Source organism: Streptomyces sp. NPDC001231 (genome assembly GCF_042896885.1).
In the GTDB taxonomy this organism is placed as follows: Bacteria; Actinomycetota; Actinomycetes; order Streptomycetales; family Streptomycetaceae; genus Streptomyces.
The window spans coordinates 1-57,030 of sequence record NZ_JBIAXS010000029.1 but is presented as its reverse complement, the minus strand read 5'-3'; the positions used below and the strand labels follow the sequence as shown (position 1 = coordinate 57,030).

Annotated in this window: 53 protein-coding genes and 2 pseudogenes (1 of these 55 only partly in view); 34 read left to right on the top strand and 21 right to left on the bottom strand. The window is 69.5% G+C overall.

Annotated features, from left to right (window positions below; genetic code table 11):
* Positions 1-1,906 carry the 3' portion of a protein kinase gene (locus ACFY3J_RS29950; protein WP_390842120.1) on the top strand. It extends 698 nt beyond the left edge of the window, so only the last 1,906 of its 2,604 coding nucleotides appear in the window; its start codon lies beyond the left edge, outside the window; its stop codon occupies positions 1,904-1,906.
* 81 nt (positions 1,907-1,987) lie between these two features.
* On the opposite strand, the gene ACFY3J_RS29945 is transcribed toward ACFY3J_RS29950, so the two are convergent.
* Positions 1,988-2,737, bottom strand: coding sequence for an SLATT domain-containing protein (locus tag ACFY3J_RS29945; protein ID WP_390842119.1), 750 nt, complete (start codon positions 2,735-2,737; stop codon positions 1,988-1,990).
* 254 nt (positions 2,738-2,991) lie between these two features.
* Between ACFY3J_RS29945 and ACFY3J_RS29940 the strand changes: the two genes are divergently transcribed.
* From ACFY3J_RS29940 to ACFY3J_RS29910, 7 genes are all read left to right on the top strand, one after another.
* Positions 2,992-3,336, top strand: a complete 345-nt coding sequence (locus ACFY3J_RS29940; protein WP_384174762.1) for a YbaB/EbfC family nucleoid-associated protein — start codon at positions 2,992-2,994, stop codon at positions 3,334-3,336.
* 58 nt (positions 3,337-3,394) lie between these two features.
* Entirely contained in the window at positions 3,395-3,994 is a 600-nt protein-coding gene (gene recR / locus ACFY3J_RS29935; RefSeq protein WP_141359690.1) for a recombination mediator RecR, read from the top strand.
* On the top strand, positions 3,987-4,646 hold the full coding sequence (locus ACFY3J_RS29930) for a DUF5063 domain-containing protein (protein WP_141359689.1): 660 nt from the start codon (positions 3,987-3,989) through the stop codon (positions 4,644-4,646). The genes recR and ACFY3J_RS29930 overlap by 8 nt, the downstream gene beginning before the upstream one ends.
* A 189-nt stretch (positions 4,647-4,835) precedes the next feature.
* Positions 4,836-6,113 carry an aspartate kinase gene (locus ACFY3J_RS29925; protein ID WP_225077007.1) on the top strand — a complete coding sequence of 426 codons (1,278 nt, stop codon included), beginning with the start codon at positions 4,836-4,838 and terminating at the stop codon, positions 6,111-6,113.
* Entirely contained in the window at positions 6,110-7,201 is a 1,092-nt protein-coding gene (locus ACFY3J_RS29920) for an aspartate-semialdehyde dehydrogenase (protein WP_390842118.1), read from the top strand. Before ACFY3J_RS29925 ends, ACFY3J_RS29920 begins: the two co-directional genes overlap by 4 nt.
* A 387-nt stretch (positions 7,202-7,588) precedes the next feature.
* Positions 7,589-8,284 carry a SigE family RNA polymerase sigma factor gene (locus tag ACFY3J_RS29915; RefSeq protein WP_384174768.1) on the top strand — a complete coding sequence of 232 codons (696 nt, stop codon included), beginning with the start codon at positions 7,589-7,591 and terminating at the stop codon, positions 8,282-8,284.
* A gap of 104 nt (positions 8,285-8,388) precedes the next feature.
* Entirely contained in the window at positions 8,389-9,450 is a 1,062-nt protein-coding gene (locus tag ACFY3J_RS29910; RefSeq protein ID WP_384174770.1) for a hypothetical protein, read from the top strand.
* A 7-nt stretch (positions 9,451-9,457) separates the two neighbouring features.
* Here the strand turns inward: ACFY3J_RS29910 and ACFY3J_RS29905 are convergent, their stop codons facing one another.
* Positions 9,458-10,273 (bottom strand): SURF1 family protein, encoded by an 816-nt coding sequence (locus tag ACFY3J_RS29905; protein WP_384174772.1) that lies wholly within the window; start codon positions 10,271-10,273, stop codon positions 9,458-9,460.
* Between the two features lie 200 nt (positions 10,274-10,473).
* On the opposite strand from ACFY3J_RS29905, the gene ACFY3J_RS29900 reads away from it, so the two are divergent.
* The gene (locus tag ACFY3J_RS29900) at positions 10,474-12,306 is read left to right on the top strand and encodes a prolyl oligopeptidase family serine peptidase (protein WP_384174774.1); all 1,833 of its coding nucleotides are present in this window, start codon (positions 10,474-10,476) and stop codon (positions 12,304-12,306) included.
* A 91-nt stretch (positions 12,307-12,397) separates the two neighbouring features.
* On the opposite strand, the gene ACFY3J_RS29895 is transcribed toward ACFY3J_RS29900, so the two are convergent.
* A complete protein-coding gene (locus ACFY3J_RS29895) occupies positions 12,398-14,368 on the bottom strand; it encodes an NAD-binding protein (protein ID WP_384175071.1) in 1,971 nt (656 codons plus the stop codon).
* Between the two features lie 243 nt (positions 14,369-14,611).
* Between ACFY3J_RS29895 and ACFY3J_RS29890 the strand changes: the two genes are divergently transcribed.
* Positions 14,612-15,199 carry an RNA polymerase sigma factor gene (locus ACFY3J_RS29890; RefSeq protein WP_384174776.1) on the top strand — a complete coding sequence of 196 codons (588 nt, stop codon included), beginning with the start codon at positions 14,612-14,614 and terminating at the stop codon, positions 15,197-15,199.
* Entirely contained in the window at positions 15,189-15,944 is a 756-nt protein-coding gene (locus ACFY3J_RS29885; RefSeq protein ID WP_384174778.1) for a hypothetical protein, read from the top strand. The genes ACFY3J_RS29890 and ACFY3J_RS29885 overlap by 11 nt, the downstream gene beginning before the upstream one ends.
* 92 nt (positions 15,945-16,036) lie before the next feature.
* On the opposite strand, the gene ACFY3J_RS29880 is transcribed toward ACFY3J_RS29885, so the two are convergent.
* The 7 genes and pseudogenes from ACFY3J_RS29880 to ACFY3J_RS29850 all read right to left on the bottom strand — a co-directional run.
* Positions 16,037-16,933, bottom strand: coding sequence for a serine/threonine-protein kinase (locus tag ACFY3J_RS29880; protein ID WP_384174780.1), 897 nt, complete (start codon positions 16,931-16,933; stop codon positions 16,037-16,039).
* Positions 16,930-18,744, bottom strand: coding sequence for an ABC transporter ATP-binding protein (locus tag ACFY3J_RS29875; RefSeq protein ID WP_390842117.1), 1,815 nt, complete (start codon positions 18,742-18,744; stop codon positions 16,930-16,932). The genes ACFY3J_RS29880 and ACFY3J_RS29875 overlap by 4 nt, the downstream gene beginning before the upstream one ends.
* A 92-nt stretch (positions 18,745-18,836) precedes the next feature.
* Positions 18,837-19,004: a hypothetical protein gene (locus tag ACFY3J_RS29870; protein WP_384174784.1), complete on the bottom strand. Its 168-nt coding sequence runs from the start codon at positions 19,002-19,004 to the stop codon at positions 18,837-18,839.
* A 194-nt stretch (positions 19,005-19,198) separates the two neighbouring features.
* Positions 19,199-19,615 carry a YeeE/YedE thiosulfate transporter family protein gene (locus tag ACFY3J_RS29865; RefSeq protein ID WP_225077000.1) on the bottom strand — a complete coding sequence of 139 codons (417 nt, stop codon included), beginning with the start codon at positions 19,613-19,615 and terminating at the stop codon, positions 19,199-19,201.
* Positions 19,615-20,331, bottom strand: coding sequence for a YeeE/YedE family protein (locus tag ACFY3J_RS29860; protein ID WP_390842116.1), 717 nt, complete (start codon positions 20,329-20,331; stop codon positions 19,615-19,617). The genes ACFY3J_RS29865 and ACFY3J_RS29860 overlap by 1 nt, the downstream gene beginning before the upstream one ends.
* A gap of 1,224 nt (positions 20,332-21,555) precedes the next feature.
* Positions 21,556-22,473, bottom strand: a complete 918-nt coding sequence (locus ACFY3J_RS29855) for a hypothetical protein (protein WP_390842115.1) — start codon at positions 22,471-22,473, stop codon at positions 21,556-21,558.
* 380 nt (positions 22,474-22,853) lie between these two features.
* Positions 22,854-22,994: pseudogene (locus ACFY3J_RS29850) on the bottom strand (Scr1 family TA system antitoxin-like transcriptional regulator); the annotation flags it as partial.
* A gap of 316 nt (positions 22,995-23,310) precedes the next feature.
* On the opposite strand from ACFY3J_RS29850, the gene ACFY3J_RS29845 reads away from it, so the two are divergent.
* A complete protein-coding gene (locus ACFY3J_RS29845; RefSeq protein ID WP_390842114.1) occupies positions 23,311-24,198 on the top strand; it encodes a prohibitin family protein in 888 nt (295 codons plus the stop codon).
* A 306-nt stretch (positions 24,199-24,504) separates the two neighbouring features.
* Here the strand turns inward: ACFY3J_RS29845 and ACFY3J_RS29840 are convergent, their stop codons facing one another.
* The 3 genes and pseudogenes from ACFY3J_RS29840 to ACFY3J_RS29830 form a co-directional block, all read right to left on the bottom strand.
* Complete coding sequence (locus ACFY3J_RS29840) at positions 24,505-24,924, bottom strand: arsenate reductase ArsC (RefSeq protein WP_384174792.1); 420 nt, start codon at positions 24,922-24,924, stop codon at positions 24,505-24,507.
* A gap of 48 nt (positions 24,925-24,972) precedes the next feature.
* Positions 24,973-25,485 (bottom strand): low molecular weight phosphatase family protein, encoded by a 513-nt coding sequence (locus tag ACFY3J_RS29835; RefSeq protein ID WP_390842113.1) that lies wholly within the window; start codon positions 25,483-25,485, stop codon positions 24,973-24,975.
* A gap of 7 nt (positions 25,486-25,492) precedes the next feature.
* Positions 25,493-25,609: pseudogene (locus tag ACFY3J_RS29830) on the bottom strand (arsenate reductase ArsC); the annotation flags it as partial.
* A gap of 103 nt (positions 25,610-25,712) precedes the next feature.
* Between ACFY3J_RS29830 and ACFY3J_RS29825 the strand changes: the two are divergent.
* From ACFY3J_RS29825 to ACFY3J_RS29815, 3 genes are all read left to right on the top strand, one after another.
* Positions 25,713-26,027 (top strand): ArsR/SmtB family transcription factor, encoded by a 315-nt coding sequence (locus ACFY3J_RS29825; protein WP_384174796.1) that lies wholly within the window; start codon positions 25,713-25,715, stop codon positions 26,025-26,027.
* Positions 26,028-26,089: 62 nt separating this feature from the next.
* Positions 26,090-26,875, top strand: a complete 786-nt coding sequence (locus ACFY3J_RS29820) for an aquaporin (protein ID WP_384174798.1) — start codon at positions 26,090-26,092, stop codon at positions 26,873-26,875.
* Positions 26,872-27,927 carry an ArsO family NAD(P)H-dependent flavin-containing monooxygenase gene (locus ACFY3J_RS29815; protein WP_384174800.1) on the top strand — a complete coding sequence of 352 codons (1,056 nt, stop codon included), beginning with the start codon at positions 26,872-26,874 and terminating at the stop codon, positions 27,925-27,927. The genes ACFY3J_RS29820 and ACFY3J_RS29815 overlap by 4 nt, the downstream gene beginning before the upstream one ends.
* A gap of 51 nt (positions 27,928-27,978) precedes the next feature.
* On the opposite strand, the gene ACFY3J_RS29810 is transcribed toward ACFY3J_RS29815, so the two are convergent.
* On the bottom strand, positions 27,979-28,356 hold the full coding sequence (locus ACFY3J_RS29810) for an ArsR/SmtB family transcription factor (RefSeq protein WP_384174802.1): 378 nt from the start codon (positions 28,354-28,356) through the stop codon (positions 27,979-27,981).
* A gap of 230 nt (positions 28,357-28,586) precedes the next feature.
* On the opposite strand from ACFY3J_RS29810, the gene ACFY3J_RS29805 reads away from it, so the two are divergent.
* Both ACFY3J_RS29805 and ACFY3J_RS29800 read left to right on the top strand, forming a co-directional pair.
* On the top strand, positions 28,587-29,975 hold the full coding sequence (locus ACFY3J_RS29805; RefSeq protein WP_384174804.1) for an FAD-dependent oxidoreductase: 1,389 nt from the start codon (positions 28,587-28,589) through the stop codon (positions 29,973-29,975).
* A complete protein-coding gene (locus ACFY3J_RS29800) occupies positions 29,972-31,192 on the top strand; it encodes an MFS transporter (protein WP_384174806.1) in 1,221 nt (406 codons plus the stop codon). The genes ACFY3J_RS29805 and ACFY3J_RS29800 overlap by 4 nt, the downstream gene beginning before the upstream one ends.
* A 397-nt stretch (positions 31,193-31,589) precedes the next feature.
* On the opposite strand, the gene ACFY3J_RS29795 is transcribed toward ACFY3J_RS29800, so the two are convergent.
* The gene (locus tag ACFY3J_RS29795; RefSeq protein ID WP_384174808.1) at positions 31,590-31,943 is read right to left on the bottom strand and encodes a hypothetical protein; all 354 of its coding nucleotides are present in this window, start codon (positions 31,941-31,943) and stop codon (positions 31,590-31,592) included.
* Entirely contained in the window at positions 31,940-32,428 is a 489-nt protein-coding gene (locus ACFY3J_RS29790; protein WP_384174810.1) for a hypothetical protein, read from the bottom strand. The genes ACFY3J_RS29795 and ACFY3J_RS29790 overlap by 4 nt, the downstream gene beginning before the upstream one ends.
* A 796-nt stretch (positions 32,429-33,224) precedes the next feature.
* Between ACFY3J_RS29790 and ACFY3J_RS29785 the strand changes: the two genes are divergently transcribed.
* The 10 genes from ACFY3J_RS29785 (at position 33,225) to ACFY3J_RS29740 (ending at position 44,747) form a co-directional block, all read left to right on the top strand.
* Positions 33,225-34,163 carry an ATP-binding cassette domain-containing protein gene (locus ACFY3J_RS29785; protein ID WP_384174812.1) on the top strand — a complete coding sequence of 313 codons (939 nt, stop codon included), beginning with the start codon at positions 33,225-33,227 and terminating at the stop codon, positions 34,161-34,163.
* On the top strand, positions 34,160-35,011 hold the full coding sequence (locus ACFY3J_RS29780) for an ABC transporter permease (protein ID WP_384174814.1): 852 nt from the start codon (positions 34,160-34,162) through the stop codon (positions 35,009-35,011). The genes ACFY3J_RS29785 and ACFY3J_RS29780 overlap by 4 nt, the downstream gene beginning before the upstream one ends.
* A 59-nt stretch (positions 35,012-35,070) precedes the next feature.
* On the top strand, positions 35,071-36,339 hold the full coding sequence (locus ACFY3J_RS29775) for a histidine kinase (RefSeq protein WP_384175073.1): 1,269 nt from the start codon (positions 35,071-35,073) through the stop codon (positions 36,337-36,339).
* Entirely contained in the window at positions 36,336-37,004 is a 669-nt protein-coding gene (locus ACFY3J_RS29770; protein ID WP_384174817.1) for a response regulator, read from the top strand. The genes ACFY3J_RS29775 and ACFY3J_RS29770 overlap by 4 nt, the downstream gene beginning before the upstream one ends.
* Before the next feature lie 804 nt (positions 37,005-37,808).
* A complete protein-coding gene (locus tag ACFY3J_RS29765) occupies positions 37,809-38,432 on the top strand; it encodes a Crp/Fnr family transcriptional regulator (protein ID WP_384174819.1) in 624 nt (207 codons plus the stop codon).
* A gap of 93 nt (positions 38,433-38,525) precedes the next feature.
* Positions 38,526-39,335, top strand: a complete 810-nt coding sequence (locus ACFY3J_RS29760; RefSeq protein WP_384174821.1) for a hypothetical protein — start codon at positions 38,526-38,528, stop codon at positions 39,333-39,335.
* Positions 39,328-41,604: a hypothetical protein gene (locus ACFY3J_RS29755; protein ID WP_384174823.1), complete on the top strand. Its 2,277-nt coding sequence runs from the start codon at positions 39,328-39,330 to the stop codon at positions 41,602-41,604. Before ACFY3J_RS29760 ends, ACFY3J_RS29755 begins: the two co-directional genes overlap by 8 nt.
* The gene (locus ACFY3J_RS29750; RefSeq protein WP_384174824.1) at positions 41,601-42,677 is read left to right on the top strand and encodes a hypothetical protein; all 1,077 of its coding nucleotides are present in this window, start codon (positions 41,601-41,603) and stop codon (positions 42,675-42,677) included. Before ACFY3J_RS29755 ends, ACFY3J_RS29750 begins: the two co-directional genes overlap by 4 nt.
* On the top strand, positions 42,670-44,118 hold the full coding sequence (locus ACFY3J_RS29745; protein ID WP_390842112.1) for a DUF4407 domain-containing protein: 1,449 nt from the start codon (positions 42,670-42,672) through the stop codon (positions 44,116-44,118). Before ACFY3J_RS29750 ends, ACFY3J_RS29745 begins: the two co-directional genes overlap by 8 nt.
* Before the next feature lie 89 nt (positions 44,119-44,207).
* Positions 44,208-44,747 carry a Pycsar system effector family protein gene (locus ACFY3J_RS29740; protein WP_384174828.1) on the top strand — a complete coding sequence of 180 codons (540 nt, stop codon included), beginning with the start codon at positions 44,208-44,210 and terminating at the stop codon, positions 44,745-44,747.
* Positions 44,748-45,101: 354 nt separating this feature from the next.
* On the opposite strand, the gene ACFY3J_RS29735 is transcribed toward ACFY3J_RS29740, so the two are convergent.
* Complete coding sequence (locus ACFY3J_RS29735) at positions 45,102-45,857, bottom strand: GntR family transcriptional regulator (protein ID WP_390842111.1); 756 nt, start codon at positions 45,855-45,857, stop codon at positions 45,102-45,104.
* Positions 45,858-46,395: 538 nt separating this feature from the next.
* On the opposite strand from ACFY3J_RS29735, the gene ACFY3J_RS29730 reads away from it, so the two are divergent.
* The 6 genes from ACFY3J_RS29730 to ACFY3J_RS29705 all read left to right on the top strand — a co-directional run bounded on the left by ACFY3J_RS29730 (position 46,396) and on the right by ACFY3J_RS29705 (position 49,308).
* Complete coding sequence (locus ACFY3J_RS29730; RefSeq protein ID WP_390842110.1) at positions 46,396-46,557, top strand: hypothetical protein; 162 nt, start codon at positions 46,396-46,398, stop codon at positions 46,555-46,557.
* A 202-nt stretch (positions 46,558-46,759) separates the two neighbouring features.
* Positions 46,760-46,984: a hypothetical protein gene (locus ACFY3J_RS29725; RefSeq protein WP_390842109.1), complete on the top strand. Its 225-nt coding sequence runs from the start codon at positions 46,760-46,762 to the stop codon at positions 46,982-46,984.
* Positions 46,981-47,724, top strand: coding sequence for a GntR family transcriptional regulator (locus ACFY3J_RS29720; protein ID WP_390842145.1), 744 nt, complete (start codon positions 46,981-46,983; stop codon positions 47,722-47,724). Before ACFY3J_RS29725 ends, ACFY3J_RS29720 begins: the two co-directional genes overlap by 4 nt.
* Entirely contained in the window at positions 47,721-48,002 is a 282-nt protein-coding gene (locus ACFY3J_RS29715) for a hypothetical protein (RefSeq protein ID WP_390842108.1), read from the top strand. The genes ACFY3J_RS29720 and ACFY3J_RS29715 overlap by 4 nt, the downstream gene beginning before the upstream one ends.
* A gap of 227 nt (positions 48,003-48,229) precedes the next feature.
* Positions 48,230-48,769, top strand: coding sequence for a winged helix-turn-helix domain-containing protein (locus tag ACFY3J_RS29710; RefSeq protein WP_390842107.1), 540 nt, complete (start codon positions 48,230-48,232; stop codon positions 48,767-48,769).
* A complete protein-coding gene (locus tag ACFY3J_RS29705) occupies positions 48,766-49,308 on the top strand; it encodes a transposase (RefSeq protein WP_390842105.1) in 543 nt (180 codons plus the stop codon). Before ACFY3J_RS29710 ends, ACFY3J_RS29705 begins: the two co-directional genes overlap by 4 nt.
* A 10-nt stretch (positions 49,309-49,318) precedes the next feature.
* On the opposite strand, the gene ACFY3J_RS29700 is transcribed toward ACFY3J_RS29705, so the two are convergent.
* Positions 49,319-49,861, bottom strand: coding sequence for a hypothetical protein (locus ACFY3J_RS29700; RefSeq protein ID WP_390842104.1), 543 nt, complete (start codon positions 49,859-49,861; stop codon positions 49,319-49,321).
* Between the two features lie 109 nt (positions 49,862-49,970).
* Positions 49,971-50,285, bottom strand: coding sequence for a hypothetical protein (locus tag ACFY3J_RS29695; protein WP_390842103.1), 315 nt, complete (start codon positions 50,283-50,285; stop codon positions 49,971-49,973).
* A 287-nt stretch (positions 50,286-50,572) separates the two neighbouring features.
* On the opposite strand from ACFY3J_RS29695, the gene ACFY3J_RS29690 reads away from it, so the two are divergent.
* Positions 50,573-51,493 (top strand): hypothetical protein, encoded by a 921-nt coding sequence (locus tag ACFY3J_RS29690; RefSeq protein WP_390842102.1) that lies wholly within the window; start codon positions 50,573-50,575, stop codon positions 51,491-51,493.
* Here ACFY3J_RS29690 and ACFY3J_RS29685 read toward each other — a convergent pair.
* Entirely contained in the window at positions 51,474-53,126 is a 1,653-nt protein-coding gene (locus tag ACFY3J_RS29685) for a class I SAM-dependent DNA methyltransferase (RefSeq protein ID WP_390842101.1), read from the bottom strand. The genes ACFY3J_RS29690 and ACFY3J_RS29685 overlap by 20 nt on opposite strands.
* Before the next feature lie 1,529 nt (positions 53,127-54,655).
* Positions 54,656-55,195 (bottom strand): YrhB domain-containing protein, encoded by a 540-nt coding sequence (locus ACFY3J_RS29680; protein ID WP_390842100.1) that lies wholly within the window; start codon positions 55,193-55,195, stop codon positions 54,656-54,658.
* Positions 55,196-57,030: the final 1,835 nt, after the last annotated feature.

Genomic DNA, 57,030 nt, shown 5'->3' with positions numbered 1-57,030 from the left:
GGAACCCGACCTCGAGGCGCTGCCCGAGGGCATCGCCGACCTCGTCCGCGCCTGCCTGAAGAAGGACCCGGCGGCCCGGCCCACCATGGACCAGATCATCCAGCGCACCGGCGCCGAGGACACGATCGCCGACGGCCGCCTGCGCGACCCGTGGCTGCCGAGCGCCCTGGTCGCCCAGCTCGGACGCCACGCGGTCCAGCTCCTGGACGCGGAGAACCCGGAGGAACCGCGGGAGACGACGACACCCCCCGACCCGACCAAGAGCCCGACGGGCCCCACGGGGCAGGCGGCGCCGGGAGCGCCCGGCGCTCCCGGCGCCGTGGCAGGAGCGCCGGCTGCCGGGCTCGGGTCCGCCGCTTCGGGCGTACCCGGCCCTTACGGTGCGTCGGCCTCGCCCGGTGTGCCGGGGGCTGCCGGGGCTCCGGGAGGTGTCGAGGCCGTTCCGGGGCCGCCCGCTGCCGGTGTGCCTGGCCCTTACGGTGCGTCGGCCTCGCCCGGTGTGCCGGGGGCTGCCGGGGCTCCGGGAGGCGCTGGGGCGGTGTCGGGGGTGCCCGCCGGCGGGGCCGCTGTCGGTGTGCCTGGCCCCCACGGGGCGGCCGCGTCGCCCGGTACCCCCGGTGTCGTCCCGGGAGCCGCCGGGGCTCCCGGAGGGCCTGGGGCTGTCTCCGGGGCGCCTGTTGACGGGTCCGGAGCTGCCGCTTCGGGTGAGCCCGGCCCCCATGGGGCTTCGGTGTCGCCCGGTACGCCGGGGGCCGCCGAGGGTTCGGGTGGGGCTGGTGCCGTTCCGGGAGCGCCCGCTGCCGGTGTGCCCGGCCCTTATGGGGCCTCGGTGCCGCCCGGTGTGCCGAGAGGTACCGGGATTCCTGGAGGGGCTGGGGTTGTCTCCGGGGCGTCCGCTGCCGGTTCCGGGGGCGTCGGAGGCGGCTCGCAGGGGCCGGACGCGGCCTCCGGCGTTGCCGGTCCCGCCGGGGCGCAGCCGTACGCCTCGCCCGAGCACGCGCCCGTCTCCGACGCCTCCGTGCCGCCGCCGCCCGGACAGCCCGGCGGTGGGGGACACACCCCGTTGAACCACCTGCCCACCATGATCGCGGGGCAGGCGCCGCCGCCGGGCCCGACGCCCGCTCCCGTCCCGTACGGCTACCCCCAGCAGCACCCGCAGCCCGCCGCCTACGGCCACCCGCAGCAGCCCGGCGGCTGGGGCGCGCCACCCGGGCACCACCCTTACGGCGGCCTGGGCCAGACCCCTCCGTACGGCCCGCCCCCGATCGGCTCGACCCCTCCGTACGGCCCGAGCCCGCTCCCGGACCGGGAGCCGCGCCGCGGCGGCCGCTCCACCGCGGCGCTGGTCGCGGTCGCACTGGTGGTGGCGCTCGGCGCGGGCGGTTCCGTGTACGCCCTGATGCGCGACGGCGGCGACAGCGACGACAAGGGCGGCGGGTCCGGCCCGACGCCGACCGTCAGCGTGCCCACCACGCACGACGCCACGGGCCCCGGCGGCTCCGACCCGTCGCCGACGGCCTCGCAGCCGAAGTCCCCGTCGCCGGCCGAGGGCCTGGTCCCGACCGGCTACCTCGGCAGCTGGACGGCGACGATCCACAACGCCTACGGAGCGAACAGCCGTCGGCTCACCATCACCCAGGGGAACGTGGGCGACACCGTGCTCACCCTCGTCGCCGACGGCCCCACCGACAGCGGCGGCACCTACCACTGCGTGTTCGAGGCCCGGCTCGCCCAGCGGCCGAGCGGCGGCGGCCCGCTGGAGATCGGCCCCTCCGTCGTCACGACCGGACAGCAGAGCGAGGGGTGCAACCCGGGCGCGGCCACGCAGGTCACCCTGTTGCCGGACGGCACACTCCAGCGCGTGAACACCGGCAGCGGGGAGAAGCTGGCGTACACCAGGCAGTGACGGCGTCAGCGCCACCAAGCAGTGACGGCGTCAGCGCCACCGGACAGTGCCGGAGCCGGCGCCACGAGGCGGTGACCGGAGTCAGCGCGGCTCCGGCGGCCGCTGCCGGGGCATGTTCGGCCGTGCGGCGCCCGGCGGCAGCGGCAGGCGCCCGTGCCCGCCGCCCGGCTCCGACCGCCCGGTGGCTCCCGGCCCCGCCGCCTGAAGGCCCATCGGCGCCGAGCCCATGCGGAACTCCACCATCCAGTCGGCCGTCTCCGTGCGCACCAGCTCGTTGACGTCCTCCGAGAACCGCCGCAACACCCCCAGGCACCGCTCGGCGGCCTCGCCGGCCGTTCCCTCCGCCGGGCCCAGCACCTCCCGCACGTTCTCGGCCGCCCAGTCGAACTGGAGCGCCTGCAACCGGCGCTGCACGGCCTGCGCGGTCGCCACGTCCCGCATCCACCCGGCCGTCACCCCGAAGTACCGGTCGATCCCGACACACGCCACGCACAGCAGCAGCGCCACGTACCCCCACGGCGCCACGCCGTCGGCCGCCCCGGTCAGATCGAGCAGGGGCAGCGCCGCCCCCGTCACCGCACCCGCCGCGGCCCCGGCCCGCAGCGCACGCGCCCCGCGCCGCTTCCACACCCGCTCCCCGAGATACCAGGCCACGGTCCGCAGCGCCCCCCGCTCCACCCAGCGGTACAGCTCGTCCAGCCGCTGCGCCGGATCGCCCCAGTCGCCGAGCGGGAACGGCCGCCCGGTCAGATCGCCCGGCCGCAGCCCGGCCGCCCCGTCGCCCCGCCCGTCCTGCGGCGGACGCTCGGGCTGCATCTCCGGCTGACCCACCCGGCACTCCCTACTGATCACGATCCGTGACGCTGGCTGACACGCCGGACCCTTCCTACCCCCCAATGGGTGGCGAGGCGCCGGGAAGCACGGCTTTTCCGCCCGTAAGAGGGCCTTGATCAGGTATAGGACTCATCCAAGACTCACTCGAAAGAGTGGCGGGGCGCTGCCTGCCCGGACCACGTAGGCTCGTGCCAGCGGGAACCGGCGAATCGGTCCCCGCCCGGAAAGCCGTACGAAAGCAGGAGCTGATCGTGATTCCCGGTGGTGGCCAGCCCAACATGCAGCAACTGCTCCAGCAGGCCCAGAAGATGCAGCAGGACCTTCAGCGGGCCCAGGAGGAGCTGGCGCGGACCGAGGTCGACGGGCAGGCGGGCGGCGGTCTGGTGAAGGCCACCGTCACCGGCGCCGGCGAGCTGCGCGCGCTGAAGATCGACCCCGGGGCGGTGGACCCGGAGGACACCGAGACCCTCGCCGACCTGATCGTCGCCGCCGTCCAGGCGGCCAACGAGAACGCCCAGGCGCTCCAGCAGCAGAAGCTCGGCCCGCTGGCCCAGGGCCTGGGCGGCGGCACCGGAATCCCGGGACTGCCTTTCTGAGGCGGGCGCCGGGCAACTACCGTACGTACCGAAGCGATCCAGAAAGGACGGCAGTCCGTTGTACGAAGGCGTGGTCCAGGACCTCATCGACGAGCTCGGGCGGCTGCCCGGCGTCGGTCCCAAGAGCGCGCAGCGGATCGCCTTCCATATCCTCCAGGCGGAACCGGCGGACGTACGGCGGCTCGCCCAGGCCCTGCTCGAGGTGAAGGCGAAGGTCCGCTTCTGCGCGACCTGCGGCAACGTCGCGCAGGAGGAGCTGTGCGGCATCTGCCGCGACAGCCGCCGCGACCCCTCGGTCATCTGCGTGGTCGAGGAGCCGAAGGACGTCGTCGCCATCGAGCGCACCCGAGAGTTCCGCGGCCGTTACCACGTCCTCGGCGGGGCGATCAGCCCCATCGAGGGCGTCGGCCCGGACGACCTGCGCATCCGGGAACTCCTGGCCCGTCTGGCGGACGGCACGGTCACCGAGCTGATCCTGGCCACGGACCCGAATCTCGAAGGCGAGGCGACGGCGACGTACCTCGCCCGCATGATCAAGCCCATGGGCCTGAAGGTCACCCGCCTGGCCAGCGGCCTCCCGGTGGGCGGTGACCTGGAATACGCGGACGAGGTCACCCTCGGCCGCGCCTTCGAGGGGAGACGACTCCTAGATGTCTGACGCCACGCTGCACGCCACCAGCCAGAACCCGGACGACTTCGCCGTCCAGATCGCCGACCAGGTGGAGAGCTTCCTGGTCGCGGTCACCGAGGTCGCCAAGGGCGACGAGCCGGACTCGGCGGTGCCCTTCCTGCTGCTGGAGGTCTCCCAGCTGATGCTGGCCGGCGGCCGGCTCGGCGCGCACGAGGACATCGTCCCCGACGAGCGCTACGAACCCGACCCCGGCCCGGAGCAGGACGTGGACCAGCTCCGCGAGAACCTCGCGCGCCTGCTGGAGCCGATCGACGTCTACTCCGAGGTCTTCGACCCCTACGAGCCGCGCCGGGCGCCCGTGCCCGCCCGTATCTCCGACGACCTGGCGGACGTCATGGCCGACCTGCGGCACGGCATGGTCCACTACCGCGCCGGCCGCACCACCGAGGCCCTGTGGTGGTGGCAGTTCTCCTACTTCTCCAACTGGGGCTCCACGGCCTCCGCCACCCTGCGCGCCCTCCAGTCCCTGGTCGCCCACGTCCGTCTCAACCAGCCCCTGGAGGAGCTGGACGGCCTGGACACCGACCAGGGCATGGGCGACGAGACCCTGGAGTTCGAGGCCGGCAAGGTCATGGCGGAGGAGATCGCGGACCCGCTGGGACTGCGCCGGGCGCGCTGACCGTCCGGTGTGACGCGGCGCACTTTCCGAGTGGTGTTCCGGTGCCTGGGCATGAGCCGTTCTGACCAGCGGGCGCCGGGCATCTCACCATGCGGTATCGCGAAAGGGAAATTCGGACGCTCGATAGACTGAGCCGACCGCACCGCGTATGCGCGAGTGCGATGGACACGGACTGAGCGAGGAGCGCACGTGGGCCTTGTCGTGCAGAAGTACGGAGGCTCCTCCGTAGCCGATGCCGAGGGCATCAAGCGCGTCGCCAAGCGAATCGTGGAAGCCAAGAAGAACGGCAACGACGTGGTTGTCGTGGTTTCCGCGATGGGCGACACGACGGACGAGCTGATCGATCTCGCCGAGCAGGTTTCCCCGATGCCTGCCGGGCGCGAGCTCGACATGCTGCTGACCGCCGGAGAGCGGATCTCCATGGCCCTGCTGGCCATGGCGATCAAAAACCTGGGTCACAAGGCCCAGTCGTTCACCGGCAGCCAGGCAGGTGTCATCACCGACTCGGTGCACAACAAAGCCCGGATCATCGACGTCACGCCGGGCCGCATCCGGACCGCGCTGGACGAGGGCAACATCGCCATCGTCGCCGGTTTCCAGGGCGTCAGCCAGGCGGGGAAGGACATCACCACGCTGGGGCGTGGCGGGTCCGACACCACCGCCGTGGCCCTCGCGGCCGCCCTCGACGCCGAGGTGTGCGAGATCTACACCGACGTCGACGGGGTGTTCACCGCCGACCCGCGGGTGGTGGCGAAGGCCCGGAAGATCGACTGGATCTCCTTCGAGGACATGCTGGAGCTGGCCGCGTCCGGCTCCAAGGTGCTGCTCCACCGCTGTGTGGAGTACGCGCGCCGGTACAACATCCCGATCCACGTCCGCTCCTCCTTCAGCGGACTGCAGGGCACGTGGGTCAGCAGCGAGCCGATTCAGCAAGGGGACAAGAAGGTGGAGCAGGCCATCATCTCCGGTGTCGCACACGACACCTCCGAGGCCAAGATCACGGTCGTCGGCGTGCCCGACAAGCCCGGCGAGGCCGCCTCCATCTTCCGGACGATCGCCGATGCCGAGATCAACATCGACATGGTCGTGCAGAACGTGTCCGCCGCCGCCACCGGCCTGACGGACATCTCCTTCACGCTGCCGAAGGCGGAGGGCCGCAAGGCCATCGACGCGCTGGAGAAGAACCGGGCCGGCATCGGCTTCGACTCCCTGCGCTACGACGACCAGATCGGCAAGATCTCCCTGGTCGGCGCGGGTATGAAGACCAACCCCGGCGTCACCGCCGACTTCTTCACCGCGCTGTCCGACGCGGGCGTGAACATCGAGCTGATCTCGACCTCCGAGATCCGCATCTCGGTCGTCACCCGCCAGGACGACGTGCCGGGGGCCGTGCGCGCCGTGCACAGCGCCTTCGGGCTCGACTCCGACAGCGACGAGGCCGTCGTCTACGGAGGCACCGGGCGATGAGCGACCGACCGACGCTCGCGGTCGTGGGAGCGACCGGAGCCGTCGGCACGGTACTGCTCCGGATCCTGTCCCAGCGCGCGGACATCTGGGGCGACATCCGCCTGCTCGCCATTCCCCCGGACTCCCAACCGCGTCCGAGCGGCGGGGAGCCCGAGCGCGCGGTCGGCCGCAGGCTGACCGTGCGCGGCGAGGAGGTCGAGGTGACCGCGCTCGCCGAGGACGCCTTCGACGGGGTGGACATCGCCCTGTTCGACGTTCCGGACGAGGCCGCCGCGCACTGGGCGCCGCTCGCCGCCGCCCGGGGCGCGGTGGTGGTCGACAACTCGGGCGCCTTCCGCACCGACCCGGACGTGCCGCTCGTCGTGCCCGAGGTCAACTCGCACGCGGCGCGGCGGCGCCCGCGCGGGATCGTCTCCAGCCCCCACTGCACCACCCTGTCCATGATCGTGGCGCTGGGCGCGCTGCACGCCGAGTTCGGCCTGCGCGAGCTGGTTCTCTCCTCGTACCAGGCGGTGAGCGGGGCCGGACACGAGGGCGTGGAGACCCTGCGCCGGCAGTTGTCCCTGGTGGCGGGCACCGATCTGGGGACCAGCCCCGGTGATGTGCGGCGGGCCGTCGGGGACGACACCGGTCCGTTCCCGGAGCCGGTGGCGCTGAACGTCGTGCCGTGGGCCGGGTCGCTGTGCGACGAGGGCTGGTCGTCGGAGGAGATGAAGCTGCGGGACGAGTCCCGCAAGGTGCTCGGGCTGCCGCGGCTGCCGGTCGCCGTGACCTGCGTGCAGGTCCCGGTGGTCACCACGCACTCCCTGACCGTGCACGCCCGCTTCGAGGGCGAGGTCACGGTCGGCAAGGCGCGGGAGATCCTGGCCACCGCGCCCGGCGTGGTGCTGTACGACGACCCGGCGGCGGGCGAGTTCCCCACGCCCGCCGACGTGGTGGGCACCGATCCGACGTGGGTCGGGCGGGTGCGCCGGGCGCTGGACGATCCCACGGCGCTGGATTTCTTCGTGTGCGGTGACAACCTGCGCAAGGGCGCGGCGCTGAACATCGCGCAGATCGCGGAACTGGTCGCGGCCGAGGCGCTGTGACTCCTGTCGTATGAGTGGGCCCCCGCCGGAAATACCGTGGCCAGGGGCCTGTTTGTTTGTAGGATCCATGTAAGAATCATGGTCCGGCCGGTGGGCTGGACCACTTGATCCATGCCGTTCGGCGGCTGATGATTTGCCTCCCCGTCCTTTGCAACCGCGCGAAGGGCGGGGAGCGTCTTTGCGGTCGCCCTTCGGGGGCGTGGGGACGCTGCGGGACGTGGGGACGTCCCGGTGATTCAGGCATAGGGGATGAGCGGGACGAATGAGGGCATACCAGGCGCATTCGGTTGTGCCGCCTGCCGCGAGAACGTCGCCGGACGTGTCACACGGCGCAAATGACTTGCCCGGCACGTACAACCTCGGTGGGGGGAGACGTGTCCAACTGGCGTGGCAGAGGTTCTCGAGTTCACCCCCAAGCTCTTCGAGCGGGGGGTATCCCCAGCGGCGACCCGCGGCACCGCACTGCGGTCGCCCCGCGCGGCGCTCCGTCCGCGCGTTCCCGGCGGCATGCCGGTGATCGCGCCCATGCCCGCAGCGCGGCCCGCCCGCATACCCAGTCAGCGTGAGGCCGCCGAGGAGACCGTGGCGGCCGGCACCACCGTCGACCATCTCACCGAGACCTACCGCGCGCACTACCGCTCGCTGCTGGGTCTGGCCGCGCTCCTCCTCGACGACACGGCCTCCTGCGAGGACGTGGTCCAGGAGGCGTTCATCCGCGTCCACTCCGCCCGCAAACGCGTCCGGGACCCGGAGAAGACCCTCGCCTACCTGCGGCAGACGGTCGTCAATCTCTCCCGCTCGGCCCTGCGCCGCCGCATCCTCGGCCTGAAGCTGCTGTCCAAGCCGATGCCGGACATGGCCAGCGCCGAGGAGGGCGCCTACGACCAGCTGGAGCGCGACTCCCTGATCAAGGCGATGAAAGGCCTCCAGCGCCGCCAGCGCGAGGTGCTGGTGCTGCGCTACTTCGCGGACATGACCGAGGCGCAGGTCGCCGAGACCCTCGGGATCTCGCTGGGCTCGGTGAAGGCGTACGGCTCGCGCGGCATCGCGGCGCTGCGGGTCGCGATGGGGGCGTCGGCATGAGGGAGCACGACGAGGACCGCGACGAGCGTGAGCCGGACGAACCCGGGGCCTCGCGCGAGCCGGACCATCAAGAGCACACGCAATCGCACGCTGGGAACGGAACCGTGAACCACAGCCCCGACGAACTCGGCCCGGACGGGCTCGACTCGGACGAGCTGGAACTGCGCAGGATGCTGCATCAGGCGGTCCAGGACGTCGAGCCGCGGGACGGCACGCTGGATCACCTGCGGCGCGCGGTTCCGGCGCGGCGGGCCCGTAAGCGGCAGGCCGTCGTCGGCATGGCGGCCGCCGCCCTGTTCGTCGGCACCGCCATCCCCGCCCTCGTGCACGTGTCCTACACCGCCGACTCCGACGCCAACCCGGCCATCGCCGGGAAGGCCTCCCAGGCCCAGGGCGGTACGAGCCAGGGCAAGGGCCCGGACGGCGGCGAGAGCGGCATCGGCGGGTCCTCGGGCAAGGCCGCCGGCGGGGGCGCGGAGGACCGGAAGGACGACCGCAAGGGCGGTCCGGACACGGCCGCCGCCAGTGGACCCACCGGCGGTCCGGACAGCCCCTCGGCCCCCACCGGCAGCGACGCCCCGGTGTGCACGGCCGCCCAGCTCGGCCCCGCCACCGCCACCGTCGACGCCCCCGACTCGGCCGGTGTCGTCTACGGCACCTTCCATGTCACCAACGTCTCCGCCGGCAGTTGCCGGGTCGGCGGCTCCGGATCGGTGAGCACCCTCGCGCAGGGCGCGGCCGACGCCACCAGGATCACCGTGGTCGCGCACACCTCCGGCGACGCGGCGGCGGCGCTGCCCGACCCCTCCACCGAGGCGCCCGGCCTGCTCCTGCCGTCCGGCTCGGCGTACGAGGTGAGGTTCGCCTGGGTGCCCTCCCAGACCTGTCCGACCAGCGGCGGCGGTGGCGGCGGAAGCACCGGCGGCAACGAGACCGGTGGGCCCTCGTCCGAACCGTCCCCGACCCAGGGCGCGAGCACCACGGGTGCCACGAGCACCGGCGGCGACGGCGGCGCCAACACCCAGATGCTCCTGACGGACGGCACGGCCGACGGCAGCGTCGTGGTCTCCCACACCCCGGAGGCCGGCTCGCCCTCGGCATCGGTGACGGTGACGAACGCGTGTGCGGGGACGGTCTACCGGACCGGGGTGCTCCCGGCGTCGTAGGGGCCGGTCAGGCGCCGGACGCGCCGCTCGACGCGGGCGCCGGCACCGGGACCTCGTCGGCCTCCTCGGGCGCCAGCCCCAGTTCCGCGTCCCGCAGGGCCTCCACCTCGCGGCGCACCAGCCGGAACCACATGAAGACCACGAAGCCGGCGAAGACGAACCACTCGCCGGTGTAGCCGAGGTTCTGGAACGCCTTCAGGTCCAGCCCGGTGTTGCCGGGGGCCTTCGCCGGCACCGACCTCATCCCGGGGTCGGCGTGGTCGAGGGTGACCCAGGCGTCGTAGACGCCGTACGGCACGAGGTTCACCAGCGAGGCCGCGCTGATCGCCGCGGTCTGCCCGGACGGCAGTCCGCCCCGGGCGCTGACCCCGTTGTCACCCGGCGTCTCCGACGCCTGGAGCGCTCCGGTGACCGTGACCTCACCCGTGGGCGGCGCCGGGACCCGGGCCGGGTCAGGGGTCCCCGGCAGCCAGCCGCGTACGACCGGCAGCGCCTTGCCGGAGTCGGTGCGCAGCAGCGTCAGCACGTAGTACCCCGGCTTGCCGTCCAGCTCGCGGTCCGGGACCAGCAGCTGATCGGTGTACCGGCCGGTCGCGGTGGTCGGCATGCCGGACGTGCGCTTGTCCACGGGCAGCAGCCGGTCCAGCGGGCGCGGCGCCTCCTCGCGGTAGGAGGCGGCCTGCTCGGTCGCGGTCCGGTGGTCCTGCACCCGCGCCTCGAACCGGCTCAGCTGCCAGGACCCCATGAACACACAGAAGGGGATGGCGAGCAGCACGAAGACGTTGATGCCCCACCAGCGAGGTGTCAGCAGAAACCGGTACACGCCTCAACGGTACGGTGCCGAACGCTCCGCCCCGGTCGCGGGGTCGGCCCGGAGGGGCGCCGGGTGGTCGAGACCCGGAGCGCCCGGCGGGCGGGAAAGGTGTGGAAACCGCGAGAGGATGCGAAGGATCCGGGCGGAGTTGTCCACAGGCTGGGGAGACCGGTCGCCGATTTGACGGCGGGACCGGGCAGTATGGGGTCATGACTGAGAGCAACGGGTCCGACTCGCCGCAGCAACTCGACCGGCGGGCACTCATCGAGGAGATGCCGGACTGGGAGAAGCGCTTCCGCGCGCCCCGGGTGTCCCTGCCCGACTGGGCGGAGGACGCGCCGGAGCGCTCCCTGTTCGTGTCGAACGCGACCGGGACGTACGAGCTGTACGCCTGGGACCGGGCGACGGGCGGGCAGCGGCAGGTCACCGACCGGCCGAACGGCACGACGGACGGTCTGCTCTCGCCGGACGGGCGCTGGATCTGGTGGTTCGACGACAAGGACGGCGACGAGTTCGGCGTCTGGCGGCGGCAGCCCTTCGAGGGCGGGGCCGACGAGGCGGCCGTACCCGGCCTCGGGGCGTCGTATCCGGCGGGCCTCGCGCTCGGCCGCGACGGCCGCACGGCGGTCGTGGGACGCTCGACGGACGAGGACGGCACGACCCTGCACCTGGCCCGCGACGGCCGGGTGACGGAGATCTACCGGCACCGCGAGTCGGCGGGCGTGGGCGACCTCTCCCACGACGGCTCGCTGATCGCCCTGGAGCACACCGAGCACGGCGACGCGATGCACTCGGCGCTGCGCGTGCTGCGCCCGGACGGCACGACGGTCGCCGAGCTGGACGACACCAAGGGCGGGACGGTCGAGCTGGGCCTCGAGGTGCTGGGCTTCGCCCCGGTCGACGGGGACACGCGGCTGCTCGTCGGCCACCAAAGACGCGGCCGGTGGGAGCCGCTGGTGTGGGACGTGGCGACGGGCGAGGAGCACGACCTGGTACTCGACCTGCCCGGCGACGTGAGCGCCGAGTGGTGCCCGGACGGCGGCGGGCTGCTCGTGGCGCACGGCTTCGAGGCCCGCAGCGAGCTGTTCCGCTACGACCTGGCCACCCGCGAGCTGACGACGATCCCGACCCCGCCCGGCACGGTCTCCGGCGCGACCGCCCGCCCGGACGGCAGCGTGGAGTACCTGTGGTCCTCGGCGGCCGAACCCTCCGCGGTCCGCTCGACGCTGGGCGGGGTGGTCCTCGACCCGCCCGGAATGAAGTCCCCGGGTTCGGTGCCCGTGGAGGACGTGTGGGTGGAGGGTCCCGGCGGCCGCATCCACGCCCTGGTGCAGAGGCCCGCGGGCGCGACCGGGCCGCTCCCCACGGTCTTCGACATCCACGGCGGCCCCACCTGGCACGACAGCGACTCCTTCGCCGCGGGCCCGGCCGCCTGGGTCGACCACGGCTACGCGGTGGTCCGGGTCAACTACCGCGGCTCGACGGGCTACGGCCGGGCGTGGACGGACGCGTTGAAGCACCGGGTGGGCCTGATCGAGCTGGAGGACATCGCGGCGGTCCGCGAGTGGGCCGTCGGCTCGGGGCTGGCCGACCCGGCCCGCCTGATCCTCACCGGCGGCTCCTGGGGCGGCTACCTCACCCTGCTCGGTCTCGGCACCCAGCCGGGCCTGTGGGCGCTGGGCATCGCGGTGGTCCCGGTCGCCGACTACGTCACGGCGTACCACGACGAGATGGAAGCGCTGAAGGCCATGGACCGCACCCTGCTCGGCGGCACCCCGGAGGAGGTGCCCGAGCGCTTCGAGGCGTCCTCGCCGCTGACCTACGTCGACCAGGTCGAGGCGCCCGTCTACATCTCCGCCGGGGTCAACGACCCGCGCTGCCCGATCCGCCAGATCGAGAACTACGTCAAGCGCCTCAAGGCACGCGAGGCCGTCCACGAGGTGTACCGCTACGACGCCGGCCACGGATCCCTGGTCGTCGACGAACGCATCAAGCAGATCCGCCTGGAACTGGACTTCGCGGAGCGGCATCTGCCGAAGTAGTAAAGCCGTGGGGCGCGGGTGGCCCAGGACCGCGCATCCTGAGCCACCTGAGCCCGCCCGCGTACCTCCTACGGTCCCGGCGCCCCCGTTCCTACGGTTCCCGCGTCCCCGTCCGCCCCCGCGACCTGCGGCCCAGCAGCTCCGCCAGACCGCGCCGGGTCGCCGCGAGCACCACCCGGTCCTCCTTCCGCAGGACATAGGTGCCGGGCAGGTTCCACACCAGACCCGAGGCCCGGTCCGGGCGCTCGGCCGCCGCCTCCGGTGCGGCCGGATCCCGACGTTCGTCAGCGGTCATCCCCACGTCCAGCGCCAGCACCCGCCAGTACCCCGGCCGGAAGGCCTCCGCGAGCGTCCTGCCCTCCAGCTGCGGATGCCCGCCCACGTCCACGGACGCGAACAGCAGCACCCTCCGCTCCACCGGGATCGCCCCCAGGATCTGCCGGCCGAACATCGCGCCGGCGAACGCGGGCGCCGCCAGGTGCGTCACGCTCCGGCTGCGTGTCAGGGCGTTCGGGTGCGCGGCCCGCAGGGTGCGGTACACCGCGGTGGCGAAGTCGTCGTCGTACAGCCGCAGCACCACCCGCAGGTCGGGGCGCACGGACCGCGCGTAGAGCACGGCCTCCAGGTTCGTCGTGTCCGCGCTGGTCACGGCGAGCAGCGCGTGCGCGCGGTGGATCTTCGCGGCTTCCAGCACGCCCTCCTGCGTGACGTCCCCGAGCACCACCGGCACCCGCAGCCGCCGAGCCGTGGCCACTCCGCGCGCCTCCGGGTCCGACTCCACGCACACCACGGGAATGCGCAGCTCCCGCAGTCGCGTCAGCACCCGGGTGCCGATCTTGCCGAGCCCCAGCAGGACGACGTGTCCGCCGAGCCCCCGTGGCGGCCGGCGCAGCGCGGACGCCGACCGGAACGTGCCCAGCGCCTCGAGCACCGCGGCCAGCACCACGGGCAGCAGCAGCACACCCACCAGCCCGGTCAGCAGTTGCAGGAGCTGCCGTCCGACCGGTTCGCCGAGCGCGGGGTCGTCGATGGCGAACAGGTCGAGCAGCGTCAGGTACACCGCGCCCAGCGGATGGATGCCGGCCACCATCCACAACGCCACCGCGAGCGCGAACACGCACGCCAGCAGACCCGCCACCGTCCACCGCAGCCGCCGTGAGAACAGCGACGTCAGCGGTGGCACGGCCGCCGCCACCACGCGCCTGGCGGACAGCGGCTCACCGGCGGCGTACGAGACCTGCTCCAGCACCACGGTCGCGCGCCCGGTGGCCGCCCGTACCGCCGCCTCGTCCGGGAGCAGCTGCGGCCGCTGGTCGCCGCTGTCCTCGGAACCGTCCGCGCCTGCCGGGTCGCTGGTCGTCGCGGACAGCAGCGCCAGTGTGCACAGCCCGGGGTCGGCGACCTGTCCCGGCGCGGGCGGCGGCCGTTCCACCGCGCGCAGCAGCAGCCCGTCGGTCTGGACGACCTTGCTGGTGCCGACGACGGCGCTGGCGGCCAGCGCGGGCGCGGCGGTGTCGGCGTCGGACAGCACGGTCGTGGACGCGTCGGCGCCCGCCGTGTGGTCGCCGCCGACCGCCAGCGCGGCGGTCTGGTCGAGAAGCTCCTCGATGTGCTGGCCCAGCCGCCGGTTGTACAGGCGCACCACGAGCCGCAGCCGCGGGTTGAGGCGGCGGGCGGTCAGGGCGGCGCGGATGTTGGTCTCGTCGTCGTCGTACACCAGGGCCAGCGCCGCCGCCCGCTCCACGCCCGCGTCCGCGAGCACGGCCTCGGTCAGTTCGGCGGCCTCCAACAGCCGGTTCGCACCGGCCGGTTGGCCGCCCGTGCCACCGCCCGAGCCACCGCCTGTGCCGTTGCCCGCGCCGCCGGCCCCGACTCCCGCCCGGTTCACGGCCGCGCTCACCACCCGGTCCAGCAGCGCCGACGCCGTACGGCTGCGGCCCACCACCGGTGGCCGCACCGTGCGCTCGGAGGGCGGCACGATCAGCGTCACGTGCTCGCCGTACACCCCCCGCAACTCGGCGACCAACCGGTGCGCCAGCCCGTCGTCCCCGCACACCACCATGTGCGCGCCCGTGCCGTCCGGCACACCACCCTGATACGGAACGCTCCCCACGAGGGAAGAGACTGCCGTACCGGGACGGGTGGTTCCACCATCCACCCCGGCTTCCGCGCGGTCACCGCGGGCCCGCTGCCCGAAATCGTTCCGCGACAGAGCGCGGGGAGTGCGGTCCCGCGGGAGAATCGGAGCATGGGATTCCGTTTCGGTCGGGCAATCCCTGCGCGGGGATGGTCCGTATATACGGATGTGTCGAGAATCTGGTTCCCCGTGGGCCGGCTCCCGGATGAGGCTCTGCTGTCCGGGCTGGCGACCGGTGATCCAGAACTCGCCGTCAGTTTCGTACGCAGGTTTCAGCACCGGGTCTTCGGTGTCGCCGTCGCGGTCACCGGTGATCCCCAACTGGCGGAGGACATCGCTCAGCAGACATTCGAGCGGGCATGGCGGCACGCGCAGATCTACGACTCGCGCCGCGGGTCGGTGACGACCTGGCTGACCACCATCGCCCACAACCTCGCCATCGACGCCGTGCGGTCACGGCGTCAGGAACCGGTGGCGCCGGAGGACCTCGACGCGATCCTGGACGTCGTCAGCGACACCCCCGAGCGGCACGCGCTGGCCGACGAGGCGTCGTCCCGGCTGCGCGCCGCCGTGGCCGAGCTGCCGCGCGAACAGGGCCGTGCCCTGGTGATGGCCGGCATCTACGGCATGACCGCCCAGCAGATCGCCGACTGGGAGCACATTCCGCTGGGCACCGCCAAGACACGGGTCAGGACGGCGATGGGGAAGCTGCGCACCACCCTTGCCTCCTTCCAGCGAGGCGACCATGGCCAGTGAGATCAGCTGCGAGAAGCTCCGCGAGATCGGCGCCGAGCTCGCGCTGGGCGTGCTGCCCGGTCGCGAGCGGGCCGGTGCCGTCGCGCACCTGGAGAGGTGCGCGGACTGCCGCGAGTACATCGGACAGCTGACTCTGCTGGGCGACCGGCTGATCGGGCTCCTGCCGGGCAGCGAGCCGCCGGTCGGGTTCGAGAGCCGGGTGGCGCAGGCACTGACGCAGAGGGCGGCGCACGACGGGCGTGCACACGCCCGGACACCGGGCATCCCCCGTCCGGGCGTGCTCGGCCGGATACGGCCACGGGTCGCCGCCGCCGCGGGCGCGGTCCTCCTCGCCGTCGGCTTCGGCGGCTGGGCGGTCGGCACGGCGATCGAGTCCACCGTGGCCGGGCCCGCCTCGACCGCCGCCGTCGGGTCGGGGATGCTCTGGGGCGGTTTCACCTCCGCCGACGCGGCCGGAAGGCCGGCCGGCGAGGTCTACGCCCACCCCGGCTCCCCGGGCTGGATCTACATGAACATCGACCTCACCAAGACCGGCGCCCCCCACGAGGGCAAGGTCACCTGCCGGCTGGTGCGCAAGGACGGCACCACCGTCCCCGTCGGTGAGTTCACCCTGCACCACGGCCGCGGCGCCTGGGGCGGCCAGGCCCCCGTCGACCCCGCGAAGCTGGCCGGCGCGCGGGTGATCGCCCCCGACGGCACCGTCCTGGCCAGGGCGCACTTCTCCACGGGCGAGGAGAACTCCTGAGGGCCGCCGGGGAGTGGGGGCTGCCCGGGGTGAGGGTTGCCCGGGAGGACTGCCAGGGGTTGAGGCCTGCCCGGGAGGACCGAGAGGACTGCTCAGCCAACGGGGCGGGCCGGAACAGGCAGCACCGCGCCCAGGGCCGTGGTCAGTTCGTGGACCGTGGGCCGGTCCGCCGGATCCAGGCTCAGGCAGCCGTCGACGGCCTCGGCGAGCGCGCGCGGCAGGCGCCGGTGCGACGCGACCGGCGGGGCGGCGTTCTCCCGCCACGGAGATCGGAGCAGCCGCGCATCCCGGGGATCGCCCGTGGTGTGCTCGCTCTCGTCCTCCTCGCCCTCCGGCGGCGGGAAGGGCACGTCACCGCAGGCCGCCTCGTACAGCATGACGCCGATGCCCCACACGTCGGCCGCGGCCGTCAGCAGCCCGCCGCGTGCCTGCTCCGGCGAGCGGTAACAGAACGTGCCCGTCCCGCGCCGAGCGTTCCCGGGCGGCCGGGCCACGCTGAGGTCGAGCACCTTGACGTGCCCGCGGTCCACGACGACGTTGGCCGGCTTGAGGTCCAGGTGGAGCAGGCCCCGGCCGTGCAGATAGTGCACCGCGGAGCACAGCTGCACCCCGAGGAGCGCCACGTCGGTGGCGGCCGGCCGGCGCCGCAGCCGGCCGAGGAGGTGCGCGAGCGTCTCCCCGGTCAGCGTCTCCATCACGACGAGCGGTTCGGGCGCCGCGAACGTCTCGTACGCGCGGACCAGGTGCGGATGGGTGAAGTCGCGCAGCCACCCGCCCTCCCGCAGCAGCTCGCCGCCCAGTTCCGGGTCGTCGCGCAGGTCGGGGCGCAGCACCTTGATGACGCACCGGCAGGCCCGTTCCTCGCTCCAGGAGTCGTACAGGTCCAGCCAGCCGGTGCGGGCCAGGTGCCCGAGGACCAGGTAGCCGGGGACCGGGCGGGTGCCAGCGGGCAGCGGCGGCTCCACGGCCGTCCGTGTGACGGCGGTCATGACAGCACCGTGCCCTGCGGCGGGGGCCCCGCGGGCGAGGCCGCGCTGTGCAGCCGGTACAGCCGCGCGTACGTGCCGCCGCGCGCGAACAGCTCGTCGTGGGTCCCGGACTCGGTGACCCGGCCGTGGTCGAGCACCACGATCCGGGTGGCGTCGCGGACCGTGAGCAGGTTGTGGGAGATGACGACGGTCGTCCGGCCGGTCATGAGCCGGCGCAGCGGGTCCATGATCCGGCGGCCCGACAGGGCGTCCAGGCCGGTGGTGGGCTCGTCCAGCAGCAGCACGGGCGCGTCCCTGATCATCGCGCGGGCGATGGCCAGCCGCTGGCGCTGTCCGCCGGACAGCGTCCGGCCGCGCTGGCCGACCATGGTGTCGTAGCCCTCCGGCAGCAGCCGGATGAACTCGTCGGCGTCCGCGGCGCGGGCCGCCTCGACGATCTCCGCGTCGGTGGCGCCGGGCCGGCCGTAGGCGATGTTCTCCCGCACCGTGCCGTGCAGGACGAGCGTCTCCTGGAGCACCACCGCGACACTGTCGCGCACATCGGTCAGGGACAGCTCGCGCAGATCGGTGCCGTCGAGGCGGATGGCGCCGTGGTCGGGGTCGTAGAACCGCAGTTGCAGCTTGGCGACCGTGGACTTCCCGGCCCCGCTCGCCCCCACCAGGGCCAGGGTCTCGCCGGGTCGGACGCGGAACGACACGTCCGACAGGGCCCAGCGGGACGTGTCGGGATAGCGGAAGGACACACCGTCGAACTCGACCTCGCCGCGGGCCCGGCCGATCCGCCGGGCGTCCGGGGCCTCGCGGACCTGGGGCCGCTGGTCGAGCAGCTCCACGATGCGTTCGGCGGAGGCGGAGGCGGCGTAGAAGGTGGGGCCGAGGCGGGACAGGTCGCGGACCGGGCTGTAGAGCTTGCCGATCAGCGCCAGGAAGACCAGCAGCCCGCCCAGGGTGAGCTGGCCCTGGGTGAGCTTCCAGGTGCCGAGTCCCATCACGGCGAGGCCGCCGCACACCTCGATGAGCTCCACCAGTGGCCGGTAGACGGCCCGGATCCGCGTCGAGGCCATGGCGGCGTGGAAACGGCCCAGGTTCTCGCGCTCGAAGCGGTGCTGCTCCCAGTCCTGCCGGTTGTACGCCTGGACCAGGGTCACGTTGCCCAGCGACTCCTCGGCGACCGCGCTGAGCGAGCCGCTGCGGCGCCTGCGCTCACGCGACGCCTGCTTGGTCAGCCGTGAGAAGTGGCGGGCGGCGCCCCAGAACAGCGGCACGATGACGATCGCGAGGAGCGTGAGGTCCCAGCTCAGATAGAAGAGCAGCCCGAGGAAGATGCCCAGCTGGAGCAGGTCGAAGAACACGTCCGCCACGCCGGAGAGCAGGAACGTCTCGACGGAATCCACGTCCCCCGTGATCCGCGACAGCACGTCCCCCAGCCGCCGCCGTTCGAAGAACCCGAGCGACAGCCTCTGGACGTGCCGGAAGACATCGGCACGCAGGGAGAGCAGGAAGCGTTCGCTGACGTACGCCGAGGTCACGTCGTCGGCGAACCCCAGGATGCCGGAGAGGAGGATGAGTCCCACGTACGTGGGCGCGATCCACAGGAAGGGGTGCAGGTCCTTCGGAACGAGCACCTCGTCCACCATGATCTTGAAGAGCCACAGTTCGGCCGCGTCGACGAGGGGGCCCGTCGTACTGAGCAGAAGGAGCGGCGCGAGCCAGCCCCGGCGCCCTCGGGTGTAGGGCCAGAAACGCCGGAACACCTCGCGCAGGGGCAGCGGCGGGGCGGCCGTGACCACGGCCTGCTCATCCGCCCCCACCGACAGCAGACGACTCAGGACGTACTGACGGAGCGGACCGGCCCCTTGGGGCTCCGGTCCGCTCCGCTCCGAGTCGGCTGAGGTGGCCAAAATCAGAAATCAGTAGCCGTGACCGTGGCCTCGCGAACCGCGGTCCCGACCGCCGCGGCCGCCGTGGTCGCCATGACCGCCGTGGTCGCCATGACCGCCGTGGTCACCGTGACCGCCGTGGTCCCCATGACCGCCGTGTCCGCCGTGACCACCGTGGCCCCCGTGATCACGGTTCAGAGCGGGGAAGAGTGCATTGAAGATCGCCATGGCATTCCTCCTGATGGAACATGTCTCGCACCTGGGTACGTCCCGAATCAGGAATCAGATGGCGTTTTAGGTCAAAAGGCGGCAAATACCTTCTGGCGGCTGGCGGCTGGCGGGGTGCGGAACGCGCCGCCGGAGGCGCCGCGGAACGCGTGGCCGGTCACAGCCCGCAGGAGCCGCGGTCCAGGTGGAAGAACCGGGCGTTGGCCCAGCGGCACAGCCAGATGCCGACGGCGACGCCGGCGATGGTCACCAGGGCGGGCAGGTAGCCGCCGGCGACCTGGGTGATCGGGATCGCCGGGCAGCCGCCGGAGATCGCCCACCCCGTGCCGAACAGCACCGCGCCGGGGACCACACCGGCGTGGATGCGCCCAGGGGTCCGGCGCACCCGCAGCAGGGCGAACGCGAGCACGATGATCACGACGGCGCCCGCGAAGGACAGGAACATCCGCAGATCCTGGAAGGTGAACATGCGGTTCAGCTCGGCGTAGTCGCCGAAGCCGATGTTGGAGACGGTGAAGCCGAGGGCCAGCCCGGTGATGATGTTGGCCAGCAGAATCGCGCCCCGGGTACGCATCAGATCACCTTCCACAGGAGGAACGACACCCCGACGGCGGTGCCGAAGAACACGGCGGTCGCGACGATGCTGACCGGGCGCAGCCGGCCGCAGCCGTTCAGTCCGTGGCCGGAGCTGCACCCGCCGGCCAGCCGGGTACCGAACCCGACCAGCACGCCGCCCAGGAACAGCAGGACGACCATGGTGATCGGATCGGCGGTGACCAGGTCCCGGAAGCCCGGACCCATGTCGTAGCGGAGCTCGAACCGCCCGGACGCGAGCGAGGCGATCAGCCCGCCCAGGAAGATCGACACCAGCAGGGCGGCCTGGGTGACCAGGGGGGCGGGGCGCTGGCTCGTGACCGAGGAACCCTCTGTCGCCGCCGGTTCGACGTACGGAGCCGGCGGCTGCGGCACCGGCTGCGGCGGCGCGTATGGGGCGTGCGGGTCCGCGTGCGAGGCCTGAGGGCTCGCGTACTGGGGCTGGGACCCCGCGTACGAGGTCGGCGCTCCGGGCAGGGTTCCGAAGTGCTCAGCGGTGGCCGCGGCGAGCGCTTCGGCGAGTGCCTGATCGTCGGCGAACTCGTCGTCCATCTGCTCGAGACGGCGTTCGCTGCGCCAGTGCAGCACGCGGTCCCAGGCCGACGACACCCCGAAGGAACGATCGGTGGTGAGGGTGTAGTTGACGGTGACCAGGGCGAGCCCGACCGCGCCTGCCCACCAGGGCCAGTAGTTCATGCCGGACCTCTCATCCAGTCGGCGATCCGACCCAGCAAACCGCGCTTCGCGCCGGACGCCTGCGCCGAGTGCCGAGCGGGGCGGTGCGAGGAGTGGGGAGTCGGTGTGTGAGGTGACGGTTGGTAAGGAGGGACTGGTGCCGGGTGCGGTGCCGGGTGCGGTGCCGGGGGCGGCGCCGCCCCGAACCAGGCCGTGCCCTGAGGTTGTTCGGGACCAGGTGACGCCGGCTCAGGCGGTCCGGCGGGTACCGGACGGGACCACGCGTCGGGCTGCGGCTGCGGAGCCTGCCGGGGTGGCTGCGTGGGGTTGGTCGCGCTGGACCGGTTCGTACCGGACGTGCCTTCGAGGTGCCGCGCGGTCGCTCCGTTGGGCAGCAGGCTGATCGGCACGCGCTCGCCGGTGAGCGACAACTGGTAGCGGGCACAGCCGTGCCACTGGTCCGCGCTGTCGCAGTAGTAGTCGCGCCAACCCTGCAAGCTCGCCCTGAGCAGGGGGAAAAGCGGGCATCCCACGGCGTGCGAGCAACCCACGTTGCTCCCTCCTGACCGGCGCGGACCGCCCGTTCACAAGGGGGCGGTCGCCGTTTCCTGGTTCTTGTCCTTGCCGCGCCCGCTCGACGATCTCAATACGTCGGGGGAATATCGGCACAGAGCCGTATTGTGACTGCCAGTCACCGCGTTCAGCCGTGATGGAACCACTTTCCCGGTGCCCCGGGCAACCCGATCGGGTTTTCCGGCCGAACCACTTGACATTGCTCAGTGAGCTGCGCCACGTGAAAGATCTGTTCGTCTGCCTCTGATGTCCGGATATTTGCCGGCCGACAGCGGGGCCTTTGATCGCGATTAGGTCTCATGATCCCGTCCAGTACGGGCCTGAGCCGGTCGTTTGTGGAGAGGGTGCGAATGTTCGACAGGGTTGTGGCGAGAGCGTGAATATTGCAGATCAGCCCGCCGTGCGGCAACGCGGAGATCATCACCGCTTACCGAATGCGTGCCCCTTCCGAACCCTTCACCTGAATCCGGCCGAAGCCCCGGACGGGAGAATTCGGCGCCCGCGGCGCTTTCCCGACCACCAAATTCTCCCGCCCCACCGCAGGAGATCACCCACAGAACACGGATACGCGGACCGAACCCGCGCCCCATGGACACCTATTCCCTCACGCGCCACTTGATGAACGGCTGCCACTCCCGCAGGCCCGCCACCGTGGCTCGTGACCGCCCGGTTTCAGCCGGCCGCGCGGAGGCGGTTCGCGGGTCGGCAGTCCCGGCAGCGTCCGGGCTCCGGTGCGCGGAACGCCCGCTCGCAGCCGTCACAGGTCTGGAAGGGCAGGACGGCCGGGAGACGCTCCGCGGGCGGCGTGAGCGGGGGCGGGGCGGGCAGAGGGGTCTGCCGCAGGCGGAAGGCGAGGATGCCTGCGGGACGAGTGAGGAAGCGGTCGGGCAGCCGTGTGGTCAGCAGTTCGGTGATCTGGTGCGCCCCGACGCCCGCTGCGAGCCACTGGGCAACGGCCGGTGCCAGGCGGGCGGCTTCCTGCTCGGACAGGACCAGGCGCGGATCGGCCCGGCGCAGTGCGGTGAGTACGGCGACTGCCTGCGGGTCGGCGTCGGCGAGCCGGGGCTGGTCCTGTGGCTCCGCCCTGGCCGGCGCGGGCGCGGGGGGAGCCGTGGTTTCCGTGGCCGCGGATGCGGGCGCGGCTTCGGTCTCCGTCGTGGGGGGCTGCGTCCGGGGGAGACGGGGCTTCGGCGGCCGGGGCGGCTGGGGCGGGTGACCGTCCGGGTCGCCGTCCGGACCGCCGCACGGAACGTCGTAGAAGTACGTCCGTGTACGGACGTGACCACCGGGTCCGCGCTCGCGGCGGCGCTCCAGGTAGCCGAGCCGCTCAAGCTCCCGCAAGGCCCGCGAGATCAGGATCTCGCCCTCGGTGAAGTGCTCGCACAGGGCGGCGATGGTCACGGGTGAGCCGTCGGGCAGGGAGAGGATGTAGACCGCCACGCCGATCGTGACCGCGCTGCCGCGTTGCTGCACGAGGGCGTTGGAGATCACGGTGAAGTCGGCCGTGAGCCGGGTGCGGACGTGGATCACACCGGAGGTCGGAGTACCCGCGTCGGCGCGCAGGCGCGCGTTAGACTGCGGGTCAGCCATCGGGAAGGCGTTCACTTCCTGATCGGTCAGGCCCTCGATCGGGATTGCCGTCCCGGCCGGGGGCCGTCGTCTGTGTGCGGTTGTTGCGGCGAACGTAACCGTCCGTATCCCGCCCTCGCAAGCTGGTCACCCGGACGGGTGACGTGGGCCGGGAGGGTGGGTGGGCGGGTAGTTCTTTCCCTGGTTCTTTAAGGAGGTCAGCGGCCGACCGGACCCTCGCGGACAAGGATCCGGCGGACCCGTGAGGCGGCCACTGACCAGGGCCCGGTCGGCTCAGACGCGGTGACGGCCGGCCTTCAACTGGCCTATGAAGGCGGCCCAGGAGCCGGCCTCGAAGGTCGGAGCGGGACCGTGCGGGACCTTGCACGACGCCGGGGAACCCTACCGGGAGTGTTGAGGCGCTCCTGCCGTTCCAGGCGGGCGGTGATCCGCTCTTCCAACTGTTCCTGATCGTTCAGCGTCCGGCCGACGCTCAGCACCGCTCGCGCATACGTCTCGGTCTGCAACAAGCCAGGCTGGACACCGAGGGACCCCGTGGGCAAGACGGTCTGGGCGGAGGTGTCGTGCGGTTGCTGGCATCGGCTACGGATCACCGACATCAGCAGCGTTCGGCCCCTGACTGGGGTCCGTGCAGCCCCTGGAGCCACCGGGCCGACTGGCTCGGTCGCAAGTCGCTCACCCTGCATCCGCCGGCGGGCGGGCCTTTCCCGCGTCGGCGGGGGCGGGCGACGGCCGCTTGCGAACGCCCGCTGATCTTGCCGCACTTCGGATGCCATATTCTCCATTGGCGAGCGGTGCCGGGGGGTACCGCTCGGGGTCTCTCAGGGGGGAGTCACCGTGCTCGTACTGTCATGCCTGCTTGTTCTCGCCGCCGTGGTGATGTACTTCGTCGCCCGTGCCCAAAACTCGCTCCGGCTTCGGCTGGGTGCCGGCGCCGCACTGCTCGGCAGCGTGCTCTGTGGCATCGCCAGCACTGTGTACGTCGTCAGCGCCTACGAGGTCGGCGTGCCGGTGACGTTCGGCAGAGTGGGTGCGCCGATGACGTCCGGGATGCATCTGAAGGCGCCCTTCACCGATGTCACGCCCTTCTCGACCCGTCCGGTCGACCTCAACCTCTCCGACAAGGACGTCGTCGAGGTGCGGTCCTCGCAGGGGGGTGTGATGTACGCGGAGGTGACCGTGAAGTGGGCGGTCATACCGGACAAGGCGGGGGAGCTGTACCGGCTGGCAGGGAGCGAGGACGCCATTCAGCAGCGGCTGGTCTTCCCGGACAGCCGCGAGATCGTCCGGAACGTCTTCGCCCGCTACACCAGCGAGCAGGGGTACGCCTCGGCCCGAGAAGAGATCAACGCGGAGATCGACAAGTTGATCAAGGAGCGACTCGCGCCCCGCGGTATCGACATCACCGCCGTGAACCTGCGCAACGTCAGGCCTTCGGACGCCCTCCAGAAGCAGATCGACCGCAAGATCCAGCAAAAGGAGGCCACCGAGCGGGCCGCTGAGGCAACCCGCACGGCGGAAGAGGAGGCCAAGCGCCGCAAGATCGAGGCCGAGGGCATCGCCCGCGCCAACAAGATCCTCAACGACTCTCTGACCGACAAGGTTCTGACGAACCAGTGCATCGACGCGTACAGGGAAGCGGCCAAGGAGAACCCGGTCTACGCCGTGCCCTGCGGCTCGGGCAACGGCACCCCGGTCATCGTGGGCGGCAGCGGCCGGAACTGATTTCTCCTGCGGGCCGAGCCGGCGCACCGTGCTCGGCCCGCACGAGCACGCCAGGTGAACCTGTTCCCGGACCCAGCCGCACCTCTGTGACAGTCCGTCACGAAGCGTGCAACCTGGCCGTCGAGCTGCTGCCCTTCGCCATGTCCGCTGAACGCGGAGCCCCAGCTCGAACGATGAGTTGTCCGATCTCGGTCCAGGGTCGTGCATGCCGGTACGGATCGCGTCGGAGCGACGCGGACGGCGGTGTATCCGGCGAGGCCGGAGCCGATGGCGATGACCTCGCGTATGCCGTTGTCGGTCACGGGGTCACGACTCCTGCCGGGCGTCGATCTCGGCGATCAGGGCCTCGATACGGGTCTTGATCTCGTCGCGGATGGGGCGGACGGCCTCGACGCCCTTGCCGGCCGGGTCTTCGAGGGCCCAGTCGAGGTACTTCTTGCCGGGAAAGATCGGGCAGGCGTCGCCGCAGCCCATGGTGATGACGTAGTCGGACGTCTGTACGGCCTCGGTGGTGAGGATCTTCGGCTTGGCCTCGGAGATGTCGACGCCGACCTCCTTCATGGCCTCGACCGCGGCGGGGTTGACCCGGTCGCCGGGGATGGAGCCGGCGGAACGGACCTCGATCCGGTCGCCCGCGAGGTCGGAGAGGAATCCGGCGGCCATCTGCGAACGCCCGGCGTTGTGGACACAGACGAACAGCACGGAGGCGAGCGGGCTGGAGGACATCGGTACTTCCTTCGTAAGTGAATCAACAAGGGGGGACGGGGGGCGGGTTCAGCTGCTCGGCAGCGAGGTGAGCAGCTCAGTGATGCGGGCGTCGATCTCGTCGCGGATGCCGCGGACGACGGCGACCGGCGCGCCCTCGGGGTCGGTGACGGGCCAGTCCAGGTACCGGCGACCCGGCAGTACGGGACAGGCGTCCCCGCAGCCCAGGGTGGTGACGATGTCGGCGGCCTGTACGACTTCGTCGGTCAGCGGCTTGGGGAAGGCGTCCACAAGGTCCGCTCCGGCCTCGATCAGCACCTGCGCGACGACCGGTTCGACGGCGGCGGCCGGGTGGGTGCCCGCAGAGGAGACCACCACATGGCCCTGGGCGCGGTGGGCGAGCAGGGCGGCGGCCATCTGGGAGCGGCCGGCGTGGTGGCCGCACACGAACAGCACTCGGGGCAGGCCGCTTCCCGGTGCGCCCTCGATGTGCGAGAGGGCGTCGAGGCGCTCGGTGGCCAGGTGCTCGGCCAGTACGACGAGGTGTGTGCGAAACGCGTGCGTGCTCCGCGAGGCGCTCATAAGAGTCGATGATCAGACGCTGGATGGTCTCCGGGGAGAAGCGCCCGCGGTAGCGCACCGAGAGCCGGACGACACCGGACGCGAGGCGTTCGTCGGGCAGGACAGGGGGCGGGGATGGGGTCATGGGAACCCCCTTCGGGGCAGGGTCCCCACGAGGTGCGGGGATGCGGGTCCCAGGGATCAGCCCAGGCTGGTATCAGTCGGGAGTGATGTGAGAGTATCAGTCCATGCTGACGTCAGTCGACACTGATCTGTTGCGGGTGCTGGCCGACCCGCTCCGCCTCCGGATCGTCACCCTGCTCGCCAAGGAGACGCTCTGCAGCACGCACCTGATCGAGGAGACGGGCGCCAGACAGACCAACCTCTCCAACCATCTGAAGGTGCTGCGCGAGGCGGGGATCGTGGAGACGGAGCCATGCGGCCGGTTCACCTACTACCGGCTCAAGCCCGACGTCATCGCCTCGCTCGCCGGTCAGTTCGCCGACCTCGCGGAGACCGCGCGCGCCACCGCCGAGAACAACACCAAGCGGTCCTGCCCCTGATTTCCCCGGCGCCCGTCCATCACCGCGTCTCGTCGCCTTCCCGCACGCACCGAGGAGTCCTGTTGACCGCCGCCGAGGCCACCGAGCACGACAGAACAGACGGCTTCATATCTCCCGCCGCTGAGCCGCAGCCCGCCCCGGGCGCCACCCCGCCCCAGACTCCTCCACTGCTCGCCAGGGCGGCGGCCGAGCTGGTCGGCACGGCGGCGCTCGTCGCGGTCGTGGTCGGCTCCGGTATCCAGGCCACCGAACTGACCAAGGACGCCGGTCTCCAGCTGCTGGCCAACTCCACGGCGACGGTCTTCGGCCTCGGCGCGCTGATCGCCCTGCTCGGCCCGGTGTCAGGCGCGCACTTCAATCCGGCCGTCACCCTGGCCGAGTGGTGGACCGCCCGGCGCGGCGGAGCCGGCGTCACCCTCCGCGAGACGGCCGTGTACGTCCCCGCGCAGGTGGTCGGCGCGATCGCGGGCTCGGTCCTGGCCGATGCGATGTTCGGCGAGCCGCTGGTGAAGTGGTCCACCCACGACCGCTCCGCCGGACACCTTCTTCTCGGCGAGGTCGTCGCCACGGCGGGTCTGACCCTGCTGATCTTCGGCCTGGCCCGCACCGACCGCCTGCGCTTCGCTCCCGTCGCGGTCGCCTCCTATATCGGCGCGGCGTACTGGTTCACCTCGTCCACGTCCTTCGCCAATCCTGCGGTGACCATCGGCCGCGCCTTCACCGACACCTTCGCGGGTATCGCCCCTGGTTCGGTTGCCGGCTTCATCGCCATGCAGTTGATCGGCGCCGCGGTCGGGCTCGCGCTCGTGGCTCTCATCTTCCAGCCGGGCCGCGAAGCCACCGAGTGACGCAGACGTCCCAGGCAGTGGTGATCGGCGGCGGTCAGTCCGGGCTTGCCGCCGGGTACCACCTGCGCCGACTCGGCGTCGACTTCGTCATCCTCGACGCCCAGACCACAGCCGGTGGTGCCTGGCAGCACACTTGGGACTCCCTGCGCCTCTTCTCACCGGCCGCGTACTCCTCGCTGCCCGGCCGCCTCATGCCCCCGCAAACCGGCGCCACCTACCCCGACGCGCAGCACGTGGTCGCCTACCTCACCGACTGCGAGAAACGCTACGAGTTGCCCATCGAGCGGCCGGTGCGCGTCTCCGGTGTCCACCGGGACGGACCCCTTCTCCGTGTGGAGACCGACTCCGGGGGCTGGCGCGCGGGTGCTGTGATCAGTGCGACCGGCACCTGGTGGCGCCCTTTCCTGCCCGCGTTCCGAGGACGTGATGTCTTCGGCGGCCGGCAACTGCACACGGCCGAATACCGCAGCCCGCAGGACTTCGCCGGCCGGCGGGTGATCGTGGTGGGCGGCGGCAACTCCGGCGCCCAGATCGCCGCCGACCTCGCCCATGACGCCGAGTTGACTTGGGCGACCCGGCGTCCGCCTCGCTTCCTGGCGGATGACATCGACGGCCGGGCGCTGTTCGACGCGGCCACCGCCCGGCGCCGCGCGCTCGACGAAGGACGAACGGACACCGGGGGCGTCGCCTCCCTCGGTGACATCGTCGCCGTATCTCCCGTCCGGAAGGCCCGGGATCGGGGTCTGCTCAAGGCGAGCCCGATGTTCGCCCGCCTCGTGCCTGGCGGTGTCGAGTGGACCGACGGGACTCGCGCTGAGGCAGACGCGATCATCTGGTGCACCGGCTTCCGGCCCGCGCTCTCCCACCTGGCGCCACTGCGACTGCGGGATAAGCGCGGTCACATCGCCACCGTGGGCACGCGAGCGGTGGCCGAGCCGCGCCTGCACCTGCTCGGCTACGGCGACTGGACCGGACCCGCATCAGCGACGCTCATCGGTGTGGGTCGGCCGGCTCGGGACGCGGCGAGGGAAATCGCGGCGCTTCTTCGCTGAATCGTGCCGCGCGACACCGACAACTCCCGGCCGCTGCAACGAAGGCGAGCGTCAAGCCGCGGCCGGGGCGAGGCTCAGCAGCTTGCCCATCGCCGCCAGCACCGACGGCTCGACCCGGTAGTACACCCACGTGCCACGCCGCTCAGAGGTCAGCAGCCCGGCCTCCTTCAGCTTCTTCAGGTGGTGGGAGACGGTGGGCTGGGAGACGCCGACGTCGGAGATGTCGCACACGCACGCCTCGCCGCCCTCATGGGACGCCACGGCGGAGAACAGGCGCAGCCGTACCGGGTCGCCCAGCGCCTTGAACATCCGTGCGGCCGTCTCGGCCTCGTCCGCGGTGAAGGGGCGCTCGGTGAGCGGCGGGCAGCACGGCGCCACGGCCTCGGCAGCCTCAGGCTCGATCAGCGGCGGCACCTGAGTATTCGACATGCGTCTATGTTGACACATGTCGAACCAAGGGGCGAGGGGCGAATGACTCGGCCGCGAGCAAGGTGAGCCGCTGCGTGCCCAGTCTGCCCGGCGTCGAGCACCGTCACGCCGGCGAACTCCATTGGGCAACTCCAGTGATTCGATGAGTGTCTATGTTGACGTTCATCGATGCAGGTGACAGGCTGGCCGCGCATCCCATCGACAAACGTCGAAACACGCAAGGAGTCGCCGTGAACGCGCCCATCACCGCCGAGATGCCCGTCGTAGTGATCGGAGCCGGACCCACTGGTCTGGCCGCCGCCGCCCACCTGGTCGACCGCGGCATCGAGCCACTGGTGCTGGAAGCCGGTCCGGCCGCCGGTGCGACGGTGCGGGAGTGGTCGCACGTGCGGCTGTTCTCCACCTGGGGCGAGGTCACCGATCCCGCGGCGGAGAAGCTGCTCGCGCCGACCGGCTGGACCAAGCCGGACCCGGCCACCTACCCCTCGGGCGGGGACTGGGCCGAGCAGTATCTTCAGCCGCTCGCCGACGTCCTCGGTGACCGAGTGCGCACGGGGGCCCGGGTAACCGGCGTCTCCCGCACCGGCCGCGACCGGATCGTCGACGCCGACCGCGAAGCCCAGCCCTTCATCGTGCATGTCGAGCACACGGACGGCCGTGAGGAGCGTCTGTTCGCTCGGGCGGTCATCGACGCGTCCGGCACCTGGACCATCCCGAGCCCCGCCGGCGCCAGCGGCCTGCCCGCGCTCGGCGAGCGCTCGGCCGCCGAGAGGATCACCTATCGCGTCCCCGACCTGAAGGACCCGGCCGTACGGGCCCGGTACGCGGGCAAGCGCACTGCCGTCATCGGCTCCGGCGCCTCCGCGTTCACCGCGCTGGCGTACCTCGCAGACCTGGCGAAGGCTGACGACGGTGCGGCCACGAAGGCCGTGTGGATTCTGCGCCGCGGCATCTCCGGCTCGACCTTCGGCGGCGGCACCACCGACCAGCTCCCGGCCCGTGGCGCCCTCGGACTGGCCGCAAAGGCCGCTGTGGACGAGGGCTGTGCGGACGCGGTCACGGGCTTCCGCACCGAGGTCGTCGAGCGTGACGACGACGGCCGCCTGGTCCTGGTCGCCGAGGACGGCCGCCGCCTGGAGCCGGTGGACGAGGCGATCGTGCTGACGGGCTTCCGCCCGGACCTGTCGTTCCTGTCGGAGATCCGCCTCGGCCTGGACGAGCGCCTCCAGGCCCCGATCGCTCTCGCTCCACTGATCGACCCCAACCAGCACTCCTGCGGCACCGTTTACCCCCACGGACATCGCGAACTGGCCCATCCGGAGCAGGACATCTATCTGGTCGGTATGAAGTCCTACGGCCGCGCCCCGACGTTCCTCGCGATGACCGGTTACGAGCAGGTCCGCTCCGTGGTCGGGGCCATCGCCGGTGACCTGGAATCCGCCGACCGCGTCGAACTCACCCTCCCGGAAACCGGGGTGTGCGGTGGGGCAGGACTGTTCGACGCCCCCGAAGCGGACCAGACCGGTGGCGGGTGCTGCGCTCCGGCACCCCAGCTGGTCCAGCTCGGCGCGAGCGCACCTGCCGAAGAGGCTCCGGCCGGCGGTTGCTGCAGCGCGTGACCAGTCTCAAGACCCGCCGCCATGGGGCCGCGACCGGATCGGGGGATCGGTCGCGGCCCCGCGCGGTCCTGCCCGCCCTCTGCCTCACTCAGATCACCAGCTGGGGCATCGTCTACTACGCCTTCCCCGTCCTGAATCCGCAGATCAACGCCAAGACGGGCTGGCCCACCAGCGCGACCACGGCGGCGTTCTCCCTCGCCCTGGTCGTCTCCGCACTCGCCGGAATCCGCGTGGGCCGCGTGCTCGACCGGCGCGGCCCACGCACGGTCATGACCGCCGGATCGGTCCTCGGAACGGTCAGCCTCGTCATCGTGGCCATGGCATCGAACTTGTGGGTCTTCGCAGCTGGTTGGGTGCTGGCGGGGCTCGCGATGGCCTCCACCTTCTACCAGCCCGCTTTCGCAGCGCTCACACGCTGGTGGGCTCCCGACCACGTTCGTGCCCTCACAACGGTCACTCTCGCCGGCGGCCTGGCCTCCACGGTCTTCGCGCCGCTGACGGCACTACTCGCCAATCACTTCACCTGGCGCGAGACCTACCTCGTCCTCGCCGCGACCCTCGCCCTGATCACCGTTCCCGCCCACGCCCTGGCGCTGCGGGCACATTGGCCCCAAGCCCCGCCAGCAGCCACCGGGGCGAGCGACGCCCCTGCGACCGTGGCGCACAGCAGGCCGTTTTGGCTGCTCGCGGCCGCCTTCATGCTGTCGGCGCTGGCGATGTACGGCGTCGTCGTCTCACTGGTGCCGCTGCTACTCGAACGGGGATACACCACCACGCAGGCAGCTTGGGCGCTCGGCCTGGGTGGTGCCGGACAGACCCTCGGCCGCACTCTGTACGCCGCCTTCGCTCGTCACACGGGCCCAACGGCCCGCACGACCATGCTGATCGCACTAGGCGGCCTCACGACTGCGGCCCTCGCAGCCGTGCCAGGCCCCTACACGTTGGTCCTCGCCGTATCGGTCGCAGCCGGCATGGTCCGCGGAAACCTGACCCTGCTCCAGGCAACCGCCGTCACCGACCGGTGGGGCGCCACCCACTACGGCCGCCTGTCCGGACTGCTGGCCGCCCCCGCGACCACCGCTGCAGCCCTGGCACCCCTCATCGGAGCCGCACTCGCCCCACCCCTCGGCGGATACATCCACCTGTTCGCGCTGCTCTCCTTCGTTTCTCTGACCGCAGCGCTGACCGTGCTCTGGACACGGCTGCACGGAACCTGAAAAGCGGAACGTCCACTGCCGTAGCTTCGCGGGCTGGAAAGGGCCCTGGGCGGCAGCAAGAAGAAGGACGGCGAGAAGAGGGGCAAGCGCAAGCAGGAAGAGCCGTCGGACATGGACGGTCAGCAAGAGTCATAGCGGTTGCTGTACTCCGCTGCAGTACATACGTCAGAGGCCCATTCACAATCACGTGAATGGGCCTCTGACCAGCGTCGGGGTGGCGGGATTTGAACCCACGACCTCTTCGTCCCGAACGAGGTTCGATCAAGACCAACACCGGCCTCTTTGGCGTTTTCGCAGGTCAGGGTGTTGGGTTCAGCGGCTCTCGCATGGTGTCGGGAGGGTTCGGGGAGCGGGTCGGCTCCCAGATGGCTCCCAGTTCTACTGCCAGGCCGCTGCGCTACTCGGTTACTTTGGGGTGGCCGAGACCGGCTTTCACCAGCCACACGATCCGGCGTTTGTCGTCTACCACGTACCAGATTCGTCCACCGCCGGTGACTTCGATCTGCCACTGAGGCAAGCGCTCGCCGCGGAAATCTCGGTAAGCCAAGTCGAACTTGAGCTGGTGATGCCGTTCGGTCTGCTCCTGGGGGCAGGGATTCGTGCGCATCTGCTCCCATGCCTTGTAAGCGTTACCGGGAGCCTTGTTTCCGACCTCTCGCCAGCCCTCGACCGTCGCGGTCTCCCCGTAGCGGATGTCGTACTCGTCTTTGCCCGGCCGCGGTGCGACCGGGTCCCCCTTCTTCGGGCTCACTCGCCGGGAACCTCCGGCGGCTCGACGGTGCCGAGATCCTCGCCGGTCGGTGCGGTGAGCTCGCGGTGTAGATCCTTGTCTGCGTGAATGAGCGCGGTTGACTTCCATGCGGCGATGACAGGGGCGAGCAGGCTGATGTTGTCGAGGTCGACGGCAGCGCGAGCAGTCTCGACGAACTCGACAAGGAACTCGCGGACAGCTGCCTCCGGCAGGAAGCGCACCCAGGGGAATGCCTCGGGGAAGACATGCGTGAGGATCTTCACCGCCTGCGGATCGCTCTTCATCATCGCGACGAAGATCCGGGTGGTGGAGTCGACGACCTGTACGGCTTCCTCGGCCTGGGCGGCGGTGGTGAGGTAGAGGTCTTCGTCGTCACGACGGTGCAGACGGATGCCTCTGCGGGCACTGCCCTGCATCAGGGCGACAGTGTCCTTCGGCTTCTGGAGCAACTCGGAGAAGTTGGCTTCCGTACGCATGGTGGTCATGACTTCAAAACTACTTCAAAGGTATTGGGCGTGCAAGGGAGTCTGAGGGACGTTGCTCCGGTGATATATCCATATCTGGGATTGTTTGCTTCTCTCTCAGGGCTGCCCTTGTCAGGGCCCGCATTGGGAGGGGCAGAGGCAGCGTCTCGCGGCAGACTCTGGCGCGGACGAGGACCTGAACCGGGCCGTCTCGGCAGATTCCATGATCGTGCGCGCTTGCAAGCGCGCGGCCGGGGCTGTGAAAAGGGGCTTGGCCGGTGAACCGGACGACCACGCGCCATCGGCAGATCCCGTGGCGGACAAACCATGAAGATCCACCTCGCGCCGACGGTGACTGCCAGCCCCGATGGCTTCCAGTTCTACTGCCCTCTGGCAGGCCAGCCGTGCAGCTGGCCTCGGATCGCACCCGGCTGCCGGACCACTGCGCTACTCGATCTCTTCGGGGTGGCCGAGACTGGCTTTCACCAGCCATCCGATCCGCTCTCGCCGGCCCTCGACGGGAGCCGCCCCTCAGAGGCTGTTCAGTCGTAGACGTGATGTTGTCCTGCTGTTCGGGGGACGAGCAGGGCGGTTCGCCGGTCGTCCTCTGGAATCTCGTCGACGGGTGGTCACGCGCGGGCCGAACGGGCAACCAGCCCCAAAGTGATCGGGGGACACCAGGTCGTAGTACCCCGGTACCACCTGCCTGGCAGTGTTCAGCCCCCGGTACCACCGGATCCGGCAGATCGCGGACTTAGCGTGACGGAGGAGGCGTCAGGCGTGCAGGGCGCGCTGGAGTCCGAAAGAGAGAACGCGAATGATCGAGGCACAGCAGCTCACCAAGAGGTACGGGGAGAAGACAGCCGTCGACGGACTGGACTTCACCGTGAAGCCGGGCACGGTGACCGGCTTCCTAGGCCCCAACGGGGCGGGCAAGTCCACGACGATGCGCATGATCGTCGGGCTCGACGCGCCGACGAGCGGCTTCGTCACGGTGAACGGACAACGCTACGCCCGCCACCAGGCGCCGCTCCAGGAGGTCGGGGCGCTGCTGGAGGCGAAGTCGATCCACCCGGGCCGTTCGGCCTACAACCACCTCCGGGCCCTCGCCCTCACCCACGGCATTCCGCGCCGCCGGGTCGACGAGGTCATCGAACTCGCCGGTCTCGGCAGCGTCGCGAAGAAGCGGGCCGGTGTCTTCTCCCTCGGCATGGGCCAGCGGCTCGGCATCGCGGCCGCTCTGCTCGGCGATCCGCAGGCCGTGATGCTCGACGAGCCGGTCAACGGACTGGACCCCGAAGGCGTCCTCTGGATCCGGAACCTGCTCACCTCCCTCGCGAGCGAAGGGCGCACGGTGTTCGTCTCTTCGCACCTGATGAGCGAGGTGTCACTGGTGGCTGATCACCTCATCATCGTCGGACGTGGACGGTTGCTGGCCGACACGACCGTACGGGACCTGGTCCGCGAGGCCGGCGGCGACACCGTGAAGGTCGCGACGGACGACCCCGCACGGTTGCGGGACGTACTGGCCGGACACGGCGTGGAGATCACCGGCCGCGTGGGCTCCGAGGAACTGCAGGTGACCGGGCTGTCCGCCCGCGAGATCGGGCTGAAGGCGGCCGAGCACAGGATCCCGCTGTTCGAGCTGACCACGAAGGCGGTGTCGCTGGAGGAGGCATTCATGGAACTGACCAGGGACGCCGTGGAGTACCACGGCTCCACGACCGGCACCGAGACCTCTGGGAGCGCGGCATGAGCACCCTCACGGCAGCCCCCGAGTCCCCCGAGGCCGCCCAGGCCACGCCGGCCCGCCCCGCCTACCGGGTGACCGGACGGCGCGTGCTGGCCTCGGAGTGGGCCAAACTGTGGTCTCTGCGCTCCACCTGGATCACTCTCGGCCTGGGCCTGCTGGTCCTCGTCGCCTTCGGCATCATCGCCGCGAGCCGCTACAAGTCCGGGATCGACTCCGGCCGCCCCATGGACGGCAACTTCGCCGACGCGACGGCCGTGAGTCTGTCCCTCTTCGGCACGAACTTCGCCCAGCTGGCCCTCGGCGTGCTCGGCGTGCTGGTCACGGCGGGCGAGTACTCCACCGGCATGATCCGCTCCACCATGGCCGCGGTGCCGCGCCGGCTGCCCGTGCTGTGGTTCAAGGCGGCTGTGTACGGGCTGGTCGCGCTGGTGATCGCCACCGTCGGCGCGTTCGTCGCCTTCCTCGTGGGCAGCCAGGTCGTCTCCGGCACGCCCGCCGCCATGGGCCTCGGCCACGCCGGTGTCCTTCGCAGCCTGCTGGGCGCCGGGCTCTACCTGGGCCTGGTCGGCGTGATCGGCATCGCTCTGGGCGCGCTGCTGCGGTCCGTGGCCGGCGGTATCTCGGTCCTGGTCGCCGCCCTCATGCTCGTACCTGGACTGATCTCCCTGCTGCCCAGCTCATGGCGCGGGAACATCGATCCCTACCTGCCCAGCCACGCCGGCGAGTCGATCTTTGCCCTGACCCACGACTCGACCACCCTGTCGCCGGGCGCCGGGCTCTGGGTCTTCCTCGGCTGGACGGCACTGGTGCTGGCCGGAGCGGCGTACCGACTGCTGCGCAGCGACGTCTGAGCAGCAGCCACCCGCATCATGGGCTGGTGAACTCCGTGACCACCGAAGATCTCAGCGGGATGGGGCCGCTGGTCGCCCGGCTCGGCCGGACCGGCCAGCGGCTCCGGCACGCCGACCGGGCCCGTCCGTGGGTGCTGGACACCGCGGTGGTGGTGCTGGTCTTCCTGATGTTCTGCCTGCCGGACCTGCTGCACGCGGTCGGCGCGATCGACGGGGAAGGCGACGGTCCGCGCCGCTTCCGCCTGGTGTTCACCCGGTTGCCCGTGGCGGGCATGCTGGCCCTGCAGGCCGGGCTGGTGCTGCCGCTGCTGTGGCGGCGCCGGGTGCCCGCCGTCGCGTTCGGCGCCGTCATGGCCGTGTTCGTCCTCCAGTGGTCCCTCGGCGCCGCGCTCCGTGCGGATGTCGCCCTCCTCGTCGCCCTGTACAGCCTGGCCCTGCACGGGCGGCTACGGCAGCTGCCGTGGGCCTGTGCGGCCACGGCGGGCGCGCTCGGCCTGGTCGCGGCACGAGTATCGGCGGCGGTGTCGGTCTGGGACGCGCTGTTCTTCCTGCTCAGCACGGCGACCGCGGCCCTCGCGCTCGGCCTGGTGATCCGTATCCGGCGGGCCCAGCTGGCCGGGCTTCGGGACCGTGCGGCCCGGCTGGAGATCGAACGCGACCAGCGTGGCAGGCTCGCCGTCGCGGCCGAACGGGCACGGGTGGCCCGCGAGATGCACGACGTCGTCGGCCACAACCTGTCCGTCATCATCACGCTCGCCGACGCGGGTGCCTATGCCACCGAGATCGCTCCGGAGCGGGGCAAGGAGGCCCTGCACCTCATCGGTGACACAGGTCGCCAGGCCCTGGGTGAACTGCGCCGGGTACTCGGCGTGCTGCGCGAGGCGGACGGCCCGCCGGCCGAGCCCGAGCTGAGTCCGCAGCCCGGTCTCGCGGACATCGACGCGTTGTGCGAAGGGGTGCGCGCCGCCGGCCTGGAGGTCGTCTACCGTACCGCCGGAGACGTCGACGCCCTCGACAGCGGGGTCCAGCTCACGGTCCATCGCATCGTGCAGGAGGCTCTGACGAACACCCTGAAACACGCCGGTGCCGGCGCGCGTGTGAACCTGGCTGTCGCCGTGGAGGACACGCGGCTGACCATCACCGTCCAGGACTCCGGCCCACTCGTCCCGGCCGACCGTCCCGGCACGGCGAACGAGGAAGGACACGGCCTGGTGGGCATGCGGGAACGAGTGGCTCTCTACGGCGGACACGTCAGCGCGGGTCCCGCGGGCGCCGGCTGGACGGTACGGGCAGCACTCGACCTCACTCCCCAGGGCAGTGCCCGGTGACCACCGTGCTCGTCGTCGACGACCAGCCGCTCCAGCGGTACGGCTTCCGCATGCTCCTGGACTCCGTGCCCGAGACGGAGGTGGTTGGCGAGGCCGCTCACGGAGCGGAAGCGGTGCGCAAGGTCGCCGAACTCCGCCCCGACGTGGTCCTCATGGACGTACGCATGCCGGGCATGGACGGCATCGAGGCCACCCGCCGCATCGTCGCCGCCGGCGATCGCTCCCGCGTCCTGGTGCTGACCACGTTCGACCTGGACGAGTACGTGTATGCGGCCCTGCGCGCCGGAGCCAGCGGCTTCCTCCTCAAGGACGCCCGACCCGAGGAACTCCTTGCGGGCATCCGGGCCGTGGCCGTCGGAGACGCTGTGATCGCCCCTGCACTCACCCGCCGTCTCCTGCACGAGTTCGCCCGTCTCGTGCCAGTCGGCGGCGACAGCTCCGCCGAGGACCCGCGCTTGAGTTCCCTCACCGACCGTGAGCGCGAGATCCTCGTCGCCATCGGCAAGGGCTGGAGCAACGGCGAGATCGCCGCCCGTTTCGTCCTGTCGGAGTCCACGGTGAAGACTCATGTCGGCCGCGTCCTGGCCAAGATCGGTGCCCGCGACCGCATCCAGGCGGTGATCTTCGCCTATGACCACGGCCTGGCCCGGCCTCATGGGGGCTGAGCGGCGGGTTCGTGTCGGCAACGGTGCCGCACACGGTCTGTTTCGGCGGCCTCGGTGGGGCGGCGGCGCAGGTCGGTCGTGGTGACGTCGAGGGTCTTGGTGGAGCCGGCCGAACCGGTTCTCGTCCCGGACATCGGCCATCACGTGCTGTCGGCTTACCGGAACGCGTCGAGCCAGGCCCCCTGTACCACCTGTCGGGACGCCATCCCTCTTGAGATGTTTCCGTCAGCACCCCTCGGGAGCTGCGTCCCGAAGCCGACTCCCAAACCGGGGCCCTACAGCAGGTCAGGGCCGGTGCTGATTTCTCAGCACCGGCCCTGACCTGGTACTTCGCTGTCGGGGTGGCGGGATGTGAACCCACGACCTCTTCGTCCCGAATGAGGTTCATTTGCTGATCTTGTCGGCGCAGGTGGCGCTTGCCCTGGTCAGGGGCATCGAGCTGTCGTGGCTTCGGGCGGTTTCAAAAGGGCTCGGCAGGCATGTTGGCCCCCGGTGGAGCCTCAGTCACCGGCCGTCGAGTTCTCCGGTGTGCCGGGCGCGCGAAAGATCGTGACCAGTTCAATTGTTCGTATGGGGAATATGTGTTCGGTCAATTCTGGCTGAGAGGCAAGAAAACAGGCCACATCCTGTCCTGTCTGTTTGCCAGCACTCGGCTCGACGGCAGCATGGTCAGGCTTGAACGGCGCGTTGCGCCGCGGAGTGAGATCGTCGGGGGTGCTGGTGAATCACGCGTGGCCGCCGTCCACATTTCTCGGCCGGTTGCGGGACACGACGCGGGAAGAACTCCTGAGCCAGGGCACCTTGATGACCTATCCGACGCATCGCGCCCTGCTCCAGCAGGGCGACGAGAGTCGGCACGTCCTGTTGATCACGAGCGGTGTCGTGAAGGTCGTCGCCAGTGCGGAGAGCGGTTACGACATGCTGCTCGCCGTCCGCATAGCGGGTGACCTGGTCGGTGAGATGGCGGCCTTCGAGGAGCGCCCCAGGTCCGGCACGGTGGTCGCGTGCAGTGACGTGACCGCGCGGATCATCCAGATGCGGGCACTGGAGACCTTCCTCTCCGACCACCCGGACGCCATGCGGGCCATCCTCCACATGCTGTGCGCCCGGCTGCGCTGGGCCAACCGGCGCCGGATCGACTTCCAGGCCTACGACTCGCTGACCCGGCTGGCCCGGGTCCTGGCCGAGTTGTGTCAGGCCTACGCCCAGCCCGCGCCGGACAGCGACGGCAAGCGGTACGACCTCGGCGTGACGCTGACACAGAAGGAACTCGCGTCGCTGGCCGGCCTGAAGCTCAACACGGCCGAAAAGAACCTGGCCGCGCTGACAGCTCAGGGACTGGTGGAACGCAGTTACCGAAACATAACCATCTGTGACGTTCCGAAGTTGCTCGAATTCGCCAAAGTTGTTGCTGAGAACCCGTACTGATACGGGATCACTTCGCGCAATCTCTCCTAGCCTCTCGGGCAGCACTTCGTGGGCAGTGTCTGCCCATCGCCTGCCCAGAGAGGAAATGATCGGGTGGCTGCGTGGCCTGACTTCCATCCCTGCACCTGCATAGCCGTGGACGCACAGGCCTACGGAAGCAACAACGACCGTAGGCAGTCCGAAATCCAGCACGATCTGCCGAGGCTCCTCGACCGCGCCGCCAGGGGCGCCGGCCTTGACCGCGCGCAGTGGCAGATCCAGCGCAAGGGCGACGAGCAGCTGGCGGTGGTGCCCGTCGACGGTAAGGAACCGCGTCTGGTCGACGACTACGTCCGCCATCTCGTCGCCGAGCTGCGCGAGTACAACGCCCAGCGAGTTCCCGAGGCCCGCATGCGGCTGCGGGCCGTCATCCACCAGGGAATGGTGGAGCTGGCCGACAACGGCTTCGCCGGCACGGCAGTGGTGGCCACGGCGCGCCTGCTGAACGCGCGTCCGCTCTACGACGCCCTGGCCGTGCACCCCGGGGCCGACCTGGTTCTGCTGCTGTCCGACGAAGTCTTCCGGTCCACGGTGGCGGGCGGTCATACGACCCTGACGCCGGGTGACTTCACCCGCGTCGCCGTCCAGGTGAAGGAGTACGAGGCCACGGCCTGGCTGCGCGTGCCCGCGCTCGGCGCGCCGACCGCCGCCTCACGCGAGCCCAGGACCACGGAGACGGGGAAGCCCGTGGACCTGGCGTCGGGGGAGCCCGCGGCGGTCCGGCCCGGACCGGCCGCCGCGGGCGGAGCCGGCGCGACGGAGATCAGCAACGAGTACCGGGCCGACCGGATCAACGTCACCAATGTCGCCGGTCCCGTGGACGCCCGGGGTGCCGTCTTCGGCTTCGGGAGCGCCGGTGGCTGACGAACCGGACCGGGACGACGGGTCGGCCGTACCGCCCGTACCCGCTTTCGACGAGGACGTCGCGCCGCCCGCACCGGGCGGCGCCGGCGGTGCGCCGGAAGCCGAGGAGGACGTCCTCGGCCCGGATGCCGGACCGGACGCGGCTCCCGAGCGACGCCAGGAGCCGGACGAACGCGAGGAGGTCGACCGGGGCTACGACGACCTGCGTCGCGTCCACCAGCTGGTCAACAACAACTTCTACGGCGTCGTCGACGCCTCCGGAGCGGCGTTCGGCTTCGGCGCCGTCTCGTCCCCCGGTCTCGCCCCCGGCACCATCGAGCCCGAGGAGACGGACCGCGCCCTGCGGTTCTACGTCCCGCCGCAGCCCTGCTTCGACGAGGCGCTCGGCAAACTGCGCGAGGACGCCCTCGTAGTGCTGACCGGCCAGGACAACTGCGGCCGGGGCGCAGGCTCCCTCGCCCTGCTCAGGGAGATCCTGGGCGAGGAGGCCAGGCTGCGCAGCCTGTCGCCCGCCAACGCCCTCGCCGAACTGGCCGAGTCGCGGGACCTCAAGCCGGGGCAGGGGTACGTCATCCTCGACTATGTCGGCGAGCTGCGTCCCGAGGCCGTACAGGCGTACGCGATCGGGCGGCTGAGCGAGGAACTGCGCCGCAAGGGGTCGTACCTGGTGATCACGGCGGGCGACACGGCCCGCCGACGGCTGGCGCTGCGCGACCACTGCGTGCCGTGGCGGGCCCCGGACCCCGAGGAACTGTTCGAGCACTGCAGGGGGAAGCTGCCGCACACCGGTCTTGGCCCGGACATCGAGAAGGAGCTGCTGGAGCGGGTCGGCGAACAGCGACGACCGGCGGACGTGGTCGAAGCGGCCGTGGCCCTGTTCCAGAGGGGCGCGGAGGCAGCGCTGGACACCCTGCGGGACCGGCACCGGGAGCGGGTCCAGGAGTGGTTCCGCAAGCGGCCCGCCGCGGACGACCTGCTCCCGCTCGCCGCCCTGGCCTTCCTGGAGGGCATCCCGGAGCGGACGTTCGAGAAGGAGTGCGCCGCTCTCGCCGCTCATGTGCGCAACTGGGAGCAGAGCGGCGAGACGCCGGTCGCGGAGCCGGACGGCTCGACCGGAGCACCGTTGGGCGGCGCGGTGACCGACCAGTCCCGGGCCCGGTGGCGAGAACGGGCGGTGGAGCTCGTGACAACCGAGTTCCGGCTCGGCCCGAGCCGGGACGCCGGGCGCAGCGAGCGGTGCCTGGTCTTCACCTCGCCGCGCATCCGCGAGCTCGTCATCGCGGAGCTGTACGACCTGTACGGCTACGAGCTCTGGTACCCGCTGCGCCAGTGGCTGGGCGAGCTGGCCCTGCTGGGCGACCTGGACACCCGCACGGAGGTGGCCCGGGGCGTCGCGCTCCTGGCACGGCACGCGCTCGTCGAGGTCGACGAGAACATGTTGAAGGTGTGGTCCGGAGGGCTCACCAACCAGCGGGTGACCGCCGCGCTGACGCTGCAGTTCATGTGCGACGTCGAGCATCTCGCGCCACAGGCCCTGAACATCGCCCTGAGCTGGACGGACAACAGCGGGCCCGGCCGTGCCGTGACGGCGGCCATGGCGCTGACGGGCCGCCTGGGCTCCCTCTACCGCCTGGAGGCGCTCAACTGGCTCTGGTTCCTGACGCAGCGCGGGGAGCGGATCGCGTTCTCGGCCCGCCGTTCGCTGGTCCTGCTGCTGCAGACCGCCGAACAGGACCCGGAATGCACGCTGTTCATCCTCCGGTACGTACGGACCGTGATCGCCAAGGCGGCACCGAGGTCCCGGGAGCGGTCGATCGCGCTGCGGACCGCCGCTCAGCTCTTGGAAGCCGCCCGGCTGGAGACCCCCGAACCCGTCACCGCGGCACTCCTGCGCACCGTCCCGGACAGCGCCCGCCACCTCGGCTCCCTGTGGGCGGACGTCCTGCACAGCGGCAACCGGAGCCGGGCGGTCAGCGCACTGTGCCGGACGCTGGTGCAGCTGCGGGACGACCCGTCCGTCACCGACGCCGTACGCGAACTCGGCGAGGCCATGCGGAACGCCATGAGCGGGCGCCAGTGGGCCGCGCTGTGCCACCACCTGTCCATCGCCCTGAACCATCCCGACTACGCGATCCCCGGCGCCCGCCGACTGGCGCAGGTGCTCCTCGGATCACTGCGCGGCCGGCCGCCGGCGGACTCCCGGCGCCCCACCGCGTCCCTCATACCCGCCCCTCCCTTCACTTCCGCCCAAGGAGGCCGAAGCAAGTGAACTACCCGGTCATCGCCGAGCACATCCTGGCCACGGTCCAGGGCGCCTGGTGGTCTCGGCGCCGCCGTCGCGAGGACGTGCCGCCGCTGCCGCCCGGCGCGGTCCACGTCTTCAGGGTCGGCGGGAACTACCGCCCGTTTCCCGAGGGCATGGTGTTCGACCCGTCCCACCCCGACGTGCTCGACGCCTCCTCGGTCAGCCTGGTCGACACCCGGGCGCGCCTGGTCGAGGTGGAGCGCACGCTCCCGTCGTTGAGCGAGGCGGACAACTTCACGGTGCGGGCGTCCTTCACCTGCCAGGTGACCGACCCGGCCGTCATCGCCCGGCAGGGCGTCATCGACGTCACCGTTCCGTTGCGCGCCTACCTGATGGGTGACGGCGACCTGCCGAGGGTGAGCGCCGGGTACCGCGTTGAGGAGGTCAACGCGGTACGGACCGAGGTCGGCCACCGTATGACCGCCTACAGCGCGATCGTGCCGCCGCGGGTCGCGGGCATGAGCGTGGAGTTCGTCAGTGCCGAGGTGCACGCGTCGGACGACCTGCGGGACTGGGAGCAGAAGCTGCGCGACGAGCGGCGCTCCTGGGAACTCCAGCGGGGGCAGCGCGACTTCGAGACCCAGGACGCACGCCAGATCGCGGAACTGCTCTCCCAGGGATCCGACCACGTGGACGCCTTCGGCATCGCCCGGCAGGAGATCGACATCACCGCGGCGGCGGCCCGCATCCACCGGACCACCGAGGAGAAGTCGGCCCGCCGTCATGAGGCAGAGACGGCGGAGCGGGCTCACGCGCAGTCGCTGGAGACGGCGGAGACGCAGATGCGCCGCGAACTGCTGCTGACGCTGCTGCGGCAGATGGGCGGCAGCGAGTACGGCGTCGACTATCACCAGGTCCTGGAACAGGTACTGCGGGAGACGGCCGGCCGGCCGGCACCCGGCGTCGGAACCGCCGCCGGCACCGCCCGCATGGTCGATTCAGGACCGGCGCACCCCGGTCGCACGAGAACGGGCCGGGACGGCTCGCACGACCCGCAGGGTGGTTTCGTCAAGGACGAGGACGATCTCATTGACTGACTTCCTGACGAACCACGTGACGGCCCTCGGCACGGTGGACGGCCGGGGCACGGGCGATGATGCTGCTGCGCGTACTGCAAACGGCCGGGCCACCGCCCGCACCACGGGGGACGGGCCCGCTGCCCGCACCACCGGTGACGGGGCCCTCGCCCGTACCACCCGCCGCCCCTTCGGCTTCGGCGCCGCACGACGGCTGCGTGCCCTGACCGGCGTCGACGAGGAACTGCTGGCCAGGGTCAGGTACGAGCGGAGCAAGTACACGGCCCTCGGCGGAGTGGTGCTCGGCACCTCCGTCATCGCGGCGTTCTCCATGTGGAACTTCGCGACCGAGGCGCTCGGCAGGGTTTCCCTCGTGGCCCTCGTCCCGACGGTCATCTGGATGCTGTTCGTGCTCAACCTCGACCGCTGGCTGGTCACTCCACAGCCGAATGCGCGGCGACGGGTCGGACCCCTCCTCATGCGCCTGCTGATCGCCCTGATGCTCGGCGCGGTGATCGCCGAGCCCCTGGTGCTGCGTATCTTCCAGACGGCCATCGAAGAACACGTTGCCGACGAACGTACGGACGCGATCGACCAGTTGCGTACGAACCTGGTCCGCTGCAACCCCGTACCCTCCACGACGCGGACCGTCACCCCGGAGGGCTGCGACAGGACGTACGTCCTCTCCTTCGACAAGACGCCCGGTGAACGGGCCGAGGAACTGACCGCCTTGCGCTCGGACGCCGCCGCCCTGCAGAAGCGGGTGGACGGGGACACCACCAGGCTGGAGGCCATCGACTCCGAGGTACGGAACGAGTGCCGCCGGCTGATCCGTATCGCCGCCACCGGTTTGTATCAGCGGACGTCCGAGTGCCTGCGCCTGCGCGACAAGGCACAGGACTACCGGACGACCCACCGCACCGATGAGAACGAGGAGCGACTGGCCCGCATGAACAGCCGCATCTCGGAGATCGAGGCCGAGCAGACCGTGTCACGCGGCGCCTTCCTCGAGGCCCGGGCCGACGGCATCGAGCGGCGGCTGGACGAGGAGCGCGCCAAACAGAAGGAGATCGGTGTCCTGGAACGGATGCGGGCGCTCGATCAACTCGCGACCGGGAACCCGGTGCTGTTCGTGGGCATCTGGCTGGTCCGCCTGCTGTTCGTCATCCTCGACGTACTCCCCGTGCTGGTGAAGTACCTGAGCGGCGAGTCCGCGTACGACCGGATGCTCACCAGCGCGAGCAACAGCGCGGTCAAGGTTCACGACGAGGAGGTCCGGCTCGCCGAGCGTCGGGCCCTGGCAGACCTCGAGATCGCCCAGGACGCCATCGAACAGAAGGTCCGGCGTCACCGCGCCGAGTCGGAGGCGACGTTCCGGGAACACACGGCAGCGATGAACATCCGGGTCCGGCAGGCGGTGAACGCGCTGGAGGACAAGATTCGCCGTTCGTCGACGGTCTGACGCACCGGCCTGCACCGGGAACACAGCACCATGGCCGCCGCCCCGCACGCCGGGGCGGCGGCCTGACACCGACGGAACGGAGGGGAAGCATGACCACACCCGGAGGCGACGCCGACATGGACCCGGATGTCGACCCCGCAGCCGACCGCGGCGCGGAACTCGCCAGGGTCCTGCTGTCCGAGGCCCGCGAGGAGCTCATGAAGGCCGACAACAAGGCCGGCCTCATGCTGGCGTCCCTGGGCGCGGCCCTGACCGCCCTGCTCGGCGCGATCGGCGGCGGCGTCATCGCCCCACGACAGTACGCCGTCGTCCCGCAGCTCCTCCTCTGGGTGGGCTGCGCCGCCTGCGTACCGGCACTCGTCCTGCTGAGCCTGGCGGTGACCCCACGGCTCGGAAACCCCCGCTACTCCCGCACCCACTACTTCGGCGACGCGAGGCTCGCGATGTCGGTCGCGCACCTGGAGCGGACGATCCGCCGCACCGACCTCGTGTCCCGGAACCTGAGCCAACTGGCGGTCCTGTCACAGATCGCCTGGACCAAGTACCGCTGCATACGCCACGCCCTGGCCTGGGGCACGGCTTTCTTCGTGCTCACGCTGCTGGGCATAGTGACGGGAGTGTCGACTTAGCGGCACACCGGCTGAGGAACGGCGGGCCGCCCGGTCACAACGCGCTCAGCGAAACCCACCCGCTGACGCCGGCCGAGGTACTGCCCGACCAGATCCGAAACGCCCCCCCACAACCACCCAGGGGCCCGACCCGCACTGCGGATCAGGCCCCTGACCTGGTACTTCACCGTCGGGGTGGCGGGATTTGAACCCACGACCTCTTCGTCCCGAAGCAACTTGAGTACGGGCTGGGTCCGGGCCCGGTGCGCCTCTCACCTTGGCTGATGGTCCGCAGGTGTCCGCGCTTGTTCGCCGTTGTCCGTCGGCGTTGTCACGCAGTTAGACACTCGCTTGAAGCGGCAGGCATGCCGTCGGCTATCGGTTGATCGGGATCTCGTAGACGATCTCGCAGTGAGTAGCGGGCACCACGATGTCCGCCGTCTCCACGGGACGACCGTCGTCGCTGTAGTACGTCCGCCGGATGTGCGTTACGAGAGCACCCTTCTGAACACCCAGGAGCGATGCCTCCTCGGCGGTCGCCTGCCGGGGCTCCGGCTGTTCCGTCGCCCGGCTGACCGTGATGCCGATCTCGGCCATGCGTCGCACCACGCCCATCCCTGCGTACGGTCCGCCCTCTGGCAGGACCGCCAGCGTGCCGGACGTGATGCTGTACGGCTCCCAACTCGTTGACACAAGAACGGGCTTGCCGTCGGCCAAGTACTCGTACTGCGTACGCACGCAGTAGTCCGCCTCGGGGATGTCGAGGCGCGCTGCGATGTCCACCGGAGCCGGCACCATCGCTTCGCTGCGGCTCTCCCAAGTTCCCCTCTTGCCGAGCGCGGCCATCTCCGCACGGAACAGTGCGCCGTCGGTGTGCTCATGCTGCCGCGAGCGGACCATGCGCAGTCGCTCCCGCGGCTCCGCGACGTAGGTTCCCGAGCCTGCACGCCCTTCCAGGACGCCCTGGGCGATGAGTGTCTCTTGGGCGCGACGAATGACGGCTTCGCCCACTTTGCACTCCTGTGCCAGTTGTGCGCGGGACGGCAGGCGGTCTCCCGGCGCCCATTCCTGATCGGCGATGCGCTGTCGTAGCACGTCAACGATGTGGAGGTATGGCGGCTGCTCACGCATATGGAAAATCTAGACCACTACCTCTAATCTAGATAGCTAGCTTGCTCTTGGCTATCTAGCTTGCGAGGGGGGAAGGTGCAGCCGAGGGATCGTCTCGCGTTATCCCCTGATGGTCGTGTCGACCGTATGACCGCACGTCTCGCAGCCCTGGGTATCGCGCCCATCGTGACGCGCGGCAAGGGGTGGGGCCGTGTGGAGGCGCACGTACCTTGCCCCCTCTCTCCCGAGCGATGGCAAGAGCTCCTCGCAGCACTGGCGACGGCCGACTCGTTTGGGCTCGTCGACAGCAGCGCGGACGGCCGCAGCGTCTGGGCCGGAGTCAACGACAAAACCCCCGCGGCGGTACGCGCCGCCCGGGGGCACGGCCGTCAGCCCTGAGGAGCTGATCAGCATGTTCAACCGTATCCGTCGTGCCGTCTCACTCGCCAGAGCAAGGTACTTCCCCAAGGGTAGGCATCGCCGGCCCTTGACGCCGTCCCGGACGGTTGTGGTGACGCCTCCTACGCTTGCGGCAGGACCGCCGGTCGTTGCGGAATGGATGCCGGACACCACTAACCGCCTTCACCTGCTCCTGGGCGAGGAGAATGCGCTCGTCCGCCCGTACGTGCTGGCCTGGGAGCAGCGCGTACGGCAGCGCTCGGTGATCGTGGCTCCTCGTCTGTCGGCTGAGGCCTGGTCGGTACTCGCGGGGGTCCGCTGATGCCTCCTCCTCGCCAGCAGCCACGCATCATGAGCGCTGAGGCCGTCCCCTACCTGTCGACCTCATGCCGGATCGGTACGCACCACGTCTGCGCGGAGTCGTCTCCGGCCGCGGCGCCGATTGACGTCCCGGTGATCTATGAAGTCTGCGACTGCCCGTGCCACTCGGCGTTCAACCGGTCCGCGCCGGCGGGGGTGAAGCGGTGAGGGTACGGGCGGTCGGTGGCGCGCTGGCCTCCACCGTCGAGATCACCTCGACCAGCGTGCAGCGCGGCGACCTCATCCAGGTGGGCGGCCAGCAGTGCCGTGTGGTCGACCTCTTCCAACTGGCGCACGGTGCCAAGCGGCTTGTGTTCGACTCGGGCGAGCTGCTGACCATGCACGCACGGACCCGGTTGATCGCCATGCGAATGCTGAGAAGGTGGTGATTGGGTCCGTGTCTTCCCGCTGTGACGCTATCGCCGGTGACCTCCGGAACCAGATCCTGACCGGTCGGCTCAAGGCCGGCGAACGCCTTCGTTCTGAGCCCGACCTCGCCTCGCACTACGCGGTCAGCAAACCGACGCTGCGGAGCGCCCTCGCAGTCCTCCAAGGGGAAGGGCTGATCGAGAAGATCCACGGCAAGGGCAACTTCGTCCGTCGCCCCCTCCGCAGAATCACGTACCGCGGCGGAGGTGCGATGCCCGACGTGCACACCCCTGCTGACGCAGCTCTGCGCGTCACGATCCGCACCGCCAAGATCCGGGCGCGTGGGCATCTGGCCGCCCTCATGAACGTACCGGCCAGAAGCCCACTGACCGAGTTCGTCTGTCTCAGCCATGACGGGGAGTCGCCGCACAGCCTGGCTCGTATCTACGTGCCCCGGGACCTGGCACCGGCCTCCGTGCCTGAGGAGTCGACCTCGTACGTGGGGGTGGTGGCGAACCTGGCGGAGCTGCACCCGCCACTGGCCAACGTCCGGGAGAAGGTCAGCGTTCGCCTGCCGACACAGGAGGAAGCCTCGGTCCTTCGAATCGGCTCTGCCTGGGCCGTACTTGCGATCACCCGCGTAATGACCGACGCCGCTGGACGCGTGGTCGAGGCCGCGCTCCTGGTGTTCCCAGGTGATCACGCCGACGCGGTCTTCACCACGCATCACCAGATCGACCGGAGGGGGACAGAAGAGTGACAGTGCAAAACGAGTTGCGGCTACTGCCGTGGTCGGGACCCGACGGCAAGCCCTGCTACCTCAGCACCGACGACGGCGACGGCTTCATGTCCCGCCTGGCGGACAACATCGAATCGGTCCAACTCGGCATGGCTGCCGGACTGCTGGAGCAGGCACAAAAGGTACTCGACGACTCGGACGCGGAGCCGGAGGAACTGCGAGTCCTGGCGACCGGGTTGGCTGGAGCCTTGGGGGACGCGCTCCGAGTAGCGACCAGCCGCGGTGGCCGCCTGAGATGACCGCCGCTCCTGTTCGTGCGGCTTGACTTGCCGGTCTACTGATCAACCTTCTGCTGACCAGCGGGCCTGAAGAAGCCCACGGCTCTGACCAGCTCAGATGCCGTGGGCTTCTGGTCTTACCGGTCCCCTACCGGTCGTCCAACGACGGCAGCATGGTGCTTACTGACTTTGGAAGCGTGATGTCGTTGGGGGCTGACGGGGTGTGATCGTCGCGGTATGCCGTTTGTATGAGGTATCCGCAGGGTGGTGGGCTGACGCCTGGACGGCAGGCGTTTCGTGAGCGGATCCGGATGGAGGCCGCCGAACGGTTCGGCGCCGGGGCCTCCAACGCGGAGGTCGCCAAGGACTTACGGGTGAGCGTGCGTTCGGTTCAGCGGTGGCGCCGGGCCTGGCAGAACACCGGCACGGACGGTCTTCGGTCGGTGGGACCAGTGTCGCTGCCCAAGCTGAGCGAGAAGCTGTTCGCGGTACTGGAGCAGGAGTTGGCCAAGGGCCCGGTCGCGCACGGCTGGCCGGACCAGACCTGGACACTGGCCAGGATCAAGACCTTGATCGGGCGGCGGTTCCACAAGTCGTTCACACTCTCGGGCATCTCGCAGATGCTGCGCCGCCGCGGCTGGAGCCACCAGGTCCCGGCCCGGCGAGCGGTCGAGCGGGACGACGTAGCCGTGGCCGGGTGGGTGAAGGAGACCTTCCCGCACGTGGAAGCACCGCGGCGGCGCTCGATGCCTACCTCGTTTTTGAGGACGAGGCCGGCTTCTCGATGACGCCGCCCACCACCCGCACCTGGTCCCGTCGTGGCGTCACCCCGGTCATCACGGTGAGGGGACGCTCCCAGCGCCGGATCTCGATCGCGGCCCTGGCCTGCTACAAACCCGGCGAACGCTCGCGGCTCATCTACCGGCCCATGGTCCACCCGGACCACAAGGCGGGCGGGCGACGCAGCTTTGCGTGGACCGATTACCGCAACCTGCTCATCGCGGCCCACCAGCAACTCGGCAAGCCGATCATCCTGGTCTGGGACAATCTCAACGTCCACCGCGACCGCCGCTTACGCGCGTTCATCGATGCCCAGGACTGGGTCACCGTCCACTACTTGCCGCCGTACGCGCCGCAGCTCAACCCGGTCGAGGGCATCTGGTCCCTGCTCCGCAGGCGCTGCCAGGCCAACACCGCCTTCACCGACCCCGCCCACCTGATGCGCGCCCTCCGGCAAGGACTGCGCCAGGTCCAGTACCAGCCCGACCTCATCGACGGATGCCTTGCCGGCACCGGACTCACCCTGACGAGACCACGCCTACAGTGAGGAGAAGCCCTTACATGACGCCGGACGGGACAACAGCGCCGTCTGCTCGGCGTAGTTCTCCGGCTGCCAGAACAGCATAGGCAGCGCCGAGGAAGAGCACGCCTGGGATGGCGAGCATGGTGCGCTGATCGCTCTCCAGGACATCTTGGTAGCGGCTCTGGGAGATCTCGACCGTGCCGCGCGCATGGGGCGTCGTGTCGAAGGCGACATAACGGCCGTCCCTTACCTCGGCTGACTGAAGGTTCCCCTCTGTTGCCGTACTGAAGACCAACAGCACCACACCCCACAGGGCCAACGCTCCGAGTGCCATCTGCACCTTGCCGGGCAGGCACCGGAAGGCCATCCATATCGCATGCTTGTCCGCGCTCCTCATGATCAGTCGGACCAGAGCAGATGCAAAGGTCAAGAAGAGCGATACGAAAATCGCGGCCGCCAACCATCTCGCGCCTGTGAACGGCAAGGCCCCGGGCAGCCAAGTGAGCGTGGCCAGCAACAAGAGCGTGGCGCCCAGCCCGGCTGCAACACCACCGTGAAGCTTGAAAGTCCACCCCATGCTTCACAGCGTGTCACAGAGTCCGGTCAAGGCCGTTGCCGTGCACCCTGTGCGCACCTCAGCAAACGGCATACCGCAGGGATCACGAATCGTCAGTTTCCCTACGACATCACGCCAACAAGGTCGGTAGAAGCCCTGCGGCACCGTTCGCTTGCTCACCGTCCCCGTGGGCTGCTTCTACCATCGCGATAAGCGCGGCACCCTCGCCAGTCCCGAGGCGGTACAACAGAACCACCCGATCTTGGCGCTTCGGTATCTCGAACGGTACGTGACCGAACCCAGCTGCCCGTAGGCCAGCAGAGATCTCCGCTACCACGTTCTTCTTCGCTCGGGCTGCCCCCACAGCGTTGCGAAGCGTCTTGACGCTGATAGCTGCATAGCCTCTGCCGTCGTCTACGGCCTTCTCAACCTCGCTTAGATCCAACGTTCCCTCCCCCTCTAGCAGGCTGTGACCCTACCCGGCGCATCATGGCCCCATTCACCTGCGGGTGATCGACTGTGGGCCGACGGCGAGCGGTCGGGTAACGGCTCCGGAGGCCCCTTGATGTACACGCATGTGTGCAGCTCACAAGGGTGCGGCACCCAGTCTTCGGGAGGCCAGGCCACACCTAGTCCACGGTTTGGCTGTCGCTGGGACTGAAGATCCTCTAGCGTGCCCGAAGGGCCCAAGCCCCTCCCCCTCAATCGGAGCGACCAAGCGTAGGAATCTGAGTGCCTGAGAAGCTGGACAACATCTTTGACCTAGTACATCCTATTTTGTCGGGAGCGTCTTCGGCGTCCCCATGGCACATCACGGACACGGTGCCGTCCTACAAGGCTGATACTGCGCTTCTTGAAAAGTTGCTTGGCATCCCCGTCGGAGAGGATGCGGATCCTCAAAGTGGCCGCCTCGCGAAGGCGCTCGACGCCTGGGTAGCTCACGAGCTCCGGAGAGCCGGATTCGACGCGGACGAGGTATGGCCACGGCGGGACGTCCCTAGGGTCTTGCCGCGTGAGGTGGGAATCTTTATCAGTAACCTCCCGCAAAAAGTGCGCACGCAGGTGCAGAAATACTTGGTGAAAGACAAAGCCGCGGCGCCTTCGAACGCTAGCGTTTTGGGGAAGGCGTATGTTAAGCAGGTAGATGTTGTGGTTGCTCAATGGGCGCGTGGCCCAGAGATCCTCATCTCGACGAAGACCATGGCATCCTCTTTCGCTAAGAATCTCCCTAATCGCTTTGAGGAAGCTTACGGAGATGCAAAAAATCTTCGGGGGCGACATCCGCTAGCGGCGATAGGATTTGTTTTTCTCCTTCACTCCTCTGTTCATGCCAACGAGCCGGCATCCTATGAGCGTGCGCTAGATATGCTGCGGAAGTTGCGAGCTGAATATGATGTCTATGACTCCACGGCTGTCTTGGTGGCCGATTGGACTCCGGGAGACGGGTCGAGTGTGCATGTTCGTCACGACTTGGTGCCGGAAGACCTGAGCATCAATCAATTCTTTAGGGTGTCCATTGATGCGGTGTTGGCGCGGACGCCGATTGACATGCATGTTGAGGTGAGGGAGCGAAGGGAAGTCCGCGAGTTGCCTATGCAGGACGAGGACGTAGCAGCGCATCATTCGGAGGAAACTAGTTCGGAAGGCTCGTAAAAATACCATAGGCGCGCAGTGCAGCATTTGTTGCCGCGTCAACGTCTCGATTGCGGAAGGCTGCGATCAGGTCCTGTCGATTCCTCGCACTCAGCGACTCTGGCAGTGGCACCCGAATCCTACGCAGGTACTGAGCTTGGAACCTCAGCGTTCCACCTCGCATGCGTACGGCGTAAGATTCCACAAAAAGTTGAGCGACACGGGAAAGCAACAGGCCGCCCAGCACCTCCAAATCCCAACTCTCCGAAGTCACGTAATAGAGATTGTGGTGGGGGTAGTGGCCTCCCTGTTCCAGTGTGGGATGGATCGTGAGTCGCATGTCAGGGAGAAGAAGTTTGGGCCTGCTCACTAGGCTCGCATCAACCTTATCGATCGTGCGATACCACTGATCTGTGCGCTTCTTTGCGACGTGTCGGCGACTCAACGGGCCACGATTCTTCTGTAGATAACTATTGAGTCGAGGGTAGCTATCCAGCGAGACCAAATTGCCATCAGCGGTCCACGGGTTGACGAGGTACGAGCCGGTCCAGTCAAATACGCCAGACCGCGCATCTTTAACCATGGAGAGTGGGAGTAGGCGGTCCGATTCCACGAGATTCGCATCGGTGGTCAAGAACACAGAATCTGCACCGGTTGCGACGCCGATGCCGACTTTGGTATCAGTGTCCTCAAGCACGGGGAATGTGTCGTTGAGGTGTTCCAGGAGCGCCAGTCGGGCAGGGCTTCCTGTCGGCCAGGATTCGTCGCCTGAGAACCAATGGGGAAGGCAGGCAGCTGTAAATCCTACATCGCTCACTTCTGTTGGCTCCCTTTTCTGAAGCCATGAGAGCAGCCTGCCTGCTTGTTTCGGACCGAGGTCTCTTGAGGTGTCTGCCACCATCGTGTCACTTTGAGGGCCGTTGCGAATAACCGTGACTGCAGGATAAGCCGCTACTCGGTCCTCAAAGGCGTCAACGTCATGCATGATGACGACTGAGTCGACGCTGAACCTGCCTGCGATTAGCTTCCTGAGTTCGCGGCCATATTGATTTCTCATCCAGCGGTCGGCGCAGATGAAGCCGAGGACTCCACCTTCGTTGAGGGACTCAAGACCGCGCTCGAAAAATCCGACATAGATATCTGAGCGGCCCGTCATGGTTAGATTTCGAGCGCGATAACTCTGCATTCTGTCTGCGGGTACATCTTCCAGACGGATATACGGTGGATTGCCGACCACAATGTCGGTTGGTGTGGTATCTGAAAGAAGATAATCGCCTTGAGTGACCCACTTTTCTGTCAGGATCTCAACGCTGCCCTGCTCCCAGCCGTCTGCTGTGAGGATGGAGCTGATCTTTTCGCGGCTTGATGACACATTCCGGGCCAGGATGTCGAAGGCTCGGATACCATCGATGGGGAGTTCTTTCCCGAACTTCCTGCATGACTCACTAAGACGCTCAGTGATGCCCACCAGAAAGGCTCCGCTGCCACAGGCCGGGTCCGTGATTACAACCTCGGAAAGGTCTCTGTCTGGTGTGTAGTCGACAAGGTCAAGAATCAAATCAACGACCCATCGCTGGGTGTACACCTCGCCGTGCTTAATCGACCCGGCTGGGATTGCGCTGGGGTTTGGAAGTTGCCTCATCTTGCTCGTCACGTGAGGGAGCCTAGCTTGTAGGGAGTGTTGTGTCGGGTGCGCTGGCTGGCGGCTCGGGTAGCTCTCGGTCCTGTTCGCGGCGAGCAATGGAGGACCCGCCCCAGCGGTCTGGCTCAGTAGGACTCTTGTCGACACTTCCTTCCGGTCTGCGCTGACGGGCTGCAGTGAGACGCAGAGTGTGGTCGGCGGAAGCCGTCGAGCCACTGACACACGGCAGATGACCAGATCGCACGCGTATCACCCCACTGAACGCCGCAACCGCTCTCGCAGAGTTCGCCCAGTGCGTGCGGCTGGGGCTCGTGTCTTGCCTCTGTGGCTGGTCGACGCCGCTGGCCCTCACCGTCCGCTGGACCAGGTTCTGCAGCGTAGTAGCGGCCTGGATCTCAGCGTTACATGCGATGCCGGCGGTCTGACACGGCACGGGCTCCTCCTCTTCCTCGCTTCGGCAGCGCAAGCTAGCACCTAGCACTGACATTCGATCAGTCGGTCAGGTTGTCGTGCCGAAAGCAGGCTTATTGCGCTTCTTGCGCCTGCTAAGTCATGCGCCCCGTGCTTATGTGGTGAGCATCACACGCTCGCGGTCAAGCTCTTGTTCTGTCACGCTCAAGCGTTGTGTGGCCGTCTAAGGGCCGTTCTGGTGCCCGAAGGTCAAAAATGATCCCGGAAGCTCGAGAACTTCCCGAGTGATTCCTCGAGAACGTATAGCCCGTGGTGTGCGATGGGAGTGTGACGGCCAAGACGGCGCGTGAAGTGCCGAGTTGACGCGCTACGCTCTACGCGCTGGTTCCCCTTCCTCATGAACCTCCGGTTGGCGAGAGGCTGACCGGAGCGCCCGCTGAGGGTGCACTGGGAAGAAGGGAAAGAGTGAATGCAAGACCGACGGTATAGAAGGCCAGGAAGGCGCTGGCCTGGGCCGGATCGCTGGCAAATCACATTGTCGGCGCTAAGTCTACTCGTAGCCGTCGTTGCTCTCGTGGAGCAAGTGAGGCGGTGAGCCCGGCCGCCCTATAAACGGCCGGGCTCGCTCGCTGCTCCGCGGGCACCGGTCCGGCTTGGTGGCACCCAGGCCGGACCGTGTCCCGGAGCTGTCCTGGTGGGACCGACGTCGAGCTGCAAGTTGAGCTACAACTTGTGTCACAACCCAAGCTACACGGATCCAGCGCAGCGGCGTCGCTAGGAACCCGTCGATGACTGGACGCTTTTCTACTCAACCAAGGCTCTTGGGTTAGGCAACCCTCGAAGGCCGGTGGAGCGGCTTTGGGCTGGAGTTTCAATGACCGAGTCAAGGCGATGGGCGCCGCCCCACGGTGAAGACGGCGCCCGTAAGAGGTGAAGGCTTTGAGGTCTGGCCTCATCCTTAGCAGGTCGATCACGGGGGTCTGTCAACGTCGACCAACGGCCGCTGCGCCTCGGGCGATCGTCCACTGAGGTCCGGCGCCGACCGCTGCTGTTCGCGCTTGTTGGTGTCAACCGCTTGTGTCAGCCGCCGCACGTGGTCTTGACAAGAATGCCCCGCCTTTGCCGGACCGCTACCAAGCCGGGCTCGCCAGCGTGGTGATGGGCAATGGAGGACACTTCTCCGGCTTCCGGGTGAGGCTGACCAGTTCCTCCGGAGGTTCGTTCCCGTCCCGGACGGCCATCACATAGGCCTTCGCCTGCTGTGGTCCCAACCGGGGGGCCTGCTTCCGTAGGTGGCGTATCGCGGCCATCGTCCCGTCGGAGTGCACGAGTGCCTGGACAGCAGTGATCAGCGGATCGGGCGGTTGGACCCCCCTGACCTGCTGGAGATAGAGCTTCTCCCAGCCCTCGCGCCTGTATGTGGTGACAGGGATGTGGTGGATGCTCCCATCCTGGCGGTCCACCAGGTAGGGCCCGCTGCCCACCAACATCTTTTTGATATCGCGGCTGCGGATGTACTCAACCGACTGCCAGGTGACCAGCCACCCGAGCGCGTGCTCCTTCACGTCGAGAACAGCGAGCTCGGGCAGCCGTGCCATCCATGGCGACTCCTGCCGCTCTCTCGACAGCAGGGCCTCGACCAGTTCCACGGCGCGTTCCTTGGTGACCACGCCCTTCATCTTGTACTACGGCGCAACCGGTTTTCGATCCCCGACCGGACCAGTCGCGGTCGGTGGAGCGGCTTTGGGCTGGAGTTTCAATGACCCAGTCAAGCGCCGCGCTCGGATCCTGGAGCACCAGTTTGGAAGATCGCGTAACCGGATGTGGGCTGATTGGCAAGACGCTGACCTGCGTGTTCCTGAGGCGCTCGCCGACGTTCCCCGTTGTTTCCCGCTGGTCGCTGCCGGATCGGGCACGCAGGGGGCACAGACGGCCTTCTCGGCTGTTGCGGGGGCGTCAGCGCCTCAGCCCAGCCCGGCTAACCTAGTCGGCGCCCACACTGTCCGTGGAGTGACGTGAAGGGCAGAGCCCCACCACCGGGGAGCCGTAGACTCCGGGTCGGCTGATCCTCGGGCAGGGGGAACTATGCGTCAGCGGCTCATTGAGCGCACGTGGAACTGGAGCGTGCGGCAGAAGGCTGCAACCTATCTGGTCTCGCAAGCCCTGTTGCTGTGCGTGCTGCTGGTCGTGGTGGTCGGCGGGGGCATCGGTGTGCCGCTCCCTGTCCTGGTTGTCCTGTGGTGCGGTCCTGCGTTGGGCGGGCTCATAGGAGTTCTGCGGGGCGCGAGGGCTTCATCCTCTGTGCCTTCTACGCCCGGCGACATCGACGCTGGACGTTGACCACGCGGTCGGCGGAATCTCAATGACTGAGTCAACTCGACAGTCGGAGCAAGCGGCAAGCCCCTGAAGTGCAGCTATGTCCAAGTCCCCGCCGAAAGTCGCCATTCAGCGCAAGGATGTGGCCATGCCTACTGAACAGCTTGTCCGCTTCCAAATTTCGGATCTTGTCGCCAACTGCCTTGCAGACCGCCTCCCCCATGCCGATCCCCTGAGGGCCAGGCTTCGGGAAGCACCTCGCCGCCCGCATGGGGCTGGTGGCCAAGCGGCGCTCTTTTCGGAGGTCACGTTCGAGGCAGCGAACCAACTCCGCGCTCACCTCCTCGACATGGCGAACGACATCCGCGCAGGACGTTATCGGTGTAGCGGCGTCACGGCTCAGGGTGCCCTACGCTGCGCCGACCAAATCCGTAATAAAATGTTCGTCAGCAATGCGTTTCGGGGGATATCAGGCAAAGAGGGCATCGAAGACTTCTACAACCTCCGTCACTTGAGTACAGAGGTGAGGGGCAGATCGAAGTCATGACCGGTGCAATAACTCTCGGCGACCGACGTCAGAGATTGAGTATCGCCTCTGCCGACAGGATGCGGGTCTGCACCTAGCTCAACCCACCACCTACCCCAGCTCCCATCCCGTCCGCCGTCGACCCACACACCGTGGAGCGGGCGTGGTTCAGGGCGTCAAGGTGGAGCGCGCCACTGTACGAACGACCTTGACGCCCTGGGCCGCGTCTGCTCGGCTCTGCCTGGGTCGATGGCGGACGGGATGGGAGCTCCCCGCGCACGCCCTCTACGGGCCCGCGGTCGGGAACGGCGCCCCCTCCATCCCGGTGCCGGCCGATCCCCCGCCGGAGGCATCGTCTTGACCGTGGGCCGCTCTATGCGGTGATCGACTCATGGCCTCCGGTCCTATCCACCTGTGGGCGCGCGGAGGCGCAGCCGGGGCGGAGCGGGCCGAAGGCAGGAGCGGCGCCCCGAGCGGAGCCGGGAGCGTGCCCGGCGGAGCGGAGCGCAGCCGGGGCTTGATGAAGTAGGGAAACTCTTACCGCATCCGCCACTTGGCGCTGTGTCTTGTCTCGGTTGATGCTTGACGTTGTGGCTTCACCTGATGCTTGACACCGCTTGCCTCGGCTTGGCTGTGCGCATCTGATCCGCGTGCAGGGAGGGC

Coding starts and splice junctions, on each gene's coding strand:
- ACFY3J_RS29930 (WP_141359689.1), top strand. CDS start 3,987: ATGTCTGACGCCACGCTGCACGCCACCAGCCAGAACCCGGACGACTTC.
- ACFY3J_RS29920 (WP_390842118.1), top strand. CDS start 6,110: ATGAGCGACCGACCGACGCTCGCGGTCGTGGGAGCGACCGGAGCCGTC.
- ACFY3J_RS29900 (WP_384174774.1), top strand. CDS start 10,474: ATGACTGAGAGCAACGGGTCCGACTCGCCGCAGCAACTCGACCGGCGG.
- ACFY3J_RS29895 (WP_384175071.1), bottom strand. CDS start 14,368: ATGGTGGTGTGCGGGGACGACGGGCTGGCGCACCGGTTGGTCGCCGAG.
- ACFY3J_RS29885 (WP_384174778.1), top strand. CDS start 15,189: ATGGCCAGTGAGATCAGCTGCGAGAAGCTCCGCGAGATCGGCGCCGAG.
- ACFY3J_RS29880 (WP_384174780.1), bottom strand. CDS start 16,933: ATGACCGCCGTCACACGGACGGCCGTGGAGCCGCCGCTGCCCGCTGGC.
- ACFY3J_RS29865 (WP_225077000.1), bottom strand. CDS start 19,615: ATGCGTACCCGGGGCGCGATTCTGCTGGCCAACATCATCACCGGGCTG.
- ACFY3J_RS29860 (WP_390842116.1), bottom strand. CDS start 20,331: ATGAACTACTGGCCCTGGTGGGCAGGCGCGGTCGGGCTCGCCCTGGTC.
- ACFY3J_RS29855 (WP_390842115.1), bottom strand. CDS start 22,473: ATGGCTGACCCGCAGTCTAACGCGCGCCTGCGCGCCGACGCGGGTACT.
- ACFY3J_RS29840 (WP_384174792.1), bottom strand. CDS start 24,924: ATGTCCTCCAGCCCGCTCGCCTCCGTGCTGTTCGTCTGTGTCCACAAC.
- ACFY3J_RS29835 (WP_390842113.1), bottom strand. CDS start 25,485: ATGAGCGCCTCGCGGAGCACGCACGCGTTTCGCACACACCTCGTCGTA.
- ACFY3J_RS29825 (WP_384174796.1), top strand. CDS start 25,713: ATGCTGACGTCAGTCGACACTGATCTGTTGCGGGTGCTGGCCGACCCG.
- ACFY3J_RS29810 (WP_384174802.1), bottom strand. CDS start 28,356: ATGTCGAATACTCAGGTGCCGCCGCTGATCGAGCCTGAGGCTGCCGAG.
- ACFY3J_RS29790 (WP_384174810.1), bottom strand. CDS start 32,428: ATGACCACCATGCGTACGGAAGCCAACTTCTCCGAGTTGCTCCAGAAG.
- ACFY3J_RS29785 (WP_384174812.1), top strand. CDS start 33,225: ATGATCGAGGCACAGCAGCTCACCAAGAGGTACGGGGAGAAGACAGCC.
- ACFY3J_RS29780 (WP_384174814.1), top strand. CDS start 34,160: ATGAGCACCCTCACGGCAGCCCCCGAGTCCCCCGAGGCCGCCCAGGCC.
- ACFY3J_RS29775 (WP_384175073.1), top strand. CDS start 35,071: ATGGGGCCGCTGGTCGCCCGGCTCGGCCGGACCGGCCAGCGGCTCCGG.
- ACFY3J_RS29765 (WP_384174819.1), top strand. CDS start 37,809: ATGACCTATCCGACGCATCGCGCCCTGCTCCAGCAGGGCGACGAGAGT.
- ACFY3J_RS29740 (WP_384174828.1), top strand. CDS start 44,208: ATGACCACACCCGGAGGCGACGCCGACATGGACCCGGATGTCGACCCC.
- ACFY3J_RS29735 (WP_390842111.1), bottom strand. CDS start 45,857: ATGCGTGAGCAGCCGCCATACCTCCACATCGTTGACGTGCTACGACAG.
- ACFY3J_RS29730 (WP_390842110.1), top strand. CDS start 46,396: ATGCCGGACACCACTAACCGCCTTCACCTGCTCCTGGGCGAGGAGAAT.
- ACFY3J_RS29710 (WP_390842107.1), top strand. CDS start 48,230: ATGAGGTATCCGCAGGGTGGTGGGCTGACGCCTGGACGGCAGGCGTTT.
- ACFY3J_RS29705 (WP_390842105.1), top strand. CDS start 48,766: ATGACGCCGCCCACCACCCGCACCTGGTCCCGTCGTGGCGTCACCCCG.
- ACFY3J_RS29700 (WP_390842104.1), bottom strand. CDS start 49,861: ATGGGGTGGACTTTCAAGCTTCACGGTGGTGTTGCAGCCGGGCTGGGC.